The organism is Mesorhizobium sp. USDA 3734 (assembly GCF_056279665.1).
The window spans coordinates 7,195,332-7,250,707 of sequence record NZ_JBWCCW010000001.1; the positions used below are offsets into that span (position 1 = coordinate 7,195,332).

Sequence of the window (55,376 nt, forward strand, 5' to 3'; positions counted from 1 at the left end):
GACGGCGGCGAGCGCATCGTTGAGCGGCACGTTGAAAACCATGGTCACGATCGGGTTGCCGACCAGGTAGATCACCGCTCCGGCAAGCAGCCAGTACGAGCCGGACTGGCTCCAGCCCATGATGGCGGCGGCGATAAGCACCAGACAGAGCAGGCCGGTGCCGAAAAGCGCCGTCATGAAGGTCGGGGTGATCACCGTGATGTTGATAGAATTCATCGCGGCGATGCCGCTTGGGACGGGCAGTCGGGCAAGAGCCGCCATGATGAAATTGGAAAAGGCGAAGAAGACGCCGGCGACGAGGCCCGAGCCGATTGCGGCAATGATGGTGAGGGCGGGAAGAAGCTTGGTCATCTCAGTTGCTCCAGATTCGGCTAGCGGCGGTTTCGGTTGCGTAAGTGGAGAAGTCTTTCGGTGCACGGCCAAGCACGCGCTGGACGCCGTCGGTGAGCGACTCGTTGCGGCCGTCGAGCACCTGGGTGAACAGCTCATTGAGTAGCCAGGCGAATTCGGGCGGCAATTCATGCGCAGCCACCGCGGGCGGTGAATTCTTCATGCGAGATTCTGACAAAGCGGATGTCGCGGCCGGCGGCCTTGCCGATCTCAGCGACCGCGTCGCCAAAGCTCAAGAGCCGCGGTCCGGTCAGCTCATAGAGCTGGCCAACATGGCCTGGCTCGGTCAGCGCGACGAAGGCGGCTTCGGCGATGTCGTCGACATCGACGAACGGCTCGCCGACATTGCTGACTGGCAAGGCTACTTCGCCTTCCAGCAAGGGCTCGACGAGAAAGCCTTCACTGAAATTCTGCGAGAACCAGGCGCAGCGCAGGATCGTCCAGTCGGGCTTCGGTCTCGCCGCGCCCGGACAGCAGCACCAGCCGGGTGACACCGTTGGCCACGGCGAGCCGGGCGAAGGCATCGACGACGTCAGCGGCGCCCGGCACGGCGATGTCGGGGTAGTAGCTGATGTAGACGGCACTCACTCCGTCGAGCGCGGGCGCCCATGTCGCGGGAACCTCCCAGTCGAAGCGTGGGCTGCCTGTGCGCGAGCCTATCCGCACCGGCGTGTCATGCGTGGTCAGCCGCTCGGCGAGGCGGCGGCCGGTCTTGCCGGTGCCGCCGAGGATCAAGATGGGTTTCGATATCGGGTTGTTCATGGTGGTTTCCTCTGTTTTGAAAAAGGTGAATAATCCTCACATTTGCAAAACGTGATAAACCCTCGTATTTTGCGAGTCAAGCGATTTTGCCGGCATTGGAGTTAGTCATGGAAGACACGGCCACGCCGGTTTCCCCGCAGGAGCAGATTGCTTCGCCGCGCCGGGCGCCCAGCCAGCAGCGCAGCCGCGAGCGGGTCGAGCGCATGCTGGCCGCTGCCTCGGCGCTGATTGCCGAGCAAGGCAGCGATGCCATGCGCATGGGTGAGGTGGCGGAACGGGCAGGGGTGTCGATCGGTTCGCTCTACCAGTTCTTTCCGGACAAGCGGGCGATCATCTGGGCGCTGGCCGAGCGCTACACCGCCGAGAGCCAAGCCTGCATCTCGGCAACGCTTGCCGGCGTCAACGACGCCGAGGGCCTGGGCCAAGCGTTTTCGGAGCTGGTCGACATCTATTACCGGCTGTTCCTGGCCGAGCCGGTGATGCGCGACATCTGGTCGGGCACGCAGGCCGACAAGGCGCTACGCCAGCTCGAACTCGCCGACAGCCGGGCCAATGCCGAGTTCCTCACCGCCGTGCTGAAACGGCTGCGGCCGGCGGCTGATCCGTCGGCGCTGGAAACCACGGCGTTCCTCATCTGGCAGATGGGCGAGGCGGCCATGCGGCTGGCGATCTCCGTCGAGCGGCAGGAGGGCGACAGGCTGGTCGCCGCCTACAAGCGCATGGCGCTCAGGGAATTGCTGGCCGGATAGGGACGACCTTGGCGCTTTTGCTGCATCGTTGACAGGTAGCGAAACCGCCTGCAACAGCGCCCTCTCCCCGTCCTGTACGGGGAGAGGATGCCGGAAGGCAGGTGAGGGGCGGCGCGGCCTATGGTATTTGATGGCCGCTTTATCGCGGAAAGTGCACTGTCACGGAAATTTCTCTCGTCCGTCTCGATAATCAAACCAATTATCGACGTCGGCACCGCCCCTCATCCGTCTGCCGGCACCTTCTCCCGTATAGTGACGGGGAGAAGGGAGCCCTGGTCAACAAAAAACCCGCCACAAGGGCGGGTTGATTCTGCCATGCAATACGGCTTAGAGGCCGAAACCTTCGAAACGCTTCTTGAACTTCGACAGGCGGCCGCCGCGGTCAAGCAGGGTCTGCTGGCCGCCGGTCCAGGCCGGGTGGGTGGTCGGGTCGATATCGAGGTTCATCGTATCGCCTTCCTTGCCCCAGGTCGAACGGGTCATGTATTCGGTGCCGTCGGTCATGACGACCTTGATGGTGTGGTAATCGGGATGAATGTCGGTCTTCATGGGTTCGGTTCCTGGCTTGCCGGCGCTGCCGACGGGCATAAGCCTGCGTCGATGCGCCCCTTTTTAAAACTCGAAGCCGCAGCTATTGAGGAGCCACGGCTTCTAAAACGGTCGGCGAGCCTATACATCAGCCGGAATTGAATCACAAGGCCGTGGCAAGCGCATATTGGGGCGCAAACGCCAAGGGCGGCTAGAGGAAACATCGGGATGGCGCAAATCAGCAGCGCAGACGAGCGCCGGCGCTCGCTCAAGCCGCTCAGGCGCCTGTTTCCTTACATCACGCAGTATCGCAGGCTGGTCATCGGCGCCATCATCTCGCTGGTCATCGCCGCGGCAACGACGCTGGCGCTGCCGCTGGCCGTACGACGCATGATCGATCATGGTTTCTCGTCGGCCAACACCATCTTCATCGCCGAATATTTCGCCGCCCTGGTGGCGATGGCCGCCGTGCTGGCGGCGGCATCGGCCGGCCGCTACTATTTCGTCATCACGCTCGGCGAGCGCGTCGTCGCCGACATCCGCCGCGATGTCTTTGCCCATGTCACGACGCTGTCGCCTTCCTTCTTCGACACCGCCCAGTCGGGCGAGATCGTGTCGCGGCTCGCCGCCGACACGACGCAGGTCAAGTCCGCGGTCGGGGCCACCGCTTCGGTCGCGCTGCGCAACGTCATCCTCGGCCTTGGCGCGCTGGCGATGATGGTCGTCACCAGCCCGAAACTGTCCGGCCTCGTCATTGCCGCCATACCCGTCATCGTGCTGCCGCTGGTCGCCTTCGGCCGTTCGGTGCGCGCCAAGTCGCGACAGGCGCAGGATACGCTTGCCGATGCCACCGCCTATGCCAGCGAGCAGATCGGCGCCGTGCGCACGCTTCAGGCCTTCACCAATGAGAAGCTGGTCACCGGGCATTTCTCCGCCGCGGTGGAAGCCGCTTTCGAGGCGGCACGCTCCTCGATCTTCGCGCGCTCCTTCCTCACCTTCTTCGCCATTTTCACCATCTTTTCGTCCGTCGTGGCGGTGCTGTGGTTCGGCTCGCGCGGCGTGCTCGAAGGCTCGATATCGCCGGGCACGCTCGGCCAGTTCCTGCTTTATTCGGTGTTCGCCGCCGGTGCGCTGGGCGCGCTGTCGGAAGTCTGGGGAGAGCTCGCGCAAGCGGCGGGTGCTGCTGAACGACTGACCGAGATCCTGGCCGAGAAGCCGGCGATCCAGGCTCCGGCCGATCCGAAGCCGCTGCCTGCGGTCGCCAAGGGTGCGATCATCTTCGACAACGTCTCCTTCTCCTACCCGGCAAGGCCCGACCGTGCCGCCGTGCATGGCTTGAGCTTTCAGGTCATGCCCGGCGAGACGGTGGCGATCGTCGGCCCGTCGGGGGCCGGCAAGAGCACGGTCTTTTCGCTGATCCTGCGTTTCTACGATCCCGAGACCGGCAAGATCCTGATCGATGGCATTGACGTGCGCGAGGCCGATCCCGTCTCGGTCCGCCAACGCATCGCCATCGTGCCGCAGGACGTCACCATCTTCGCGGCTACCGCGCGTGACAATATCGGTTTCGGCCGGCCGGGAGCCAGCAAGGTCGAGATCGAGACGGCGGCGAAGGATGCGCTTGCCGACGAATTCATCCTCAAGCTCGAAAAGGGCTATGACAGCCAGGTCGGCGAGCGCGGTGTGACATTGTCCGGCGGCCAGCGCCAGCGGGTGGCGATCGCCCGCGCCATCCTGCGCGACGCGCCGATCCTGCTGCTCGACGAGGCCACCTCGGCGCTCGACGCCGAAAGCGAGACGCTGGTGCAGATGGCGCTGGAACGCCTGATGCAGGGCCGCACCACCATCGTCATCGCCCATCGGCTGGCAACGGTGCTGAAGGCCGACAGGATCCTGGTCATGGACGGCGGCTCGATCGTCGAGGAAGGCACGCATCAAAGCCTGGTCGCCAAGGGCGGCATCTATGCGCGGCTGGCCAAGCTGCAGTTCGAAACCGGCGCCAGCGCCTTCAGAGGGGCGGCGGAGTAGTCAGAACCATCTGCGTTCCTGATGTGCCGACCGTCCTTACGCGGCTCCATATCGCTGCTTCAGATGGTTCACGAAATAGGTGGCGTTGAGCTTTTCGCCGGTAGCGCGTTCGAGCAGGTCCGGCGTCGACCAGCGTGACCCCTGCGACCAGATCTTTTGGCGGCGCCAGTCGTTGATCGCCTCGAAATTGCCCTTGGCGAGATCCTCGTCGGCGGCGGGATGCTCCCGCGTGAGCGCCGCCCATTGCTGTGCCGCCATCATCGCGCCCAGCGTGTATGACGGAAAATAGCCGAAGGCGGCGCCCGGCCAATGCACGTCCTGCATCGGCCCGTCGGCCGGATTGTCGATGGTGGAAAGACCGAGATAGTCGCGCATCTTGGCGTCCCAGGCTTCGGGCAGATCAGCCACCTCCAGCCTGCCCGCGACGAGCTCCTGCTCCAGTTCGTAGCGCAGGATGACATGCAGGGGATAGGTCACCTCGTCGGCATCGACACGGATCAGGCCGCGCTCGACGCGATGCACATGCGGCAGGATGTCGTCGAGCGACCAGGCTTCGCCGAGATGCTTTTCGACCACCGGCAGCGCCCAGCGCCAGAAGGCCGGGTTGCGGCCAAGCTGCTTTTCGACGAACAGGCTCTGGCTTTCATGCACGGCCATGCCGCGCGCCTTGCCGAGCGGCCAGTGCGACCATGCCTTGGGCAGGTTCTGTTCGTAGAGCGCATGGCCGGTCTCGTGCAGCACGCCCATCAGCGCCGACAGGAAATCAGACGTCTTGTAGCGGGTGGTGATGCGCACGTCGCTCGGCACGCCGCCGCAGAAAGGATGATGCGACACCGACAGCGACCCATGCGTCAGGTCGAAGCCGACCGCCGCCATCATGGCAAGGCCGAGCTCGCGCTGCCGGTCGATCGCATAGGTGCCCGACAGCGGCTTCAACGGGCGCTTGCGCAGCCGTGCGTCCTGGATCGCCAGCGCCTCCGGCACAAAGCTCTTCAGGAAAGCCTTAAGGTCGGTGAACACAGGCGTGATATCGGCGGTGCGGTTGCCGGGATCGTATTGCTCCATCAGCGCGTCATAGGGGGCAAGGCCGAGCACGTCGGCACGTAGCGCCGCCTCCTCGCGCACCAGCGCCACCACGCCCTCCAGCGCCGGCTGGAAGCCAGCCCAGTCGTTCTTGGCACGCAGGTCGCGCCACAGCTGCTCACAACGCATGCGCGCGGTCGTCTGGCGTTCGACGAATTCGACCGGCAGGCAGGTCAGGTTGGTGTATTGCCGCCGCAGTTCGGCGACGGCGGCGCGCTGCTCTTCACCCAACACTTCCTGTTCGGCTGCTGCGATCCAGTCGGCGATTTCCGGCGCCGTTGCCCTGGTGTGATACATGCCGGCCAGTGCCGACATCGCCTCGGCGCGCTTCTCGCCACCGCCGACGGCCATGTGGGTGGCTTCGTCGGCGCCGAGGATGGCCAGCGCATGCTCGAGCGCTTCGAGCTTGTGGCCGAGATCGTCGAGGTTCTGAAAGGACATGGCGGCTTCCGTGATTGAGGACGGCGCGAAAAGATACCAACGCAAAGGCGTTTGCAACCCTGCGGCTTCTGTGCGGCGGACGCATCTTGCGCAGGGCCGGTCATGCGTGAAATGCTGCCGGCGGCAATTGGGGGGAACAACATGATCGGCAACATCCTGGTCGGACTGGTGGCCTTGATCCATGTCTACATCGTCTATCTCGAGATGGTGCTGTGGGACACGCCGCGTGGGCACAAGGCTTTCAATCTGACGCCCGAATTCGCCAGCGCCTCGAAGGTGCTGGCCGCCAATCAGGGGCTCTACAACGGTTTCCTCGCCGCCGGCCTGATCTGGGGGCTTTACCTCGGGGCGGCCGGTTTCCAGATCAAGGTGTTCTTCCTGATGTGTGTGGCTGTTGCCGGCCTCTATGGCGCGGCCACGGTTGGCCGCAAGATCCTGTTCATCCAGACCGTGCCGGCGGTGGTTGCCCTGATCGCGGTCTGGCTGGGCTGGTAAAAAGGACGCCCGCGTGATTGGCTCCCGGAGGCGTCAGGCGGTCCCTTCCTCTTGGACCGTTTCAGCCGCTGTGGTCTCAGCCGTTCGGGTAGTTGCCGCCGTCGGCGCCGTCGCCCATCAGGAAACCTGAGCCGGTATCGACCCTCAGGCGCTGGTCGACATTGTCGAGACGGCGCAGCAGGTCATGGTATTGTGCGGCCGGTATCCTGCCGTGATCGGATGCCGCAATTTTCTCGGCCGCCTGACTGATGCGGGCGGTTCGCATTTCCAGACGCTCCGCCACGGCCGGCGTAATGTTGTTGGCCTGTCTCGCGTCCACTATGCCCTGATGGACGCCTTGAACCTGTTGGATGAGACCCTCGACGCGCGGGCCGGTGAAATCGGTCGGGTCGGTCGCATCGAGAGCGCCTTTGTTGTGGTGGCCCGCGGCATAGGCGCCGGCAAGCGGAACGGCGATGAGGAACGCCGTGAGTGTCGCAGTTCTAAGCGAGGTCTTGGGAGTGAAAGAGCGCATCACGCGTCTCCTCTTGTAGAGGAAGGCGGCGGTCGTTCCGCTTGCCTTCCGGCCGTGGGCCGTCCGGTTCCGTCGCGTCGCGATGAGGGGGATTCATCGCCGGCGGTTCTCGGCCCAGGCGGAAAGCTAGGACCCCACTGCGACAATGTGTAATTAAAAAAAGATAATCTTTTCAGGCCTTGCCGGCCTCGATCTGCGCCCTAGAGTTGAGCCGACGAACAAATTCGCGTGAGTTCGCGTGATGATGGATCAACGTTCGGTGAGCTTCAGTTCAATACGGCGGTTCTTGTTACGCGCCTCTTCGGTGTCGGCGGGATCGAGCGGCTGGAACTCACCGAAACCGGCGGCGACCAGGCGGTTGGCCGGCACGCCATTCTCGATCAGGAATTTCACCACCGAGGTCGAACGCGCCGTCGACAGCTCCCAGTTGTCGCGGTAGCGGCCGGTGCCGGAGAGCGGCTTGTTGTCAGTGTGTCCGTCGACGCGCAGCACCCAGTTGATCTCGGGAGGGATTTCCTTCTGCAGCTCGATGATGGCGTCGGCGAGTTTCTTCATCTCGACCTTGCCGGCGTCGTTGATCACCTCGGAGCCGGTCGGGAACAGCACCTCGGACTGGAAGACGAAGCGGTCGCCGACGATGCGGATGTTCTCGCGGTCGGCGAGGATTTCGCGCAAGCGGCCGAAGAAGTCGGAGCGGTAGCGGTTCAATTCCTGCACGCGCTGCGCCAGTGCGACGTTCAGGCGGCGGCCGAGATCGGCGATCTTGGTGTTGGAATCGCGGTCGCGGGTTTCGGAGACGTTGAGCGCATCCTCTAGCGCGCCGATCTGCTTGCGCAGTGCCGCGATCTGCTGGTTGAGGATCTCGACCTGACTCAGCGCCTGCTGACTGATCTGGCGCTGGCTGTCGAGTTCGCCGCCGAGCTCCGCGGCGCGCTGGTTGGCGGCGTCGCCGGCGCCAGCACCTTGCGCCAGCAATTGTTCGAGCCGGCTCTTTTCCGCTTCCGCCGCAGACAACGATGCCTGCAGATTGGCCAGTGAATCATCCTTGTCCTGCGCCGTCGAGCGTTCCAGCGCCAGCAACTGGGTCAGTTCGTTGATCTGCGAGTTGAGGCGCGAGAGCGCCGTATCCTTGCCGGAGATTTCGCGTCCCAGCAGGAACTGCGCCAGCACGAAGACCGTGAGCAGGAACATGATCGCCAAAAGCAGCGTCGACAGCGCGTCGACGAAGCCCGGCCAGTAGTCGATGCGGCGATCGGTGCGCCGGCCCCTGGCGAGTGCCATGTTAGTGGACCCCGGGCTTCTTCAGGGCGTCGGCGATCTTTTCCAGCGTGTTGCGCATCGCCTTCTGCTCGTCGGACTGGGCCTCGACCCAGTCGCGCATGATCTGCTGTTCCGAGCGCATGTTCTTGACCAGGCCGGAAATGCCGTCGGCGAGATTGGCCATGGCGGTGGCGACGCGCGGATTGGAGCCGCCGCCATTCTCCTGCATGCTGCGCAGCCGTTCGGACAAGACCCGGATCTCGTCGGAGGATTCGGTCTTGGCCGGATCGGCAACGACGATGTCGGATGACAGATCGGTGACCGAGGACAGCCAGTTCTCAAGCTCGGTGTAGAAGCGCGTCTGGGCGCGGCCGGCCTGCAGGTCGAGGAAGCCGAGCACCAGCGAGCCGGACAGGCCGAACAGCGAGGACGAGAAGGCCGTGCCCATGCCGGCCAGCGGTGCGGAAAGCCCCTGCTTCAGCGAATCGAGCACCGCCGCGGCATCACCCGTGCCGGGATCGAGCGATTCGATGGTCTCACGGATCGAGCCGATGGTGTTCAACAGGCCCCAGAAGGTGCCGAGCAGGCCGAGGAACACCAGCAGGCCGACGAGATAGCGCGAGGTGTCGCGGCTTTCGTCGAGGCGGGTGGCGATGGAATCGAGCATGGTGCGCATCGAACTGGTCGAGAAGGCCGTCGCCGAGGAGCGGCCGATCATCGCCTTCATCGGCGCCAGCAGCACCGGTTCGGTGGTCTCCGAGCCGGCACGGAAGGAGTTGACCCAGCGCACTTCGCGAAACAGCCGGCCGACCTGGGCGAAGGCCAGCAGGATGCCGACCACCAGCACGCCGACGATCAGGCCGTTGAGGCCCGGATTGCTGCCAAAGGCGGTCGAGATCTGTCGGGTCAGGATGGCTGCGATAAAGGCGACGATGACCAGGAAGATCACCATGGTCAGCAGGAAGACCTGCGGGCTCGACAGTTTGTGCGGATCGTAGATCAGGACATCAGAACGTCTGCCCATGCCGAAGGATCTGAGAAAAGCCATCCGTGCCCCGTTTCCGATGCCGCCGCCGATCACGTAAACCGCGACTCTAAACGGAATTGTGACCAAATTGAATGGCGCTTGGCAATATTGCCGCGTCGATAGTCTGTGTCAGAGGCGATTGATGACCAGACAGTCGACCATGGCGGCCAGATGCAGGCCGGCGCCGGTGACGACGAAACCGTGCCACAGCGCATTGTGGAAGCGCAGCCCCTTCCAGGCGAAGAAGATGACGCCGCAGGAGTAGACGATGCCGCCGGCGACGATGAGCGCGATCGATGTCGTCGGCAGCGTCTGCACAAGCGGCTTGACCAGGATGATGCCGCTCCAGCCGATGGCGAGATAGAAGACGATGGCCAGCCGGTCGAAACGGCCGGGAAAAAACACCTTGATGGCGATGCCCAGCAAGGCCGCGGTCCAGACCAGGACGATCATCCAGCGCGCCAGCGGCGAGCCTTCGAGCTGGGCCAGGAAAGGCGTGTAGGTCGCGGCGATCAGGAGATAGATCGCGGCGTGGTCGAAACGCCGCAAGACCCATTTCGCCGGCGACGACACCGGCCACAGATTGTAGGTCATCGACACCGACAGCACGGTGAGCAGCGAAACCACGTAGAAGGCGGCGGCGATGTATTCGCCCGGTCCGACACGAAAGGCCGCCAGCGCCAGCAGTGCCGAACCGGCCGAGATCGCCAGCACGATGCCGACCGCGTGGACGATGCCGTCGGCGATCATCTCGGCGCGCGAATAGTGCCAGCGTCCGATGAACGGGATGTCGGGGATGGGCTTGATGTCGTTCACTGCCGGGTTTCCTGCGCCGCGCACCACAAATCTGGGCGCCAGCCAAGCAGTATTTCAAGTCTTGTTTGCGGTTTTACGACTGCGGCGCTTCAGCGCGGCGTGCAGTCACCGCGGGTTGCCTGTCAACGAGAGGGGAGCGGCTTCTTAACGACCTTGAGCAAAGCGCGTTGAATGACCTCGTTGCCGGCGACAACCGAGCCGTTGTCGAGCATGTCCTGGCCGCCGTCCATGTCGGAGACGAAGCCGCCCGCCTCGCGGATCAGCAGCAGCCCGGCGGCGATGTCCCAGGCCGACAGGCCGGTTTCCCAGAAGCCGTCCATGCGGCCGGCCGCGACATAAGCGAGATCGAGCGAGGCGGAGCCGAGACGGCGGACGCCGGAAACCTCGGCCATGACATTGCGCAGCTCGACGAGGAAATTGCCGTGGTGACCGCGGCCGAGATGCGGCATGCCGCAGCCGATCACCGTGTCGACCAGCTTGATGCGGCCGGCAACGCGCAAGCGGCGGTCGTTCATGAAGGCGCCGCCGCCGCGTTCGCAGGTGTAGAGCTCGTCCATCGCCGGATTGTAGATAACGCCGGCAACGATCTGCCCCTGGCGCTCCAAGGCGATCGAAACGGCAAAGAGCGGGATGCCGTGCAGGAAATTGGTGGTGCCGTCGAGTGGGTCGACGATCCAGCGATGCTGGCCGTCGTCACCTTCGACCGCGCCGCGCTCTTCCATCAGGAAGGCATAGCCCGGCCGTGCCTTGGACAGCTCGGCAAAGACGATGTCCTCGGCCTTGCGGTCGGCCTGGCTGACATAGTCGCCGGGGCCTTTCATCGAGACCTGCAGGTTCTGCACCTCGCCGAAGTCGCGCGACAGCGAGCGGCCGGCTTTCATTGCGGCCTGGACCATGACGTTGAGAAGGGCTGAGCGTGCCATAGTGCTTTTTCCCGGTGCTGCGCGTCAGTCTGCGCGGCGCACGTAAGTGATTTCGTTGGTGTCGACGATGATGCGCTCACCGGCGCCGATGAATGGCGGCACCAGCACGCGGATGCCGTTTTCCAGGATCGCCGGCTTGTAGGACGAGGCCGCCGTCTGGCCCTTCACCACCGGGTCCGCCTCGGTGATGGTCAGCGTCACATAGTCGGGCAGCGAAATGCCGATAGGCCTCTCTTCATAGAGCTGGACCGTCACCATCATGCCGTCCTGCAGGAAGGCGGCGCGATCGCCGACGAAGTCCTTGTTCAATTCGAGTTGCTCGTAGCTCTGGGTGTCCATGAACACCAGCGCGTCTTCCTGCGCGTAGAGGAAGGAAAAGTCCTTCAGGTCGAGCCGGATCTGCTCGACCGTCTCGGCCGAGCGGAAGCGCTCGTTGAGCTTGGTGCCGTTGATGAGGTTCTTCAGTTCGACCTGATTGTAGGCGCCGCCCTTGCCGGGCTTGACGGTGTTGGTCCTGACCGCAACCCAAAGGCCGCCATCATGCTCGATGACATAGCCGGGACGAATTTCGTTGCCATTGATCTTGGCCATGATGAGGTGATCCGGAATGATACCAACGGCCAAGCCGTTGGTATGGGGATGTTCGCTGGGAAAGCGATTTCGGGCTCCCAAGACCACAAATCGTCAGAAGAGGCAAGGGAGCGCCAGGTCGGCGCCGAACCGGAGACGCCGTCAGGGCAGGCGGTTCGCCTTCTGCAGGGCCTGCTTGGTCTCGTCGTCGCTCAGCCCCTGCAGGAAGTCGTCCATCTGCGGATCGATGAGGCCGGCGCGACGGGCGACGATGTACCAGGCACCGGCGAGGACCAGGTCCGGATCGGTACCGATGCCTTGCATATAGAGTTTTGCGAGGCGGTTCTGGGCGGCGACATTGCCGCCCTCCGCCGCCTGCTTCATCCAGCCGAAGGCGGATTTCAGGTCGCGCGCACCGCCACGGCCTTCGATCATCCAGGCGGCGAGATCGATCTGTGCGGTGTCGTAATTCTGCCGTGCTGCCTGCGCCAGCAGGCGCCTTGCCTGCACATCGTCACGCGGCTTGCCGCCGACGCCATTGGCGTAGATCTGCGACATCGCATATTGCGCGTCGGCGAGGCCGGTCGCGGCGGCGCGCTCATAATAGGAGACCGCCTTGGCTATGCCGGCGTCGCCGGGGTCCTGCTCGACCAGCATCTGCGCGAAGTTGAACTGCGCCAGCCGGTTGCCGGCTTCGGCGGCGGCCTGCATCAAGGCATAGGCCCCCTTTTCGTCCTTCTTGACGTAGCGGCCGTCGAGCAGCATCAGCGCATATTGGAACTGCGATTCCGGCACACCCTGTTCGGCGGCCAGCGCGTACCATTTCGCCGCTTCCGCCGAATTGAGCGGCACACCGAGCCCGCGCGACAGGATCTCGGCCACCAGCGTCTGCGCCGCCGGGTCGCCGTTTTGCGCCCGGACCAGTGCAAGGTTGTAGGCCGTCTTGTAGAGCCCGCGCTGGAAGGCGCCATAGGCGGCATCCGCCGGCTTGGCGCCGAAGCGGTCGGGGTTGATGGTGTCGGCAGACGGCAGCGGCGCAGGCTCGGCCGTGGTGGCGGGCTGCGGCAGCGGCTTGTCGATCGGCTTGTCGGCGTGGGCGCTGATGCCAGGCTTGGGCTGCGGCAGCGGGACGGTCTCCGCGGCGGCCGCCTGGACCATCAGCACCGCAAGCAGAGCCTGGAGGGAAAGCCTCGCCGAGGGCACGTCAGTCCTCGAAGTGCGGCGCGGTCTCGTCGAGCAGCGCGTTGGCGCTGGCGACCGCTGTCTTGGGATCGGTGCCGTCGGCAAACACGGCGCTCGACAGTGCGACGAATTCAGCACCTGTGGCGCCCACGGCTTCGACCGAGGCGATGTCGGACCCGGCCATGACGATGCACGGGATCTGGATCATGTCGGCCCACCATCTGCCAAGCGACAGGTTGCGCGGGTGTGGTTCGGGCTTGTTGTCGTAACCGAAGCGGCCAAAGAAAATGTAGTCGGGCCGCGTTTCGCCAAGCTCGAGCGCGTCGTCACGCGTCTTGGCGCCGCCGGTGCCGACCATCATCTTTGCCTGGAAATGCTCGATCGTCTCGGCGAGTTCGGTCTTGGAGACCTCGACATGGATGCCGTCGGCCTGGACACGGCCGGCTATGCGGGTGTCGCCGGCGATGATGACAGCAACGCCGGCGGCTTGCGCTGCCGGCACGATCTGTTCGGCGAAAGCCTGGAAGGAGGCCTCGTCCATGCCGTTCTCGGGCAGGATCAGCGAAGCGACGTCGCCGCCTTCGAATGCAGTCACGATACGGGCCGCCGGCACGCCGGGCGGCGCGATCAGTATGATGCGACAGCGGTTGGGGGGCGTTGCGTCATTCATGGTTCTTCGGGTCCCGCGTTTCGCCTATGCCGGGCGAAGATGGTTGGATTGCGGCATAGAGCAAAGTGCCCGCCTTGAACAGGCGGGCAGCCGGGATCGCGATGTTTGACCCGCCGGATTGCCGGCAGGCCGCTTCACTTGATCGGGTGCGGGCTCGCGACTGATGGTTTCGACTTCCACAGCGTCCAGCCGAGATTCATGCCGGCGGCGGCGATCAGGATGGCGGTGGCGCCGACGATCTGGCTCAGATGCAGCCGATGGCCGAAGGCCACGACATCGACCAGGATCGCGACCACCGGGTAGATGAAGGACAGCGATCCCTGCAGATGCGTCGGCAATTTCTGGATGGCGCCGTACATCAGTATGTACATCAGGCCGGTATGGACGATGCCGAGCGTCGCCAGCATGGCCCAGCTCCATGGGTCGGTGGGCAGATGGGTAAGATTGGCGAAGGGCGCCAGCATGACGACGCCGACGCAGACCTGTATCAGTGCGATCAGGTGCGGCGGCGTGCCCTTGAGTTTCTTCGTGACGATAGCGGCGACGGCCCAGAAGAAGGCCGCGCCCAGCGCCATGACGATGCCGGTAAAATAATCCGTGCCGGTGCCGGCATTGGGGTCGGCATTGGGGGCCGACTGCACGATCAGCACCATGCCGGCGAAGGCGATGGCCAGCCAGGTCAGCTTGGTCAGGGTCAGCCGCTCGGCGAAGAAGAGCGCGCCGAAGCCGACCAGCATGAAGGGCTGCGTGTTGTAGACGGCGGTGGCGATCGAAATCGACGCGCGCGAGAAAGCGCTAAACAACAAAAGCCAGTTGACGACGATGGCGACGCCGCCGAGCGCGGCGATGCCGATGATGCGCAGCGACAGCCTGTTGCGCAGCAAGCCGAGGGCGGCGCAGATGATGAGCAGCGTCAGCGCGCCGAAAGCGCAACGCCAGAACACCACATCCATGATCGGCTGGCCGGACAGGACGACGAACCATCCGATCGTTCCCAGGATCGCCATCGCGGCGGACATTTCGACCGTGCCACGCACTGTTTCGTTCACAACAAACCTCCGTATCAGTTCAATCGCTATAATCTCATGCGGCAACGCGGCTTTCCATCGGATTAGAAAGGAGGTATGGGTGAATAGCCTAATTATATTAGGCGACGTCTCCAATTCAGCGAGAAATGTAAAATGCTGGACGATCTCGACCGAAATCTTCTTGAAATCCTGGTCAAGGATGCGCGGACCTCGCTGAAGGAGCTGGCCGCCCAGGTCGGGCTGTCGTCGCCAAGCGTTTCGGAGCGGCTGCGACGGCTGGAGGAGCGCGGCGTTATCCGGGCATTCACCGTTGAGATCGATCCGCTGGCGCTGGGTTATACCTTGCAGGCGATCGTGCGCATCCGGCCTCTGCCCGGCAAGCTGCACATCGTCCAGGAGCTCATCGAGGAAATCCCCGAATTCGGCGAATGCGACAAGGTGACGGGCGATGACTGCTTCGTCGCCCGCCTGTTCGTGCGCTCGATCGGCGATCTCGACGGAATTCTCGACCGTATCGCCGACAAGGCCGAGACGAGCACTGCCATCATCAAGGCGCAGCCGATCCGCCGCCGGCCACCGCCGCTCGACGCAACCGCCTCTCGGGACAAGGCAAAGGTTTTGCAGGCATCCTGAGCCAGACCGGCCACGCCCTGGTTTTCAGAGGGCTGATCGCAGCGGGTGGAAAGCCTGCGGAGGGATCGTTTTACTGTCGCTCCGGTCAAAATTCTGGGCTATTCAAGCGTCGACACGCTTTCCCTCCGGACCAGTCCCCTCCCATGTCAGGCCTGCTTTTCGATCCGTGGTTCTACGCGGCTGCCATTCCGGCGGTCATTCTGGTCGGCTTGTCCAAGGGCGGCTTTGGCGGCGCTGTCGGCTTCGTCGGCGTGCCGCTGATGGCGCTGACCATGCCGCCGGTCCAGGCTGCCGCCATCCTGCTGCCGATCCTGTGCCTGATGGACATCGTCTCGGTGTGGACATGGTGGGGTGTTTATAACAGAAAGATGCTGGTCGACATGATGCCGGGCGCCGTCATCGGCATCGGCCTTGGCTGGCTGACGGCGGCACTGGTCACCGAAGAGGCGGTGCGGCTGATCGTCGGCGCCGTCGCCATCATCTTCGTCCTGCGCTGGCTCTATCTGCAGTTTCGCCACGGCGCCGATCACGCGGCCGCGCCCAACCGCGTGGCCGCCGCCGTCTGGGGCACGGTCGCCGGCTTCACCAGCTTCGTCGCCCATGTCGGCGGGCCGCCCTTCCAGGTCTATGCCTTGCCGATCCGGCTCGATCCGAAAGTTCTGTCAGGCACCGCCGCGATCTTCTTTGCCGCCACCAATGCGCTGAAGCTGGTTCCCTATTTCGCGCTCGGCCAGTTCGACACCGCCAATCTGACGGCGTCGGCGGTGCTGATGCCGCTGGCGCCGCTGTCGACCATCGCCGGGGCGTGGCTGGTGCGCCGGATGCGGCCGGAAACCTTCTATCCCTTCACCTACGCAACCGTCGCGGTCGTGGCGCTGAAGCTGCTGTGGGATGGCATCGCCGGCCTGATGTAGAAAGGCCGCCGCGCCGCCTTCCCTCACCATCAAGGTCAGGCGGGGCTTGGCACGAGGCGACGGCTGCCACCAAAGGCCAGTGTGGCGCCGACCACAACGACCAGCACCATGCCGGCGAGGATGCCGATGTCATGCACGGTCGGCTTGAGCACCATGTCGGCAACGATGACCAGCATCACCGCATAGTCGAAGCGTGCCGCGCTCATCATGCGCTGACCGATCGCAAGAACGGCTGGCGTGACGCCCTCCTTGGCGATCATCGTGCCCATGCGCTCGCCGGTCGGCTTGAAGATGAACATGCCGATCGAAAAGGTCGTGGCGTAGCCGGCCAGGCCGATCAGAATCCATAGGTCGGAAAAGCCGACCCAGAACCAGCACATGATGAGGCCGAAGATCAGCGTCAGCATCGACATCGGCGCAAAAAACCTGCCGCCCAGTTGGCCGCTGGCGCGCATCGCCTGCAGTTTTTCCTCGATGTTGCCCGCCCGCTCGGCAAGCACGCCAAGCAGGAACAGGACGAAGCCGCCGCCGACCCACAAAATAGCCGTGGCAACGTGAAGGAATTTGACGATCGAGTACCAGTCCATGGGGTTGCTCCTGCAGTGTTCCGGTCAGGTTTGCGGCGGCGCGGATCGGCGCCGGCCGTCAGAGGAGCGGGCGTTTAGCGCGGCGCCTGTTTCGGAACGATGTCGCGAAAAAACCGGCTCTGTTTCAGCGCAATGAAGAAGCGGCTGAGATGGTGAACGCGCTATCTGATTTCCTGCTAATATACGAATCGTCGGGAGGGGTTGGCGCGACATCGTCTGGAAACATCGCCGATGCTAGTGCGCTGACGCCGGGAGCCCGGTGGCGACAACAGTCGCCTGACGATCAACCCATTCCCGCAAACGGGAAAAGGCAATCGAGGGGACATTATGCAAGGGGTAGCACGGAATTTCTTCACGCTGGCGATCATCTATGCGTTGTGCGGCATGGCGCTCGGCATCCACATGGCGATCAGCGAAGACCATGGCCAGATGCCAACGCACGCCCACACGATGGTCGCCGGATGGTTGATGTCGGCGGTCTTCGCCTTTTTCTACCATCTGTTTCCGGCCGTCGGGCAAAAGGTCCTGGCCAAGGTTCATTTCTGGCTGACTGCCATCAGCGGTATCGGGCTCATGATCGGCCTTTACATTCTGCTCGCAGGCAATCCGGGGATAGAACCGCTGCTCGGGATTTCCTCGATCGGGTTCTATGCGGGCATGCTGCTATTTGCCTTCATCGCTTTGCCGGCGGTCTGGAAGACAGCCTGAGCTGAACCAGAGGCAGTGAGGCTGTGCTGTTACGGCACAGGATGGCGGCGTTCGGTCAAAAAACATACCTGCCGTTAAGGCTTCATTAAGCTTTACAGGTGTTTACTATGTTCATCCAGTGATCTGGATTCTTACCGAGTGGTTGGAGCCACTTTGTTTGACGCCTCCCTGTTAAACTCCTGAGAGCCGCCTTATCCGCGGCTCTTTTTTTGTCCGCATTTCAGAAGCGCCCGACGTCGGCTCGCCGTTAACCTTCTGTTAAACATGTGCTTGCCTTCACCGGTGACGAAGCGCATTTTCAAGCTTCAGTCAGATAGGGTTCCGGGTGTATCGGCAGGGAGCCGAATCAGCCGGTTGCAAGTGCAGGGGCGTATCAATGAACGAGCCTTCGAAGGGCAGTGCGAAAACCGTCAAGCTGGCGGAGCGCCGGGTTTTCTCGCAATCCTTCAAACCGCTTTACCAGGAAGGTATGGGCCTGGTCGAACAGGCGGCGGAGTATCTCGACGGCAAGGGCCGGGCCGAGGCGAAGAAACTGTCCAGGCTGGCGGCCACGCTCTATGCCGCCGAATCGATGCGGCTGACCACAAGGCTGATGCAGGTTGCCTCCTGGCTGCTTTTGCAGCGCGCCGCCAATTCCGGCGAGATGACCCGCGACCAGGTCGCGTCGGAAAAGTCCAAGGTGCGTCTCGACACCGCTTCCGCCCATGACGAAGCCGCCGGCTGGGCCGAACTGCCCGAGGATTTCCTCGACCTCGTCACCCGCTCGCTGCGCCTGCAGGCACTGGTGCGCCGCATGGACGAGGAGATCTATGGCTCCGACGCCATGGTCGACATGCAACCGATGGCTCGTCGCCTCAATCCGGTTTCAGACCAGATCAGCCTGCTGAACACGGCTTTCGCCCGGGGTTAAGAGACTGTCTGGAAATTCTACTCCGGCGGCCATCTGATGGCGTTTTCTGCGCTTCCGTTGCTCACGGACCAATGTCCGCTGCGCTACGGTTCTCGAAACCACCACCATATGACTCGCCAGAGCGAATTTCGAAACATTCTCTCGGGCTTATCTCCATTTCGTTTCCGGTTTGTTCACATTTCGCTGGCATCGCTGTGTGCCGGAGGTAAAGTCGGCAAATGGCGGAAGCGATTCGCATCATCGGTATCGATCCGGGGCTTCGGCGCACCGGCTGGGGCATCGTCGAAAGCCTCGGCAATTCGTTGCGCTTCATTGCTTCCGGCACTGTGAAGTCCGACGACAAGGCGGCGCTGGCAACGCGGCTGTGCCAATTGCATGACGGGCTAGCCGAAATCCTGCATAGCGCCATGCCGCACGAGGCAGCCGTCGAACAAACCTTCGTCAACAAGGACGCCGTGGCGACGCTGAAGCTCGGCCAGGCGCGGGGCATCGCCATGCTGGTGCCGGCGCGCGCGGGCCTCGTCGTTGCCGAATATGCGCCCAACGCGGTCAAGAAGGCGGTGATCGGTGTCGGCCATGGCGACAAGAAGCAGATCCACATGATGGTGAAGGTGCTGTTGCCGAAAGCCACCTTCGACACCGAACATGCCGCCGATGCGCTGGCCATCGCCATCTGCCACGCGCATCACCGGCAGAGCGTGGCTTACAGGATGGCGCTGGCCGGGTAGTTATGTTCTTGACTTGTTCACGTAGTTGGAATATTCCTTACTTGTAAGAAAGGTGTGTTTCATGCGTGTGACGAGCAAAGGCCAAGTGACAATCCCACGGGATCTGCGGGAGACATTCGGGATTGGCGCCAACAGCGAAGTCATCTTTGGCATTGAGGGGGGCAAGATCACGATCACGCCGAAGCACGACAGGGGACGGCTGGCCGATCGCGAAAGACTCGATCGTTTTCTCGCTGCGCTTGATCGGCTTGAAGGCAGCGGCGATCAGACAATGAATGCTGACGATGTCATGGCTTTGACTCGGGATCGCTGATCTTGGCGACACTTGTCGACACCAATGTGCTTATTGATATCGCCGTTCGCGATCCCGTCTGGTCGAAATGGTCGCGGTCAAAAATGGCGGCTGCCCTTGAGAAAGGCAGCCTGGTCATCAATCAGATTATCTACGCCGAGTTTTCGATGCGCTATGAGGCCATCGATGATGTCGATGATGCCTTGCCCGAAGATGAGTTTCGGCGCGAAGGGCTCCCATTCGAAGCGGCCTTTGCGGCGTCGAGAGCGTTTTCGGTCTACCGGCGGCTGGGCGGACCTCGAGAGAGAGTGATGCCCGACTTCCTGATAGGTGCCCACGCTGCCATCCGAGGCTACCCCATTCTTACTCGCGATCCCGTAGGTTTCAGAAAGTACTTTCCAGATGTCGAGCTCATTACGCCCGATACCCACCCTTAACGAGGGCTGCATCCAATGATCGGCAAGCTCAAGGGCACGCTCGACGAGATCGACGAGGATCATTGCCTCGTCGATATCCATGGCGTCGGCTATGTCGCCTATTGCTCGGCGCGCACGCTGGCCGCACTGCCTTCGCCCGGCGAGGCGGTGGTGCTGTTTATCGAGACCTATGTGCGCGAGGACATGCTGCGGCTCTACGGCTTCCAGTCGCAGCTCGAGCGCGAGTGGTTCCGGCTGCTGATGAACAATGTGCCGGGCGTCGGCGCCAAGGTGGCGCTGGCCATCCTGTCGACGCTGGCGCCGGCGGATCTCGCCAACGCCATTGCGCTGCGCGACATCGCCATGGTTTCGCGCGCGCCCGGCGTCGGCAAGAAGGTGGCCGAGCGCATCGTCACCGAATTGAAGAACAAGGCGCCGGCCTATGCCGGTTCGGCCTCGGGCACCATCGGCCTGAAGCAGGAGCTTGGCGACGGCGTGGCATCCGCGCCGATCACCGACGCGGTCTCGGCACTGGTCAATCTCGGCTACTCGCGCGACACCGCCGCCAATGCGGTGGCGGCTGCGCTGAAGACGGCTGGCGAGGATGCCGATGCGCCGAAGCTGATCCGTTTCGGGCTGAAGGAACTGGCGCGGTAAAATGGGCGGATATGCAAGCTTGATCTCAACGGGGAGAATTACGATCCCGAAGGATGTCAGAGATCAGTTGTCGATCAAGGCAGGTGACACGATCGCCTGGACGGTTGTGGACGACCGCCTGATCGGGACGTTGCGCAATCTCGATTTTGCCGACCTTGTCGGATTTCTCGGTGATCCAGCTGGCGGTCCCGCGACGTTCGAGGAAATCGACGCGGCGGTCAGGGACGCTGTGGGTCGCGATGGTGCGGATGATACGCAACACGACGGACGGGATGACTTCGGGGTATCAACATGAGCCTGTCGCCCCGCCTGATTGCGCCGGAAAAACGCGGCGAGGATGCCGAGCAGACCTTGCGGCCGCAGACGCTCGACGATTTCGTCGGCCAGGCGGCGGTTCGGGCCAATCTCAAAGTGTTCATCGAGGCCGCCAAGGGCCGCAACGAGGCGCTCGACCATGTGCTGTTCGTCGGGCCGCCGGGTCTCGGCAAGACGACGCTGGCGCAGATCATGGCGCGCGAGCTCGGCGTCAATTTCCGCTCGACCTCCGGCCCGGTCATCGCCAAGGCCGGCGATCTTGCCGCGCTGCTGACCAATCTCGAGGAAGGCGATGTGCTGTTCATCGACGAGATCCACCGGCTGAGCCCGGCGGTGGAGGAAATCCTCTATCCGGCGATGGAGGATTTCCAGCTCGACCTGATCATCGGCGAGGGACCGGCGGCGCGCTCGGTCAAGATCGACCTCGCCCGTTTCACCCTGGTCGCCGCCACCACGCGGCTTGGCCTGCTCACCAATCCGCTGCGCGATCGTTTCGGCATTCCGGTGCGGCTCAATTTCTACACGGTCGAGGAGTTGGAGCAGATCGTGCGGCGCGGCGCGCGCATCCTGCAAATGCCGCTCGGCGACGACGGCGCGCTGGAAATCGCGCGGCGCGCGCGCGGCACGCCACGCATCGCCGGCCGGCTGCTGCGCCGCGTGCGCGATTTCGCCTCGGTCGCCGGCGACGGCCATGTCGACCGCAAGATCGCCGACGAGGCGTTGACCCGGCTGGAGGTCGACGCGCTCGGCCTCGACGCGCTCGACCGGCGGTATCTGTCGATGATCGCCCGCAATTTCGGCGGCGGGCCGGTCGGCATCGAGACGATCGCCGCCGGCCTGTCCGAACCGCGCGACGCCATCGAGGACATCATCGAGCCCTATCTGATCCAGCAGGGTTTCATCCAGCGCACGCCGCGCGGTCGCATGCTGACGGCCAATGCCTGGCGCCATCTCGGCCTCGACGCGCCGAAGGATTTGGCGCAGCAGCAGATCAACCTGTTCCAGGAAGAATAGTCGCTCCTGGCGGTCACGCACGGATCCGCGATCAAGCATCCGTGACCATCTTGCGCAAAATATCCTCATCTTGGTCCGGTTGCCGGCGCAATCATGGATTTTATCGGAGGCTTGCGGCACGCCGCTGCGATCCGAGTGCCGGAGCCATGCAATGATCACCAGACGCGGGTTCCTGCGCTTCATCGGCGGGTCGGTCCTGTCGGTTGCCGCGTTCGGCGCCTATGCGGTCGGCATCGAGCCGATGCTGCTGACGCATGTGAAGCGCTATGCGCTAACGCCGCCGCATTGGCCGGCGGGAATGAAGCTGCGCATCGTTGCGCTTGCCGATATCCATGCCTGCCGGCCGTGGATGACGCCGGAGCGGATCGCCTCGCTTGTCGAAGACGCGAATGCCCAGCAGCCGGACCTGATCGTCTTGCTTGGCGACTACATTGCCGGCATGCGCCTGGTGACGGATCGGGTGACGCCATCGCAATGGGCGGCCGCCCTTTCCGGTCTGAAGGCGCCGCTCGGCGTCCTGTCGATCCTCGGCAACCACGACTGGTGGGCAGATGGCTTCGCGCAGCGCGCCGGGGCCGGCCCGACCATAGCGCGCAAGGCCTTGGAGAAAGTCGGCATTCCGGTGCTGGAGAACGATGTCGTGCGCCTGGAAAAGGATGGGCATGGTGTCTGGATTGCCGGGCTCGCCGATCAGTTGGCCCTGCTACCGACCAGGGACCGCGCCGGCTTCACGGGACTGGACGATCTCGACGGCACGCTGGCCAAGGTCGGCGACGCCTCGCCCATTATCCTGCTCGCCCACGAGCCGGATATTTTTCCGAAGGTGCCGTGGCGGGTCTCGCTGACCCTGTCCGGCCACACCCATGGCGGGCAAATTCGGCTGTTCGGCTATTCGCCTGTCGTGCCGTCGCGCTTCGGCAATCGCTATGCCTATGGCCATGTCGTCGAGAACGACCGCAATCTGATCGTCTCGGGCGGGCTCGGCTTCAGCATTCTGCCGGTGCGTTTTGGAATGCGCCCGGAAATCCTGTCGATCGACCTTGGCTAAATCCAGATCGCCTCAATGAAGCGACCTGATCGCATCCATCACATCCGGCTCGGCCTTGTCGCCGTTGAAGGCGTCAACAATGCCGAAGGCACCGCCATAGCTCCACACCGACCATGAGAAGCCATGTGCCTCGGCGCGCGCGATCATGTCCCTGACATAGGCGGCCCGGAACTCGGCGGGCATCACATAGGCGTTGCCATATTCCTGGCGGATCATGCCGAACTCGCCCAGCGTGACGTTCTCCGGCTTGACACCGTTGGCTTTCGCCCACGCTTCGACCTTTTTGAACGGTGCATCCATCAAGCCGAGCAGCTTGTCGGGGCTGTCCATGCTGGCGACCTGTTCGTCGAGATAGGCAAGCAGGCCGCCCTGCCGCGTCCAAGGCGCCTCGGCCTTGATCCTGGCACGGATGGTGTCGAGCGTCATGTCGAGCTGTGCCTTGGGCATCGCGGTCAACGGATAGGGCAGGCCGGTCACATAGGGGATGAAGTCGCCGGCCCAGGTTGCGCCTTGGTGAGTGAGCAGGAATGGATCGTAGGAATGGAAGGTCCAGATGACGTTGTCGTCCGGGATTGTCTTCGGGTCGATCTTCTCCAGCGAGCTTGCGGCGGAGTAGCAGGCGCCGGTCAGAACCAGGGTCAGTTTCGTCGCCGAGGATCGCGCCGCGGCGAACAGTTTGCGCTGGCGGTCGGGCCACAGGCTGGTGCCGTCGCTGTCGCAATCGACGATCGGTTCGTTCATCGGCTCGAAAGCGACTTGAGCGGGATCTTCGCCAGCCAGCGTGCGGGCCATCCTGCGCACCATCTCGATATAGGTATCGAAGGTTTGCGGGTCGTCCATCACCTGCGCCATGCCGATCTTGCGGCTGCCGCCGGCGGGGATCAGGTGCATGTCGACGATCACCTTCAGCCCGGCGCGGTTGATCATGCGCACCGAGTCCAGCACGCTGGCATAGAGATCGTCGCGCAAGGCCACGGTCTGGCCGGACAGGAAGGGCGAGGGGTCGACCGGCATGCGCAGGAAATCGAAGCCCGCGTCCTTCAGTGCCTTGAGATCGTTCTCCCCAAGGAATTTGCGCCACTCGGGATAGGGCAGGATGGCCTTGGCGTCGCCCCATTGGTCTTCGCCGGGCCATGTGACCCATTGGTCGAGATTGAGGCCGCGCTTCATCGAGAAGCTCGCCGCCTGGCTGGGCCACGCCGACGCGGCGAGCACAAGCATCGCCGCCGTCAAGGTCTTGATCATCGCCGTCAACAGTGCCATCCGATGCTATGTCACGCGGGAAACAGGTGCCTCGTCGGGGCTGAAAAAGGAAGCGCAATGGGCGATCATGGTGAATCGGCGACGCTGCTGGCCGGCATTTCCGGCGCGCTGACGGCGTTCGGCCACCGGCTGATGGCGCGGGTCTATTATGCCGACACCGATTTCTCAGGTGTCGTCTACCACGCACGCTATCTCGAATTCTTCGAACGCGGCCGCTCCGACTATCTCAGGCTGACCGGCGTGCACCACACCGAGCTTGCCGACGGCAAGCATGGCGAAAGAATAGTCTGGGTGGTGCGCCGCATGGAGATCGACTTTCGCGGCCCGGCCCGCATCGACGACATCCTGACGGTCGACACAAGCACCGAGGACATTTCCGGCGCGCGCATCTTCATGGCGCAGCAGCTCAAGCGCGGCGACGAGGTGCTGGTCGAGGCCAAGGTCGAAGCCGCGATCATCGGCGAGAATGGCCGCCCAAGGCGCTTTCCCAAGGAATGGGTGGCGGCGTTCATGCCCAAGGCCTTGCCGGCGGCTGACTAGTCCCATTGTGATCAACGGCGATTGCATGTGCCTTGCCACTGGGCGCGGCAATGCGCCGCGCCTTATATACTAACCCATCCTTAACCATAACGGTTCATGAAGAGAGTGGTGAAGATTGGCGCTATCCTGCGCCTTCCTTTCACCAATATTTGCCCCGAAAAGGCCGACAACGGCACAGTTTGGGGTTGTTCCGGTAGCTTCGTGCGAACCGACCACAAGGGATGCCAGGGGCCAGCCGCCAGCTTCGCCCGGAAAATCTTAAGGACGTAACGATGGAAAATATCGCACTCGCCGACCCGGGCGCGCAATTGTCGGTTTGGTCGCTGTTCATTTCGGCCAGCTGGGTGGTCAAGCTGGTCATGATCGGCCTGCTCTGCGCCTCGGTCTGGACCTGGGCGATCATCGTCGACAAGCTGGTTACCTACGCCCGCATGCGGCTGGCGCTCAACCGGTTCGAGCAGGTGTTCTGGTCAGGGCAGTCGCTGGAGGAGCTTTACCGCACGCTCGCCGACCGCAAGACCACCGGCATGGGCGCCATTTTCGTGGCTGCGATGCGCGAGTGGAAGAAGAGCTTCGAGAAGGGCGCCAAAACGCCGCTCGGGCTGCAGACCCGTATCGACAAGGCGATGGACCTGGCGCTGACTCGCGAAATGGAGAAGCTTGAGGGCCGCCTCGGCTTCCTCGCCACCACCGGTTCGGCCGCACCCTTCATCGGCCTGTTCGGCACCGTCATCGGCATCATGACCTCGTTCCAGGCGATCGCCGGCTCCAAGAACACCAGTCTCGCGGTGGTTGCGCCGGGCATCGCCGAAGCGCTGCTGGCGACGGCCATCGGCCTGCTCGCCGCCATTCCCGCCGTCATCGCCTACAACAAGCTGTCGTCCGACGCGAGCAAGATAGCGGTGCGCATGGAAGGGTTCTCCGACGAGTTCTCCGCCATACTCTCGCGCCAAATCGATGAAAAAGTGGCCCCCAAGGCCTGAGGAGTAGCAGATGGGTATGTCCATGGGCATGGCAGGACGCGGCGGGCGCGGCCACAGGCGGCGCGGCCGTCACCATGCACTGATGTCCGAGATCAACGTCACGCCGATGGTCGACGTGATGCTGGTGCTGCTGATCATCTTCATGGTCGCCGCACCGATGCTGACGGTCGGCGTGCCGATCGACCTGCCTGATACGCAGGCCAAGGCGATGAATGCCGACACGCAGCCGATCACCGTCTCGATCAACGCCGCCGGCCAGATCTATCTGCAGGAAACCGAGATCCCGATCGAGGAGCTGGTGGCCAAGCTGCAGGCAATCTCCAAGACCGGTTATGAGGAGCGCATCTTCATCCGTGGCGACAAGTCCACCGACTATGGCACGGCGATGAAGGTGATGGCCCGCATTTCGGCCGCCGGCTACAAGAACATCGGCCTGGTTTCACTGCAGGAACAGGATCAGTAGACAAGAAGATGAAGACCGGCCTCACCACATCGGTGATCTTGCATGCGGCGGCGCTGACCTTCGGCCTGTTCACGCTGACGGCGCCGGCCGCGCTTCCGTCGTCCGACGTCGAGTCGGTCGCGGTCGACATCGTGCCGATGGAAGCCATTGCGCAGACGCTGCAGGGCGACAAGAAGGCCGTGATGCATGAAAAGCCGGCACCTGTGCCGACGCAGCGTCCGGACATCGTGCCGGATGCGCAGAAGGTCGGTGAGAACAGCGTCGACACCGACAAGCCGATAACGCCGGAAGCCAAGCCGAAGCCGGTCGACATGACCTCGGCTCCGCCGCCCGCGCCAACTCCGATCGAAAAGCCGAAGCCCGAGGACGTGCCGAAGCCGCAGGAAAAGCCGAAGCCTATTCCGGCAACCGAAGTGGCGCCGGCGCCGACGCCCAAGGAAGAGGTCAAGCCCGAGCCGGTCAAGCAGGCAGATCCCAAGCCGACACCGGCCAAGCCGGCGCCGACTCCGCCGCCGCAGGACAAGACCGCTGCGATCGATCCGACGCCCGAGGTCAAGCCTGACGCCGTTGCTGAAGCCATAGCGCAGGAGCCGCCTGCCGAGGCGACACAGCTGCCCGACTCGGCGCCAGCACCTGAAGCCCGGCCGAAGCCGCAGCCGGCGCAGGCCGAAAGCGCCAAGGCGCCGGAACGCAAGGATGCCGACAAGCCGGTCAAGGAAGCCTCGTCGAAGCCGAAGTCCGACGACAAGCAATTCAACGCCGACGAGATTTCCGCTCTCCTCGACAAGCAAAAGCCATCCGGCGGCGGTGCCAAGCGCTCGACCCAGCAGGCGTCGCTTGGCGGCGACAAGGACCAGGGGCAGAAGCTGTCGAGGTCGGAAATGGGCGCCCTTGAAAGCCAACTCGGCGGCTGCTGGACCCTTCCTGTCGGCCTTGAAGGTTCCGAGAATTTCGTCGTCGTGGTGCGGTTCAACCTGGATGCCTCCGGCAAGCTGGACGGGCGCCCGGCGGTCGAAAAGTCGAGCGGAAACCGTCAGTTCGACGAAAGTGCGGTTCGTGCAGTGCAAAAATGCGATGTCACCGGCCTGCAGGTTCCGGCCGGCAAGCAGGACATCTGGGCCGACGTCCGCGTCACCTTCGATCCAAGAGAGATGCTCGGCCTCTAAGGCCCGGGTGTCCGAAAATCAGTACGAGAAGCGAGAAGACATGAAATCAATCCTCAAGCCGCTCCTGATGGTCGCAGCAATGGCGATGGGCATGACCGCAGCCGGCACGTTGCCGGCGCTGGCGCTTGTCGAGCTCAACGTCAACAAGGGCAATGTCGAGCCCCTGCCGATCGCCATCACGGATTTCCAGGGCGGCGACGCGCTTGGTGCGCAGATTTCGCAGATCGTCACCGCCGACCTGAAGCGTTCGGGCCTGTTCGCGCCGATCGACAAGAGCGCCTTCATCGAGAAGATCACCAATCCGGATGCAGCGCCGCGCTTCGACGACTGGAAAGTGATCAATGCGCAGGCGCTGGTCACCGGCAGCGTCAGCAAGGAAGCCGACGGCCGTATCCGCGCCCAGTACCGGCTGTGGGATACCTTTGCCGGCCAGCAGATGTCCGGCGAGCAGTTTTTCGCCAACGACGCCAATCAGCGGCGTGTCGCCCACATCATCGCCGACGCGATTTATGAACGGCTGACCGGTGAAAAAGGCTATTTCGACACCCGTGTCGTCTTCATCGACGAATCCGGCGCCAAGAACGCGCGCAAGAAGCGCCTCGCCATCATGGACCAGGACGGCGCCAATGTCCGCTATCTCTCGGACGGCAGGTCGATCGTGCTGACGCCGCGTTTCTCGCCGAACCGGCAGGAAATCACCTACATGTCCTATGAAAGCGGCCAGCCGCGGGTCTACCTGCTGCAGATCGAGACGGGGCAGCGCGAACTGGTCGGCAATTTCCCCGGCATGACCTTTGCGCCGCGCTTTTCGCCCGACGGCCAGAAGGTGATCATGAGCCTGCTGCGCGATGACGGCAATTCCAACATCTTCGCCATGGATCTGCGCAGCCGTTCGACGACGCGCCTGACCAACTCGACCGCCATCGACACCTCGCCGTCCTATTCGCCTGACGGCAGCAAGGTGGTGTTCACCTCCGACCGTGGCGGCCGCGCGCAGATCTACGTGATGGGCGCCGACGGCTCGGGCCAGACCCGCATCTCCTTTGGCGATGGCGTCTATTCGACGCCGGTCTGGTCACCGCGCGGCGACCTCATCGCCTTCACCAAGCAGACCGGCGGCGAATTCCAGATCGGCGTCATGAAGACCGACGGCTCGGGCGAGCGCATCCTGTCATCCGGCTTCCAGCAGGAGGGGCCGACCTGGGCGCCGAATGGCCGCGTGCTGATGTTCTTCCGCGATTCCGCAGGCGGGCCAAAACTGGTTTCCGTCGATCTTACCGGACGTAACGAGCAATCGATTCCGACGGCGAATTTCGCTTCGGACCCGGCCTGGTCGCCGCTGCTCGAATAGGTTCGGCTGAATTGCCACACATGCTGAAAAGGGGGCCGTTTCGGCCCCTTTTCCATGCCTTGGTCGCGTTTTGGCCGCATTTCCGCCTAGGGTCCGCGCCAACTGTGGCTGATAGCCAAACGGCTGCGGACGGGCAGCTTAAACCAAAATTTAACCGTGTTTCTTGAATGCCGGTTAACCCAAACGTGGTTACTGGGTGATCAACGAAATCACTCGAATACGATCACTCGAAATACGAAGGAGAGGCGGCATGGGCCGTATCGCAGCACTTACCAGAAACCCGGTCATGATCGCGCTGGTGGCGATGCTCGCCATCGCCGGTTGCGCCTCGAAGAAGACGCCGAACAACCCCGGCGATCTGGGGCTCAATGGCGCCGGTGCCGCAACACCCGGCTCGGCGCAGGACTTCACCGTCAACATCGGCGACCGCATCTTCTTCGATACGGATTCGACCTCGATCCGTGCCGACGCGCAGACGACGCTGGCTCGCCAGGCGCAGTGGCTGAACCAGTACAAGCAGTATGCCATCGTCGTCGAAGGCCATGCCGACGAACGCGGCACGCGTGAATACAATCTGGCGCTCGGCGCCCGCCGCGCCGCCGCCACCCGCGACTTCCTCGTCGCCAAGGGTGTCTCGGCCAGCCGTCTCAAGACCATTTCCTACGGCAAGGAACGTCCGGTCGCGGTGTGCGACGACATCTCCTGCTGGTCGCAGAATCGCCGTGCGGTCACCACGCTCAGCGGCGCCGGTTCCTGAGGCATCAATCGACCGGCGCATTAAAAGAACGCGCGGCGGGTCTAGCGGTAAAAATGCAACATACCTATGCGAAAGGCGGCCCTGGGGCCGCCTTTTTCATATCCGGATACCCGAAACAAAATTTGGCCGAAGTCTCGGCTCCTGCTATGAGCGCGAGGGCGCTTGGCTGGTCCTATTCTGATTGGAAGGCGCGAAAGCTAACGAAATCACGGCGAGAGGCACATGCATTTGAGATCGGTTCTGAGCGGCACGCTTGCGCTGCTGCTCCTATCAGGCGTCACCGCCCTGGCTAGCGGCTCGGGGGCGAGCGGCACAGGGCAATCAACCGACAGCGGCTTTTCCTTCCATCTGCCCAGCATCGAACTGCCCGGCATTTTCGGTGAAAAGCCCGGCCTTTTCGGCCAGAAGAAAAAGCCGGATCAGGTCCAGATGGTGCAGTCCGATCCTGCCGCTGTCACCAGCCTGGAAGAGCAGCTGCGGCAGATGAACGGCAAGATCGAGGAACTCAACTTCCAGGTCCTGCAGATGCAGGAGCAGATCCGCAAGCAGCAGGAAGACAATGAATTCCGCTTCCAGCAGCTTGAAGGCGGCGGCACGCAAGGCGGACAGCCGCCGGCACAGAAGAAATCGGATGCCGCCACCGGCGCCGACACCGACGTGGCAACGGCCCCGGCAACACAGGCGCCGGCCGATGGCGGCGCCGCGCCCGCCAACGATCAGTCGGCAGGCGGCAAGACGGTCCAGGACGTCATCGTCGAATCGCCCGATGGCGACCCCGGCAAGGTCATTCCCGGTACGGGAGCGCCGGAAAAGACATTTGGAACCATCACCGTCGACAAGAACGGCAACGTTATCGATGCCGGAGGCAACACGCAGGCGACCGCGCCGGCGCAGGACACCGCTCCAGCCACCGGCGCGCCGGCCAAGGCCGGCAAATCTGAAGGCACGGTGGTCGCGGCGTTGCCGTCCACCAACGACCCGGAGGAGCTCTACCGCAACTCCTACCAGTTCATCCTCTCTGGCGACTACGGCACCGCCGAACAGGGCTTTCGCGACCACATCGCCCGCTTCCCCAAGGATGCGAAGGCGGCGGACGCGCATTACTGGCTGGGCGAGTCGCTGCTTGGCCAGCAGAAATACCGCGACGCTGCCGAGACTTTCCTTGCCGCCAGCAAGGATTATCCCAAGGCCAAGAAGGCTCCCGACATGCTGCTGAAGCTCGGCGTGTCGCTGGTCGGCCTCAAGCAGCATGACGTTGCCTGCGCCACCTTCAGCGAGGTCGGCAAGCGTTACCCTGATATCTCCAGTGCGCTCAAGGAACGCGTCAAGCAGGAGAAGGCTCTGGCTGCCTGCTAATCCTTGTCATACATGTCGTTGTCCTAAAACCGGGACCACTTTTGGGCGACATGCATTATGCTCGACATCGAGCCGGATCTTCCGACAAGTCTTTTTTCGCATATCGATTTTACCAGCGGCGCTGTTGCGGCCGTGTCCGGCGGCAGCGACTCGACCGCCCTGCTCCTCCTTCTCAAACACCATCTCGACCGCACGGCGCCGGCAACCAAGCTGCTGGCGGTGACGATCGATCACGGCTTGCGGTCCGGTTCGGCAGCGGAGGCGCAAGCGGTGGCCAAGCTGTGCGCCACACTCGGAATTCCACACCGCATTATGACATGGTCGGGCCCCAAGCCGTCGACGGGTCTGCCCGCCGCGGCACGGGAAGAGCGCTACCGGTTGCTGGCTGAAGCGGCACAAGCGCAAGGCATCGGCCTGATCCTCACCGGCCATACCGCCGACGACCAGGCGGAAACGGTGCTGATGCGTCAAGGGCGCGAAGAAGGATTGGCGCGGAACGAGGGCCGAGGTCTTGTCGAACTGGCAGGCCGCGGACTTGCCGGCATGGCGCCGGCCACCTTGTATGATTGGCGCAGCTGGATCGTGCGGCCGCTTCTCGGCATGCGGCGCACGGCGCTGCGCGACGTCCTGCGCCGTCAAAATGTCGGCTGGGCCGACGACCCGACCAATGTTGACGAGGCTTTCGAGCGGCCGCGCATGCGGGCCGCCCTCGCCGACGGCAACGGTGCGCGGCGCATCGACGATGCACTGGCGCTGGCCGCGCATGAACGCCGTGCGCGCAGTCAACTCGGCCTCACTGCCGCAGGCCTGATCGGCGATTTCGCGGCCCAGCCGACCGGCGGGCTCATTCGTCTCGATCCGGGCTTGCTGAACGCCGGTGACGAGCAGGCGGCCGTCTATGCGTTGCGCATCCTGCTGGCCACGACCGGCGGGATTGCCTTCCTGCCGGATCAAGCCCGCAGCGAGGCTCTGTTCGGCCGGCTGAAGGTCGGATTTCTTTGCGCCACATTGTCGCGGACGGTTGTCGATTTCCGGCGCGCCGGCATCTTCCTGCGCCGCGAGGCGCGCGGCTTGCCTGCCGCCACTGCCGCCACCGGCAGCACCCTCTGGGATGGCCGCCGGCACATCACATTGAACGACAGCAGCGGCGCATTGTTGATTGCCCCATTCGGGGCAGCGGCGAAGCGGCTGGCGATGGGTGAAGGAAAAACCCCACCGAGCCTGATGCGCGCCGCGCTCGCTGCCGAACCGGCATTGTGGCAGGCCGGTGAATGCCTTGGTTTGCCTGGGCATGGAGGGGTGTCCGCGATGGTTGAGGTGCGGCCGGTCGTTGCGCCCTTTGCCCGCTTCCTGCCGTCCTTCGATCTGGCGCCGGCGCGGGCCATCGCTGCGCTGATTGGCGCGGCCCCGGTTCCACCCTTGCCTTTCAGCGGCCACAGTGCCGGTTGATGGTTGCGCGAAAGCTTAACCCAGACGTGCTGTTATGCTTGGCAAGGGGAGACGCTCTCCCTATGTTAGGCGCAAGTTTCCTCTCATGACGCGTGTCCGCCTTGCGGACGCCAACGGGACAATTGATGAATCCGAACTATCGCAACCTCGCGCTCTGGGCGATCATAGCGGTCCTGCTCATTGCCCTGTTCAATCTGTTCCAGACGCCGCAGACGCGAGGGGCTTCCAGCGATGTGCCTTATTCGCAGTTCCTGCAGGATGTCGCGGCGGGCCGGGTCAAGACAGTGACCATCGCGGGCGCTCGCATCAGCGGCACCTACACCGACAATGCCAGCGGCTTCCAGACCTATTCGCCCGGCGATCCGTCGCTGGTCTCGCGGCTGCAGGACAAGAACGTTACCATCAACGCGCGGCCTGAAACAGACGGTTCCAATTCGCTGTTCGGCTATCTGATCTCATGGCTGCCGATGATCCTCATCCTCGGCGTCTGGATATTCTTCATGCGCCAGATGCAGTCCGGGTCCGGGCGCGCCATGGGCTTCGGCAAGTCGAAGGCCAAGCTGCTCACCGAAGCGCATGGCCGCGTCACCTTCCAGGACGTTGCCGGCGTCGACGAAGCCAAGGAAGATCTGGAAGAGATTGTCGAGTTTCTGCGCGATCCGCAGAAGTTCCAGCGGCTCGGCGGCAAGATCCCGCGCGGCGTGCTGCTTGTCGGTCCTCCAGGAACCGGCAAGACGCTGCTCGCCCGTTCGGTCGCCGGCGAAGCCAATGTGCCGTTCTTCACCATTTCCGGTTCGGACTTCGTCGAGATGTTCGTCGGCGTCGGTGCAAGCCGCGTCCGCGACATGTTCGACCAGGCCAAGAAGAACGCGCCCTGCATCATCTTCATCGACGAAATCGATGCTGTCGGCCGTCATCGCGGCGCTGGCCTCGGCGGCGGCAATGACGAACGCGAGCAGACGCTGAACCAGTTGCTGGTCGAGATGGACGGCTTCGAATCCAACGAAAGCATCATCCTGATCGCTGCCACGAACCGGCCCGACGTGCTCGATCCGGCACTGCTCAGGCCAGGCCGCTTCGACCGCCAGGTCGTGGTGCCGAACCCCGACATCGTCGGCCGCGAGAAGATCCTCAAGGTGCATGTGCGCAACGTGCCGCTGGCGCCCAATGTCGACCTCAAGGTGATCGCGCGCGGTACGCCGGGCTTCTCCGGCGCCGACCTGATGAACCTCGTCAACGAGTCCGCGCTGATGGCGGCACGCCGCAACAAGCGTCTCGTCACCATGGCCGAATTCGAGGACGCCAAGGACAAGATCATGATGGGCGCCGAGCGTCGTTCGTCGGCCATGACGCAGGCCGAGAAGGAGCTCACCGCCTACCACGAGGCCGGCCACGCTATCCTCGCGCTCAACGTGCCGTCGGCCGACCCGCTGCACAAGGCCACCATCATCCCGCGCGGCCGTGCGCTCGGCATGGTCATGCAGTTGCCGGAAGGCGACCGCTATTCGATGAGCTACAAATACATGATCTCCAGGCTCGCCATCATGATGGGCGGCCGTGTCGCCGAGGAGTTCAAGTTCGGCAAGGAGAACATCACCTCCGGCGCCTCTTCTGATATCGAGCAGGCGACCAAGCTGGCCCGCGCCATGGTCACGCGCTGGGGCTTTTCCGACAAGCTCGGCCATGTCGCCTACGGCGACAACCAGGAGGAAGTGTTCCTCGGCCATTCGGTGGCGCGCACGCAGAACGTCTCGGAAGAGACGGCGCAGATCATCGATGCCGAAGTGCGCCGTTTGATCGACGAGGCCTATTCGTCGGCGAAGTCCATCCTGACCAAGAAGAAGAAGGAATGGATCGCGCTGGCGCAGGGCCTGCTGGAGTACGAGACGCTGTCCGGCGAGGAGATCAAGCAGCTGATCGCCGGCCACAAGCCCGCGCGCGACCTTGGTGACGACACGCCGCCGAGCCGTGGCTCGGCCGTGCCGAAGTCCGGCGGCCGGCGCAAGAAGGGGCCGGAGCCCGAAGGCGGCATGGAACCGCAGCCGTCGAGCTGAGTTCGACCAAGCAAGTTGATTTTAGAAACGCCGCGGCATGGTCCGCGGCGTTTTTGTTTGGGTCAGGGAGGACTGCCAAGCTATCCGAGACTTGCGTCTGCGAAGATTGTTTTGCGATTGGCGAAAGCCGGCGCGGCAGCCAATCTCCCCCCGTGTGGGGGAGATGTCCGGCAGGACAGAGGGGGCGCTGTCCCGCCGACAAATCAAGTTTAGGCCTTCCGGCGGCGGACGATCCCTCTTGCCGCTCGATTCCTTGAGCCACCCTCTCCCAGCTTTCGTGAATGCAAGGAAACCAGACTAGAGCAAGGCCGCGATCCTTCGCGCCCCCTCAGCCCTGCCGGACGTTCGTCGTTCGGAAAGCCAAGCAATTGGCTTTCCGTCCGCTACGCGGACCACTCCTCAACCCCCACGATGGGGGAGATTGGCAGCTTTGCCGATGGCGCCTCCCAGCAAACGGCCTGTCCTGAACGACGCCCAAGAAAAAGGCCCGCGAACCTTGCGGTTCGCGGGCCTTTTCTTGTTCAGATGTTGGTGTCGATCAGCTCTTCAGCTTGGCGTTGCACAGGCTGTAGAAGCCGCCGCCCTTCTGGATCCACTTCAGGCCGCCAAGCGCATTGGCGTCCTTGAGGGCATAGTACTGGTCGAGGCAAGTATGCATGCGGCCTTTTCCGGGGGTCTCGCTGGCATATTTCGGCGAGATCGCAGACGGGAAAGTGACGCCCTTGGGCGCAGCCGTCGTCGGCTTCGCCGGCTCCTTGGTGTAGCTCGCCTCGTCGGCGGCTGGCACGGTGTCGTCATCCGATGCGCCGGCGCCGCATTCGGTCTTGCGGAAGTCGTTCCACTTCATGCCTTTCAGCGTGTTGGCCGTCTTGGCAGCTTGATACTTGGTGCTGCATTCGGCCATGCTCAGACCCTTGCCGTCGGCGGGAGCCGCGGCAGCCTTGGTGGTTGCCGGCTTGGCGGTGGCAGCGGCGGATGCACCGGCGGCGCATTCGGACTTGCGGAAGTCGTTCCACTTCATGCCGTTCAGCGTACCGGCAGCCTTCGCCGCCTGGTACTTGGTGCTGCATTCCTTCGCCGTCAGGCCCTTGGCCGTGCTGTCGTCCGCCGCAGCGGCTGCCTTGGCCGCCTTGGCCGGTTTCGTCTCGGCAGCCTTTTTGGTGTCGGCGGCTTTCTTGGTGTCGGCCGGCTTGGCGTCGGTCGTGGCCGCGGCGTCGGTGCCGCACTGGGCCTTGCGGAACTGGTTCCAGGTCGCCCCGGCAAGTGTTCCCGCATCCTTGGCGGCGTTGTACTTCGTGCTGCACTCGGCCATCGTCAGTGCGTTGGCTGGCGCGGCCAGGAACAAGGTCGCGACGGCGAGGCCGGTCAAAGTGGCAAGTCGGTGGATGAGCATAGCGTTTCTCCGTTGCAGCAGCCCATGATACGTCCCTGCGAATCAATAACGCTCAACGATCGGTTGCGCCAGATGCTAAGTGGCGTATATATCGCCGAAGGCTGGCTTCTCCCGATAAGGTGATGAAATCGTTGCCCGTTGCCGGCTTCAGGGCAAGAATTTCCAGGTGCATCTGTACTGAAAGGCTTGCATGTCTGGTATATTGCAGCATGGCAGTCTCAGCATGTTGGGCTGCAGCCATGTTGTGTGCAGTGCACAACAATGATTTTCTAAGGATTGGTAACATATAATCACACAATGTGATCATAGCGCCCTGGCCAATTGTGGCATGACGTGCCGGGGAAGAAACGTCGAGGAAACTGGCTAGCATGGCAGGGAATTATTTCGGCACGGACGGCATTCGCGGGCGCGCCAACAAGTTTCCGATGACCGCTGAAATCGCGATGCGGGTCGGCATGGCCGCCGGCCTCTCCTTCCAGCGTGGCAGCCATCGCCACCGCGTCGTGCTCGGCAAGGACACCAGGCTTTCCGGCTATATGATCGAGAATGCCATGGTCGCCGGTCTCTGTGCCGCCGGCATGGACGTGTTCCTGCTCGGCCCGATCCCGACGCCGGCGGTTGCCATGCTGGTGCGTTCGCTGCGCGCCGATATCGGCGTCATGATCTCGGCTTCGCACAATCCCTACTACGACAACGGCATCAAGCTGTTCGGACCCGACGGCTACAAGCTCTCCGACGAGATCGAGGAGCGCATCGAGAGCATGCTCGACAAGGATATCGAACTGGCGCTCGCCGATTCCGACGGGCTTGGCCGCGCCAAGCGCGTCGATGGTGTGCATGATCGCTACATCGAATTCGCCAAGCGCACCTTGCCGCGCTCAATGTCACTCTCCGGCTTGAGGATCGTCGTCGATTGCGCCAATGGCGCGGCCTACAAGGTGGCGCCCGAGGCGCTGTGGGAACTGGGTGCCGAAGTCGTTGCCATCAACGTCGAACCCAACGGCTTCAACATCAACAAGGAATGCGGTTCGACCCATCCCGCCGGCCTGCAGAAGAAGGTGCACGAAGTGCGCGCCGATATCGGCATCGCGCTCGATGGCGATGCCGATCGCGTCGTCATCGTCGATGAAAACGGGGCGATCGTCGATGGCGACCAGATCATGGCGCTGATTGCCGAGTCCTGGCACCAGAGCGGGCGGCTGGCGGGCGGCGGCGTCGTTTCGACGGTCATGTCCAATCTCGGTCTCGAGCGCTTCCTCGGCGGCATGAAGCTGCAACTGCACCGCACCAAGGTCGGCGACCGATATGTCGTCGAACATATGCGCGCGCATGGGCTGAATGTCGGCGGCGAACAATCGGGCCATATCGTGCTGTCGGACTTTTCGACCACCGGCGACGGTCTCGTTTCGGCGCTGCAGGTGCTGGCCTGCATCAAGCGGCAGGGGCGGCCGGTCAGCGAATTGTCGAAGAAATTCGAACCGGTGCCGCAGCTTCTCAAGAACGTCCATATTTCCGGCGGCAAGCCGCTCGAGGAAGCGCCGGTCAAGGCAGCCATCGAAGATGCCCGTCACCGCCTCGGCACGGCCGGGCGGCTGGTTATCCGGCCCTCCGGCACAGAGCCGCTGATCCGCGTGATGGCCGAGGGCGACGACCCGCAACTGGTCGAGTCCGTCGTCAACGGTATCGTCGACGTCATCTCGGAAACGCGCAGCGCCGCCTGATCCCCAGCGCCCGGCAGGGCGTCGCTCGGCGCGCCCGGCAGGGCTTCGCCGCATTTAACAGGTTCAAAGCCCGCCCTCCTGGCGGGCTTTTTTCGTTGGCCGGCGGGTGCTTCAGGATTTCCGAAAACCGCGCACCGACTCGTCGAAGTTTAGAGATTCGTGGTTAAGCAACAGGGTTAAACGCCTTTTAACCTTTGCAATTCATTATCCACGACTGAAAGCCAATCGCATTTCGGGCGGGTTCGCCGTTCCGAGCTTCTCAGGGGTGACAAGCATGTTCAATACAGCAAGAAAGGTCCTGCTCGCCTTACTGTTCGCGAGCCTGGCAGGACCGTTGTTCGCAGCCGACCTGCCGGAGCCGGTGGTCGAAGAGGCTCCGCCTCAGGCTGTCTACGAGCAGCCGGCCGAAGTCGGCGGCTGGTACATCCGCGGCGACATCGACTATCACAAGTCGACCGTGCGCGGCATCGACTATATGACCTACACCGTCGATCCCTGTAACTGTTCGGTCACGCCCGGCACCAGAAGTTTCGACTTCGGCAAGCTCAAAGGCGGCTTCTCGCTCGGCGCCGGCGTCGGCTACAAGATCAACGACCACTTCCGTACCGATCTGACCGCCGACTACTGGTTCAAGTCGAACTTCAACGGCGGCACCTCGGATATCAACGGAACATCGACCGAAGTGTCGAAAATGAGCGCCTTGCTGCTGCTGGCCAACGCCTATGTCGATATCGGCACCTATCACGGCATCACGCCCTATGTCGGTGCCGGCATCGGCGGCGCACGCGTCAAGTGGGATACTGTCTACGACCCGAACACCACCGAGACCAATCCGGGAGCGTCCAACTGGCGTTTCGCCTACGCTCTGATGGCCGGCGCTTCCTACTGCCTGACCGACAAGATCATCCTCGATGCAGGCTACCGCTTCTCCCATATCCAGGGTGGCCGCATGTTCGAATGGGATGTGAGCAGCTCCGGCCCCGGCTTCGACCGTGGCATCAACACGCACGAAGTGCGCGGTGGCCTGCGCTATCAGTTCGGTGGCAACAATGGTTGCGCCGCGCCGGTCGTGGCCTACCAGCCCGAACCCGAGCCGATCTACACCAAGTAACGCTTGTACTGCTTGAAGTCTGCGAACCGCCCGGCATCGACCGGGCGGTTTTCGTTTGTGCGTTTCGGATGAAATTATTGGAAATCAATCTGCTAACGCTCTGTTAGCCTTAACCGGCACTTAACCACTATGGTTAACAATGCTCCTTGAAACGATGGCTGCCGTTGCGATTGCTTGCGGCGCCAAATTCGGGAGTCGGGGACCATGAAACTCACATTGCGTATGGCGCTTGTCGCACTCGCCCTCGCACCGCTGACGCCCGTGCACGCGGCCGATTACGACCCGCCGGTCTATGTCGACCAAGCGCCCGATTATGTGCCGGTCGAGGTCGGCTCCGGCTGGTATCTGCGCGGCGATGTTTCCTTTCTGCCGCAAAAGAACTTCAAGAGCGATTTTAGTTTCGCGCCGGCGAACTTCAGCGACAAAGAAGATCCCATCTTTGCCAGCATCGGCTTCGGCTACCATTTCAACGACTATCTGCGCGCCGATCTCAACCTCGGCTATCTGCCCGGCAACAAGGTCAGTGTCGGCTATGACAATTCAGCGACTTCATTACAGCCGACCGTGGCATCGGCGTCCCTGAAGAACTATGCCTTCTCGGGTATACTCAACGGCTATGTCGATCTTGGCACCTATGTCGGAATCACGCCCTATCTCGGCGCGGGTGTCGGTATCGTCCAGAGCACGCGCAAGCTTTCGGCGAGCTATCTCACCGTCAACGGTGACCCCACCGACGATTTTGAGCTGCAGGACGACAAGACCCGGTTCTCCCTGGCCTATACACTGAATGCCGGCCTTGCCTACCAGGTGTCGAAGAATGTCTCCGTGGATCTGGGCTATCAGTATTTTTCCGCCCCCGACGCCGAATATGCGACCGCCCAGAACCTGACTACCTTTTCGATCCACAAGGGTATCAGCAACCATCAGGTCAAGCTCGGACTGCGCTACGATCTCTGGTAGGCGCCGCGAGCACAAGGATCAGGAGGACGGCGGATCTCTTCGGTCCGCCGTTTGCGTTTGAGGTCACGACATCCTGATCACGGATCGCCTGTATCCCACCAGCGACAAAAACTTTCCTCTTGACGCCTGAAGCCTGAACGCATATCGCCGTCCGTGGGCCACCCCTCCCCAACGAGGGGCCACTATCTGGAAGGATAGACCACGATGACGACGCATACGAAGCCCGGACTCCGTCCGGCAAACCCCAATTTTTCCTCAGGTCCCTGCGCAAAACGCCCCGGCTGGTCGGTCGAGGCGCTGAACAATGCCGCGCTCGGTCGTTCCCACCGCGCCAAGATTGGCAAGACCAAGCTCGAACAGGCGATCGCGCTGACGCGGGACATTCTCCAGGTTCCGGCGGGTTACCGCATCGGCATCGTGCCGGCGTCGGACACCGGCGCCGTCGAGATGGCGCTGTGGTCGCTGCTCGGCGAGCGCGGCGTCGACATGGTCGCCTGGGAGAGCTTTGGCTCCGGCTGGGTCACCGACGTGGTCAAGCAACTGAAGCTCGCCGACGTGCGCAAGATCGAAGCCGGCTATGGCGAACTGCCGGACCTCACAAAGATCGATTTCGACCGCGATGTGGTCTTCACCTGGAACGGGACCACGTCCGGCGTGCGTGTGCCGAACGGCGATTTCATTCCCGCGGACCGCAAGGGCCTGACCATCTGCGACGCGACTTCGGCCGCCTTCGCACAGAGGCTCGATTTCGAAAAACTCGATGTCGTCACCTTCTCCTGGCAGAAGGTGCTGGGCGGTGAGGGCGCACACGGCATGCTCATACTCAGCCCACGCGCCGTCGAGCGGCTGGAGACCTACAAGCCTTCGTGGCCGCTGCCGAAAATCTTCCGGCTGACCTCGGGCGGCAAGTTGATCGAGGGCATCTTCAAGGGCGAGACCATCAACACGCCCTCGATGCTGTGCGTTGAAGATTATCTCGATGCGCTCAACTGGGCGAAGTCGATCGGTGGCCTCGATGCGCTGATCGCCAGGGCGGATGCCAATGCCGCCGTCCTTGATCGCTTTGTCGGCAAGTCCTCATGGCTCGGTCATCTCGCCACCCTGCCGGCGACGCGGTCGAACACGTCCGTCTGCCTGTCCTTCACCGATCCGGATGTGGTGGCGCTCGATGCCGACGGGCAGGCGGCTTTTGCCAAGGGACTGGTGTCGGTGCTCGACAAGGAAGGTGTCGCCTACGATATCGGCGCCTATCGCGACGCACCGCCCGGCCTGCGTGTCTGGTGCGGCGCCACGGTCGAGACATCAGATCTCGAAGCGCTGCTGCCCTGGCTCGACTGGGCCTTCGCCGCGCAGAAGGCATCGCTGAAAGCAGCGGCCTGAGATCATTCGCGGCGGCCTCCGGGCCGCCCATTCCCATCAGGATCAAATCCATTTCAAGGAGGCCGCCATGGCGCCCCGCGTTCTCGTCTCAGACAAACTTTCTCCCACCGCCGTGCAGATATTCAAGGATCGCGGCATCGAGGTCGACTATCTGCCCGATCTGGGCAAGGACAAAGAAAAGCTGCTCGAAGTTATCGGCCAGTATGATGGCCTCGCCATCCGCTCGGCCACCAAGGTCACCGAAAAGCTGATCAACGCCGCCACAAATCTCAAAGTCATCGGCCGCGCCGGCATCGGTGTCGACAATGTCGACATCCCGGCGGCTAGCCGCAAGGGCATCATCGTGATGAACACGCCCTTCGGCAATTCGATCACGACAGCCGAACATGCGGTGGCGATGATCTTCGCGCTTGCCCGCCAGATTCCGGAAGCCAACGCTTCTACCCATGCCGGCAAATGGGAGAAGAACCGCTTCATGGGCGTCGAGATCACCGGCAAGACGCTGGGCGTCATCGGCTGCGGCAACATCGGCTCGATCGTCGCGACGCGCGGCGTCGGACTGAAGATGCATGTCATCGCCTTCGACCCATTCCTGTCGGACAAGCGTGCCGAGGAACTCGGTGTCGACAAGGTTGAGCTGGATGAGCTTTTCGCCCGCGCCGATTTCATCACGCTGCACACGCCGCTGACCGACAAGACGCGCAACATCATCGATGCGGCGGCTATCGCCAAGATGAAAAAGGGCGTCCGCATCATCAACTGCGCCCGCGGCGGGCTGATCGTCGAGGCCGACCTGGTCGCGGCGCTGAAGAGCGGCAAGGTGGCGGGCGCCGGCGTCGACGTGTTCGAGGTCGAACCGGCCGAGAACAACGAGCTGTTCGGCATGGAAAACGTGGTGGCAACGCCGCATCTCGGCGCCTCGACAGCGGAAGCGCAAGAGAATGTCGCGCTGCAGGTTGCCGAGCAGATGTCCGATTATCTGATCAAGGGCGCCGTTTCCAACGCCATCAACATGCCGTCGATCACCGCCGAGGAAGCACCGCGGCTGAAGCCCTTCGTCAAGCTCGCCGAAGTGCTCGGCGCCTTTGTCGGCCAGGTCACCGAAGACCCGATCAAGGAGGTCGAGATCCTGTTCGACGGCTCGACGGCGACAATGAATACGCGCGCGCTGATCAGCGCCACGCTTGCCGGGCTGATCCGGCCACAGGTCTCCGACGTCAACATGGTGTCGGCGCCGATCATGGTGAAGGAGCGCGGCATCATCGTCGCCGAAGTCAAGCGCGACAAGTCGGGCGTGTTCGACGGCTACATCAAGCTGACGGTGACGACCGAGCACAGGACGCGCTCGATCGCCGGCACCTGCTTCTCCGACGGCAAGCCGCGTTTCATCCAGATCAAGGGCCATCAATCTCGACGCCGAGGTCGGCCAGCACATGCTCTACACGACCAATGCCGACGCGCCGGGCATCATCGGCCTGCTCGGCACGGTCTGCGGCGAGAACGGCGTCAACATCGCCAACTTCCAGCTCGGCCGTAACCGGCCGGGCGGCGACGCGATCGCGCTGCTCTATCTCGATGCGCCGTTCCCGGAAAAGGTGCTGGAACAGGTGCGGGCGCACAAGTCGATCGACTCGGCCAAGAGGCTGCAGTTCGACGTCAACGCGATGTGATCCCGGACTTCTTGCGAAAGATCGAAAGGCGCGGCCTGGCCCGCGCCTTTTTCGTTCAACCTGTCCTGGCGGATGGCTGGATCGCCATCTTGCGCCCGCTGTATTCGGCAAGTCCGATGCCGCCCAGCACGAGCACCAAAGCCAGTGCCTGGTAAAGCTGGAACGTCTCGCCGACGATCAGCACCGACAGCAGCGTGCCGAAGATCGGCACCAGATTGATGAACAGGCCGGCGCGGTTGGCGCCGATCAGTTCGTTGCCCCTGATATAGAATATCTGCGAGACGACCGAGGCGCCGATCGCGGTATAGACGATAATTGTCCAGCCACGCGCGTCGGGCACGATGACCTTGCCGGCAGCGACCTCCCACAGGAAAAACGGCAGCGAGGTGACGAGTGCGGCAACCGACAGGGCCAGCATCAGGCTCTGCCAATGCATCACCAGCTTCAGCCGCAGCCCGACGGAATAGCCGCTGTAGAGAAACACGGCGACCAGCATGATGGCGTCGCCGAAATTGAGCTCAAGCGTCAACAGCCGGCGTGGGTCGCCGTGGCAGGCGGTGAGGATCACGCCGGCGATTGTCAGCACGACGCCGACAATCTGCGCCCAGTTCACACGCAGGTGGAAGTGGAAGAAGACGAAATTGGCGACGATGATCAGGATCGGCATCGCCGCCTGTTCGATGGAGACGTTGATCGCTGTCGTGTAGTTGAGCGCCGTGTAGAAGATTGTGTTGAACAAGGCGAAGCCGCTGGCGCCGAGAGCTGCCAGCACGAGCCAGTGCTTGCGCACCACCGGCCAGCCCTTGCGTATTGTCTTCCAGCCCATCGGCAGCATGATCGCCACGGCCAGCACCCAGCGCAGGAAGACGAGCGTCATTGGCGAGACGTGATCGACCGCCAGCTTGCCGGCCACCGAGTTGCCACCCCACAGCAAGGTGGTGAGCAGCAGGAATATGTAGGCGCTTCGATGCATCGCGGGATTCCGGCCGCGGGGCCGCGGTGTTTATCGGCCTATTGTCCCTGTCCGCCCAAGTAAATGATGTCAAAGCCGAAAATTGTTGTGCCTCAGGGCATTTTCGGCGGCAAAGAAAGGTCGCGCTCGCGAGGTCTTGACGTTATAGAGGCCTGTCGTTTCGAACCATATCCAAGCCGCTTGGCGGCGTCTCAAGGGAAAAGAAACATGGCCAATGTGGTGGTCGTCGGCTCGCAATGGGGCGACGAAGGCAAGGGCAAGATCGTCGACTGGCTGTCGGAGCGGGCCGATGTCGTGGTGCGTTTCCAGGGCGGCCACAATGCCGGCCACACGTTGGTCGTCGATGGCAAGGTCTACAAATTGTCGTTGCTTCCGTCGGGCGTCGTGCGCCAGGGCAAGTTGTCCATCATCGGCAACGGCGTCGTTTTCGACCCGCACGCTTTCGTTGCCGAAGTGGCCAAGCTCAAGGCGCAAGGCGTCGAGGTGACGCCGGATCGCCTGAAAATAGCCGAAAACACAGCGCTTATCCTGTCCCTGCATCGGGAACTGGACGGATTCCGCGAGGACGCCGCCTCCAATTCCGGAACGAAGATTGGCACGACCCGTCGAGGGATCGGTCCCGCCTACGAGGACAAGGTGGGCCGGCGCGCGGTCAGGGTGATGGATTTGGCGGATTTGGAAACGCTGCCCTTGAAGGTCGACAGGCTGCTGACGCACCACAATGCGCTGCGTCGCGGGCTTGGCCATGCGGAAGTCACGCATGATGCGATCATGCAGGAGCTGACGTCCGTCGCGCACGAGATCCTGCCCTATATGGACCGGGTCTGGAAAATCCTCGACGACAAGCGCCGGGCCGGCGAGCGCATCCTGTTCGAGGGCGCGCAAGGCACGCTGCTCGATATCGACCACGGCACCTATCCGTTCGTCACCTCGTCGAACACTGTGGCCGGACAGGCTGCCGCCGGCTCCGGCGTCGGCCCGGGCGCCATCGGCTATGTGCTGGGCATCACCAAGGCCTATACGACGCGCGTCGGCGAAGGTCCGTTCCCGACCGAGCAGAAGAACGAGATCGGCGAATTCCTCGGTACGCGCGGCCATGAATTCGGCGTCGTCACCGGGCGCAAGCGTCGCTGCGGTTGGTTCGACGCGGTGCTGGTGCGCCAGGCTGTTGCCGTCAACGGCATCAAGGGCATCGCGCTGACCAAGCTCGACGTGCTCGACGGGCTGGACGAGATCAAGGTCTGCACCGGTTACCGCCTCGACGGCGAGATGATCGACTATCTGCCGGCCAGCCAGGGCGCGCAGGCACGTGTCGAGCCGGTCTACGAGACGCTCGAGGGCTGGAAAGGCACCACTGCCGGCGCGCGCAGCTGGAACGATCTGCCGGCCCAGGCGGTCAAGTATGTCCGCTATATCGAGGAACTGATCGGTGCCCCGGTCGCGCTCCTTTCCACCAGCCCGGAACGCGACGACACGATACTTGTGACCGATCCGTTTCAAGACTAGTTTCTGAAGCCTTTCCGGGCATCGCGGCTGATTTGCGGGGGCCGGCGCGGAAACAAAATACAGGTCGACTGAAGCATGGCAGATTTCGGTTTTGTTCTGAAGAAAGCGATAGACGGTCTCCGTGATCAGTCGCCAGAGATGCGGGCGAAAGTCTACGACAAGGCCCGCTCTACAATCGCAGCGAAGATTGCGCAGCGTGATCCGCCGCTTTCGCCGGAGGATGTCGCCAAGCAGAAACGCGGTCTGGAAGACGCCATCGCGAGCGTCGAGCGGGACTATGCCAAGAGCGTGCCGGAGACCGACCCGCTCGCGGAACTGGAACACATCTTTTCCTCGATCGATCGCAACAAGAACCAGCCGAGCCATACACGGCAACCGGCGAAGGCGGAATCGGTCTGGCCAGCACCGCCCGCCGCCAAGCCCGAACCTCATCAACCCGCGCCGCCCCCTGCCGCCAAGGTCGAGCCAAGCTGGAAGCCCGCAGCCGCACCGTCCCAGCCAGCCGAAACGCCTCTTCCAGGCATGGACGCTGAGGAAGCGGACGACGGGGCTTATGTCTTTTCCAGCAACGAAGAGCCGGTGTCGGACACCTTCCAGCGCCTGCGTCCCGCCGAGCGCAAGCGCAGCTATGGCGGGCTGATCGCCGCTGTCGTCGCGCTGCTGGTCGTTGCCGGCGGCGGTTACGGCATCTGGCTGAACAAGGACGCTTTCGGCAAGATGCTGGGGCTTGGCGGCAACCAGGTCGCGAAGACCGAGCCCGTGAAGCCGGCGCCGGCCAAGCCGGCAACCGATGCGGCGGCAACGCCGCCCGCAGCTGGCGGCACGGAAGCCGAAAGCACGAAATTCACCCAGCGGCTGACGCCGCAGGGCAGTGAAGTCGATCCCGGCCCGGCCGGCGGACAAAGCGGCATCGGCGAAGGCGAATCGGTCGCCGCGCTGACCACGCCGCCCTCGGCGACCAACGCGCCGGCGATTTCCGCACCGGCCGCCGGCACGCCTGCCGCGACTACGCCTCCGGCGGCAGGTGCTGCCCCCGCAACACCGCCTGCCAACGGAGCTGCCCCGGCAGCGCCGGCCGATGCTGCCGCCACACCGCCCGCAGCAGCAGGTGCTGCGCCGCCCGCGCCGGCGGCCGCGCCCGCGGAGACCGCTCTGCCGGTCGGCCAGAAGGCGATCTTCTATGAAGAGCGCACCAGCACTGCCCAGGGTTCGGCGGAGCCCGGCAACATCGTCTGGTCGCTGGTGCAGGAATCGCCCGGTGGCGACCTGCCGCCGGAGCCGGCGATCCGCGCCGAGGCAACCATTCCCGGCAAGGACATCCAGTTGCGCATGACCATCCGCCGCAACACCGACCAGACCTTGCCGGCCAGCCATATCATCGAGATGATCTTCCTGACGCCCGACGGTTTCGAGGGCGGCGGTGTCGACAACATCCTGCGCGTCGCCATGAAGAGTTCGGAACAGGACGCCGGCAGCCCGCTGATCGGCATTCCGGCCAAGATCGCCGACGGTTTCTTCCTCGTCGCGCTCAACGACACCAAGGCCGACGAAGACGCCAACATGACCTTGCTGCGCGGCCAGGACTGGATCGACGTGCCGGTCGTCTACAAGACCGGACGGCGGGCGCTACTGACCATGGAAAAGGGCATTCCCGGCGAGAAGGTGTTCGACGAGGCGATCAAGGCCTGGCAGGCGAAAACGGCGGGCTGAGAAGGGCCGAATCTTCGCCTTCGCTCAGAAGCCCTGGAACAACATGTCGAGCGCGGCGACGATGTCGTCGTGGTGCTTCATAAGGTTCAGTCGACTTTCGCCTAATTCGCTGGCCGGAACGGTGGCAATCAGGTGTGTTGCCATAACCAGCCTTCGACTGTTGATCTCGAAGATCGGATGAAGCTTTCGCATCGGCGGCGGCACCGTTGTGACCGGCAGAAGCGGCACGACTACCCGCGTCTTGAAATTGTCGAGCAGCTCGGACTGAACGTCGAGCAAGTAGCTGCCTTCGATGCGACCGGCGAAGACATCATAGCGGGGCATCAGAACTGCCGGTACTCTTCCAGCGGGATGCCGTGCTTCTCGATATAGTCGTTCCACGCATCTACCTTGGCGCGGTTCTCAAGCTTCCACAGCCGCGTTTTTTCAGCAGTTACCGCCTCCGCGATGCCTGCTTCCGCGGCGCGCGAGACATTCACGTCAAGCTCCTTGGCTTCCCTCATGAGGTTCGAATCGATCGACAGATTTGCTGGCTGACGGATCGCATTCAAGGCAACCTTGCGCATTATAGCCCTCCGTAACATGCGCATAATATATGCGCATTCCCCTATCGGAGCAAGCGACGCTGGTTGGAGTGTGCGAGCCTACCCCTCCATCTCTTCGCGCAACATCTCCAGCTCCAGCCACTCTTCCTCGAGCGCCGCCAGCGTCGCGCGCTCCTTGTCGAGGGCGGCGATCGTCTTCTGGAAGGAGGCCGGGTCGCGTTCGTAATAGGCCGGATCGGCGATGTTGTTCTCAAGCCTTGAGATCGACGCCATCACGGCTTCGATTTTCTTGGGCAGGGATTCCAGCGCGAATTTCTGCTTGAACGACAGCTTCTTTGCCGGCCCCTTTGGCGCCGTGGCCTCGCTCTTGCCTGGTGCGGCCGCTTCGCCGGTTTCGGCCTTCGCGCGCGCCTTGCGATCATCGAGCCGGGTGCCGCCGCGCTGCGCCAGCATGTCGGAGTAACCACCGGCATATTCGATCCAGCGGCCGTCACCGTCGGGGCGCGATCAGGCTGGTCACGGTGCGGTCGAGGAAATCGCGGTCGTGGCTGACCAGGATGACCGTTCCGGCAAAACCGGCGACCAGCTCCTGCAGGAGCTCCAGCGTCTCCATGTCGAGATCGTTGGTCGGCTCATCGAGCACCAGAAGGTTTGCCGGCCGCGCCAGCACGCGCGCCAGCAGCAGGCGTGCCCGCTCGCCGCCGGACAACTCACGCACCGGCGTGCGCGCCTGCTCCGGCTTGAACAGGAAATCCTTCATGTAGGAGACGACATGGCGCTGCTCGCCATTGATGACGAGGTTCTCGCCGCGCCCGTCGGTGAGATATTGCGCCAGTGTCTCCTGCGGGTCGACCGCCTCGCGCTTCTGGTCGAGCGTGGCGATCTCCAGATTGGTGCCGAGCCGTACCGAGCCAGTGTCAGGCTTCATCTCGCCGGTCAGCATCTTCAAGAGCGTCGTCTTGCCGGCGCCGTTCGGCCCGACCAGGCCAACGCGGTCGCCGCGCTGGATGCGAGTCGAAAACCCCTTGACCACGGTGAGATCGCCAAAACTCTTCTCGATGTTCTTGGCCTCGATCACCAGCTTGCCGGATTCGGCGGCGTCGCTCGCCACCATGGTCGCCGACCCTTCGGCACCTCGATGACCGCGAAAGCGCTGGCGCATGGTCTGCAATTCGCCGAGACGGCGCATGTTGCGCTTGCGCCGCGCCGTCACGCCGTAGCGCAGCCAATGTTCTTCGCGCACGATCTGGCGGCCGAGCTTGTGCTGCTCGCGCTCTTCCTCTTCCAGCACCAGGTCGCGCCATTCCTCGAAATGGCCAAAGCCCTTGTCCAGCCTGCGGGTCTGGCCGCGATCCAGCCAGATCGTGGCGCGCGACACGCGTTCGAGAAAGCGGCGGTCGTGCGAGATGACGACGAGCGCCGAGGAGGTGCGGCTAAGCTCCTCCTCCAGCCACTCGATGACAGACAGATCGAGATGGTTGGTCGGCTCATCAAGGAGCAGGATGTCGGGCTCGGGCGCCATGACACGGGCAAGGGCGGCGCGCCTCGCTTCGCCGCCGGACAGGTCGTTCGGCCGCTCCTCGCCCGACAGGCCGAGATGCTCCATCAGATAGCTGGCGCGGTAGGGATCGTCGGCGGGGCCAAGCCCGGCCTCGACATAGGCGCGGACACTGGCAAAACCTTCCATGTCGGGCATCTGCGGCAGATAGCGGACGGTTGCCGAAGGCTGGCGGAAAACCTCGCCGTCCTGCGGCTCGATCAGGCCGGCGGCGATCTTCAGCAGCGTCGACTTGCCGGACCCGTTGCGGCCGACCAGCGCGATCTTGTCGCCGGCCGAGGCGGTCAAGGCGGCGCCATCGAGCAGCGGCGTGCCGCCAAAGGTCAGTTTTATCCCGTCGAGGTTGAGAAGGGGCGGGGCCATGTCAGCTTTCAGGTAAGGGATAGGGATGAGCGAGCAGCATCGCGCGGCCATGGTCCAGCGCGATTTCGAGGCGGCCCTTGACCTCGTTGGAAATGGTCAGCGACGAACCGAATGCCACATTGACGTGGCCGAGGGGCCATTTGGCGCCGGTGACAGTCAGGCCGGCGAGTTCGGAAAAGCCAAGCACCGAAAACAGCGTGCCGTCGGCATAGTCGAAGCCAGCGGTTCCGTGCAGCAGGGGAACGCCTTCCTGGGCGCCGCTGGTCAAAAGCACATCAGACCCGGCCTCGGCCAGCCGCAGGGCAAGCGCCAGATGCAGGAAAGCGTGGTCGGCGCGCTTGCCGCCGAAGGCGCCGGCGAGCACCAGTCTGGTCGCGCCGCGCTCGAGTGCGGCGGCGATGGCCAGTTCGCCATCGGTCTGGTCCTTTTCGGCCGGGAAGGTCCGGCGCGGCACGGCAGCGAGATCGTCAGGCAGGTTTGCCGGCACCGAATCGAAATCACCCACCCACAGCTCCGGCACGAGACCCAGCAGCCGCGCATGGCCGATGCCGGCGTCGGCGGCGATGACGCGGGAGCCTTCGACTTGGCGGTCGAGCCGTGGCGTGCGGATGAGATCGCCGCCAAGCAGGATGGTGAATGTGCTCATATCGTGTGGCCCTTACCAGCCCGGCACGGGAAACGGAAGGCGGCAAACTCCCACTTGCGTGGGGGATCGACCCGGCCTATGTGTCGAAACGCTCTAACGGGGTGCCGGACGCGATCTTCGCGGACCGGCTGAGAGGCAGTCTCGCCAACCCGCTGAACCTGATCCGGTTTGTACCGGCGGAGGGATTAGACGTTTCGGACAGTCCGACGCCTCAATTCCTTTCAATTCGAACGAAGGAGGCGCCGATGCGCACGCTTTTATATTCTCTTGTCTCAGCAATGACCGTGGTGCTGTCCGGACCGGCCTTGGCCAAGGACAAGCTCACCGTCTACACCTATGAGAGTTTCACCGCCGACTGGGGTCCGGGTCCCGTGGTGAAGAAGGAATTCGAAGCCGAATGCGGCTGCGATGTCGAGTTCGTCTCGGTCGCCGACGGCGTCGCGCTGCTCAACCGCGTCAAGCTCGAAGGCGCATCGACCAAGGCCGATATCGTGCTTGGCCTCGACACCAATCTCACCGCCGATGCCAAGGCGTCAGGCCTGTTCGCACCGCATGGCGCGGTGACCGACGTCAATGTACCGGGCGGCTGGAGCGACGACACTTTTGTCCCCTTTGACTACGGCTATTTCGCTGTCGTCTACGACACGCAGAAGCTGAAGAGCCCGCCGAAAAGCCTGAAAGAGCTGGTCGAAGGCAGCGCCGACGACAAGATCGTCATCCAGGATCCGCGTACCTCGACGCCGGGCCTCGGCCTGCTTCTGTGGGTGAGGTCGGTCTATGGCGACAAGGCGCCGGAGGCCTGGGCCAAGCTCAAGGCGAAGGTGCTGACCGTGACGCCGGGCTGGAGCGAGGCCTACGGCCTGTTCACCAAGGGCGAGGCACCGATGGTGCTGTCCTACACGACGTCGCCGGCCTACCACATGGTCGCGGAGAACACCGAGCGCTACCAAGCGGCCTCCTTCGAGGAGGGCGAGTATCTGCAGATCGAAGTGGCGGGCATCACCACGACGGGGGCCAAGAATCCGCTGGCGGCAAAGTTCATGGCCTTCATGACCGGTCCGAAATTCCAGGATTCCATCCCCGAGACCAACTGGATGTTCCCGGCCGGCAAGACCGACAAGCCGCTCAACCCGGCCTTCGACAAACTGGTCAAGCCGACCAAGACCTTGCTGTTCAGCCCGCAAGAGGTCGCTGCCAACCGCAAGGCCTGGGTGGATGAGTGGCTTTCGGTGATGAGCAAGTAGGCAGCGATGGCGCCGGCGCATTCCACGGATTCCCGCGTCAGCGCCGGCATTGTCGCGCTCGCCGCAATCGCGCTGCTGATCGGCGGCGCGTTTGCTGGCCTGCTTTTCGAAGGCGCTCATGATTTGTCGGGCGCCTGGGCAGCCTTCGACCCCTATCTGCTTCGCGTCATTCGCTTCACGCTCTGGCAAGCAGCGCTGTCGACGCTGCTTTCCGTCGGGCCGGCGCTGTTCGTGGCGCGCGCTCTGTCGCGGCATCCGCGCTTCTTTGGCCGTGCCTTCATCCTGCAGCTCTTCGCCGTACCGTTGGCGCTGCCGGCCATCGTCGCGGCCCTCGGCATTCTGGCGCTTTATGGCCGAGCCGGCTATTTCGCCGGCGTGTTTACCGTGATCGGCGGCGGAAGCTGGCCGGGCATCTATGGCCTGTCCGGCATTCTCGTCGCCCACGTCTTCTTCAATCTGCCGCTGGCGACGCGGCTGTTCCTCGAGGCGCTGCAGACCATACCGACCGATCAATGGCGGCTGGCGAGCCAGCTCGGCATGGCGGCGCGGCCGGCGTTCCGGCTGATCGAATGGCCGACGCTGCGTGCCGCCATGCCAGGAGTCGCCGGGTTGGTCTTCATGCTCTGCATCACATCCTTCACGATCGTGCTGATACTGGGCGGCGGGCCGGCCGCGACGACGCTGGAGGTCGGCATCTACCAGGCGCTGCGCTTCGATTTCGATCCCGCGCGCGCGGTCACACTGACGCTGCTGCAGATCGCCTTGACCTTTATCGTGGTGCTGGCGCTGACGCGGCTAGGCGCCAACGTGGTCGGCGACAACAACCTGCCGGTCGCGCAACGCCGCTATCTCTCAGTCAACAGGAGCGAGACCTGGCTGAACGCCATGCTCATCGCCTTGGCGCTGCTGTTCGTTATCGGCCCGATGGTGGCGACGGTTATGGCCGGATTGGGTGCCGATCTCGGCCGGCTGGCCGGCGAGGCCACTGTCCGGCAGGCGACGCTGACCAGCGTGGTGCTCGGCTTCCTGTCGGCGCTGCTTTCGGTGACGCTGTCGCTGGCGCTGACCATGGCGCGGCGGGCCCTGGCGCTGAACCGCCGGGCTGGCCGCAAGACACCGCTCGAACACGCCACCGATACCGGCGCCGGCTTTGTCCTGGTCGTGCCGCCGATCGTCGTCGGCGCCGGCTGGTTCCTGTTGCTGCGCCATGTCGGCGATGTCTTCGCCATTGCCCCGATCATGGTCGTCACCGTCAATGCGGTCATGGCGATGCCCTTCGCCCTGCGTGCCGTCCGCCCCGCCTATGATGCGGCGAGCGAGCGTCACGAACGGCTCTGTGCACAGCTCGGCATTGCGGGCTGGAGCCGGCTGATGCTGGTCGACTGGCCGTCGCTGCGACGGCCGCTCGCCACGGGTTTCGCCTTCGCCATGGCGTTGTCGCTCGGCGATCTCGGCGTCATTGCCTTGTTCGGCAGTGATTCCGTGCAGACATTGCCCTACCTTCTCCTGGCGCGGATGGGCAGCTACCGCACTGAGGACGCCGCCGGCCTGGCACTGCTGCTCGGCCTCGTCTGCCTCGCCTTGATCGTGGCGGCGCACTGGCTGGGGAGAGAGAAGGTCCGGGATGCGTGACGGGGCGGCCAGCAGGCTTGAAAAGGGCGCTCCGGTGCGGCTGGACAAGGTGTCGTTCAGTTATGGTAGTCATGGCAGCTATGGCGAGGCGCCGCTTGTCTTCGACGTCGAGTTTGCCACGGCGAAGATCACCGCCATCATGGGGCCGAGCGGTTCGGGCAAGTCGACGCTGCTCAATCTGGTCGCTGGCTTCGAGACCCCGCAGTCGGGCCGCGTGCTGATCGGCGGGGCCGATGTCAGCGCCGAGCCGGCTTCAGCGCGGCCTGTGTCGATGGTGTTCCAGGAGAACAATCTCTTCGCGCATCTTTCCGTCGAGCAGAATGTCGGGCTCGGCCGATCGCCATCCTTGCGGCTGACCGAGGCGGACCGCGCTACGATCGCCGAGGCGCTTGCGCGCACCGGTCTTGCCGGCAAGGAGAAACGCCTGCCGCGCGAACTTTCCGGCGGGGAACGCCAGCGCGTCGCCCTGGCCCGGGTTCTGGTGCGCGACCGTCCGGTGCTGCTGCTTGACGAACCCTTCGCCTCGCTCGGGCCCGCTTTGCGCGACGACATGCTGGATCTGGTCGCCGCCGTTCATGCCGAGCGAGGCATGACGGTGCTGTTCGTCACCCATCAGCCGGAAGACGCCCGTCGCATCGGCGAGCATATCGTGTTTCTCGACAATGGATTGGTCGCCGCAACCGGCAAGGCGGATGATTTCTTTGCCGGGGCTGGTCCGGAAGCGTTCCGGCGCTATATCGGCGCGAGTGCCGAGCATGCCGTATCACGAGATGTTGCCCGGAAGCGGACATAATTTACGGCCAAACCGGTTCCAGGCGATGTGGCGCTTGCTTGCCATGACTGGAGGAGTGTGGCTAGGTCCGCCCTACTGGTCCGGCACAGGACGTGATTTGCCTGCAGTATCCGCCGCCCGCCCCTAGGGACGGGCAACGGATACTGCAGCAGTTTGAGATATGGCGCATGACACATTCCGAAGATCGCCCCGATTTTCGTGATCATGCGCCGGGACCCGAAAGGAAGCCGTTCTGGCGATCGGCGCTAACATATTGGGAATGAAACCGCTGGCGCGCTTTCTTGCGCTGGCCGGCTTTGCCGTGGCGCTGGCAAGCTGCCAGATGTTCACGCCGCCGGCGGTCCAGGAATCCGGCTTCCAGCCATCCGACAAGCCGATCACCGTCGACAATGTCGGCGCCAACAACAAGCTTGCCGAACTGGCCAAGGCGCAGCATCCGCGCATCCTGGCGACCTATGGCGGCGAATATTCCGATCCCAAGCTCGAGCGCATGGTCGCCAAGGTGGTCGGCAATTTGACGGTGGTATCGGCCAACCCGACGCAGACCTATCGCATCACCATTTTGAATTCGCCCAACGTCAACGCCTTCGCGCTGCCGGGCGGCTATCTCTACATCACACGCGGCCTGCTGGCGCTGGCCAACGATTCGGCCGAGCTTGCCGCGGTCATCGCGCATGAGATGGGCCACGTCACAGCCAATCACGGCCTGCAGCGCCAGCAGCTCGAGGCCGAGGAAGGCCTGGCGACCAAGGTGGTTTCCGACGTGCTCGGCGACAGCCCGACCGCCAAGGCGGCGCTGATCCGCGGCAAGCTGAGGCTGGCGCAATTTTCGCGCAACCAGGAGCTGGAAGCCGACGCCATCGGCATCAAATCGATCGGCGAAGCCGGCTACGATCCTTTCGCCGCCGGCCGCTTCCTGCAGTCGATGTCGGCCTACACCGATTTCCGCTCGATCAGTGGCGCCACCGATGCCAGCCTCGACTTCCTGGCCACGCACCCCAACACGCCGCAGCGCATCGATCTGGCGCAGCGCCATGCCCGCCAGTTCGGCGCGCCAGGCTTCGGCACGCGCGACCGCGATTCCTTCCTCGCCGGCATAGACGGCCTGCTCTATGGCGACACACCCGAGGAAGGCTATGTGCGTGGCGAAACCTTCCTGCATCCGGGCCTTGGTGTGTCCTTCTCGGTGCCGCAGGGCTTCATCATCGACAATTCGGCCGCCGCGGTGACCGCAACCGGCCCCGGTGACATGGCGATCCGCTTCGACGGCGTCTCGATCGACAAGAACCGCGCGCTGACCGACTATATCCGCAGCGGCTGGGTGGCTGGTCTCGATGACAGCACCGTCAAGCAGGAAACCATCAACGGCAACGAAGCGGCGACCGCGCATGCCGGCGCCGAAGGCTGGCAGTTCGACATCGCGGTGATCCGTGCCGGCGGCCAGGTCTACCGGCTGCTGACTGCTGCCCCTTCGGCCAGCACAACGCTAGACACCGTGGCGCGTTCGGTCAGCGGCTCGTTCCGGATCCTCAGCGCTGCCGAAAAGGCGGCACTGAAGCCGCTGCATATCCGCGTCGTCACCGTCCAGCCGGGGCAGACGATGGGTTCGCTTTCGGCGCAGATGGTCGGCGTCGACCGCAAGCTCGATCTGTTCCGCGTGCTCAACGCGTTGTCGCCGGGTGCCGCAGTCTCGGCCGGCGACAAGGTCAAGATCGTCACCGACAAGTAAGAGCTGCAAATTCACGTTGCTGGACGTCTGACACGGATCAGGCGGCGGTCGCCATGAACTCCGGATTTTGCTTCACCAACGCCACCTTCAGCTTTTCCATGGCGCGCGCCTCGATCTGGCGGACGCGCTCCTTGGAAATGCCGAGCGTCTCGCCAAGCGCTTCGAGTGTCGCGCCCTCGTCGTTCAGCCGGCGTTCCTCGATGATCCTCAACTCACGTGCGTTGAGCGCGCGAAGCGCTTCCCTCAGCCAGAGCGAGCGGCGCGCGACATCGATCTTGTCGCCGACGATCTCGTCGGGCAGCGGATCGTCCGAGACCAGGAAATCCATGCGCTCGGTCGAACCCGCATCGTCGGCAATTGGCATGTTGAGCG

At 63.4% G+C, this 55,376-nt stretch carries 53 protein-coding genes, 3 pseudogenes and 1 riboswitch (2 of these 57 cut by a window edge); of the genes and pseudogenes, 34 read left to right on the forward strand and 22 right to left on the reverse strand.

Annotated elements, in window-relative coordinates; genetic code table 11:
- Positions 1 to 351: the 5' portion of an anthrone oxygenase family protein gene (locus ACZ89F_RS34515; RefSeq protein ID WP_476096686.1), read on the reverse strand. The gene continues 126 nt to the left of window position 1, outside the view; the window shows 351 of its 477 coding nt (coding positions 1–351); it begins with the start codon at positions 349 to 351; the stop codon falls past the left edge of the window.
- Between the two features lies 1 nt (position 352).
- Positions 353 to 1,152 (reverse strand): annotated as a pseudogene (locus ACZ89F_RS34520) (Rossmann-fold NAD(P)-binding domain-containing protein).
- A gap of 107 nt (positions 1,153 to 1,259) precedes the next feature.
- Here ACZ89F_RS34520 and ACZ89F_RS34525 point away from each other — a divergent pair.
- Positions 1,260 to 1,901: a TetR/AcrR family transcriptional regulator gene (locus ACZ89F_RS34525; RefSeq protein WP_476096687.1), complete on the forward strand. Its 642-nt coding sequence runs from the start codon at positions 1,260 to 1,262 to the stop codon at positions 1,899 to 1,901.
- 327 nt (positions 1,902 to 2,228) lie between these two features.
- Here the strand turns inward: ACZ89F_RS34525 and rpmE are convergent, their stop codons facing one another.
- On the reverse strand, positions 2,229 to 2,450 hold the full coding sequence (rpmE, locus tag ACZ89F_RS34530) for a 50S ribosomal protein L31 (protein WP_006327661.1): 222 nt from the start codon (positions 2,448 to 2,450) through the stop codon (positions 2,229 to 2,231).
- Between the two features lie 207 nt (positions 2,451 to 2,657).
- Between rpmE and ACZ89F_RS34535 the strand changes: the two genes are divergently transcribed.
- Positions 2,658 to 4,457 carry an ABC transporter transmembrane domain-containing protein gene (locus ACZ89F_RS34535; protein ID WP_476096688.1) on the forward strand — a complete coding sequence of 600 codons (1,800 nt, stop codon included), beginning with the start codon at positions 2,658 to 2,660 and terminating at the stop codon, positions 4,455 to 4,457.
- Between the two features lie 36 nt (positions 4,458 to 4,493).
- Here the strand turns inward: ACZ89F_RS34535 and ACZ89F_RS34540 are convergent, their stop codons facing one another.
- Positions 4,494 to 5,981 (reverse strand): carboxypeptidase M32, encoded by a 1,488-nt coding sequence (locus ACZ89F_RS34540; RefSeq protein ID WP_476096689.1) that lies wholly within the window; start codon positions 5,979 to 5,981, stop codon positions 4,494 to 4,496.
- 141 nt (positions 5,982 to 6,122) lie between these two features.
- Here ACZ89F_RS34540 and ACZ89F_RS34545 point away from each other — a divergent pair, with 141 nt between their 5' ends.
- A complete protein-coding gene (locus ACZ89F_RS34545) occupies positions 6,123 to 6,476 on the forward strand; it encodes a DUF1304 domain-containing protein (protein ID WP_476097457.1) in 354 nt (117 codons plus the stop codon).
- Positions 6,477 to 6,552: 76 nt separating this feature from the next.
- Here the strand turns inward: ACZ89F_RS34545 and ACZ89F_RS34550 are convergent, their stop codons facing one another.
- From ACZ89F_RS34550 to ACZ89F_RS34590, 9 genes are all read right to left on the reverse strand, one after another.
- A complete protein-coding gene (locus tag ACZ89F_RS34550; protein ID WP_476096690.1) occupies positions 6,553 to 6,990 on the reverse strand; it encodes a hypothetical protein in 438 nt (145 codons plus the stop codon).
- Between the two features lie 249 nt (positions 6,991 to 7,239).
- A complete protein-coding gene (locus ACZ89F_RS34555; protein ID WP_476096691.1) occupies positions 7,240 to 8,271 on the reverse strand; it encodes a peptidoglycan -binding protein in 1,032 nt (343 codons plus the stop codon).
- A gap of 1 nt (position 8,272) precedes the next feature.
- Positions 8,273 to 9,298 carry a MotA/TolQ/ExbB proton channel family protein gene (locus ACZ89F_RS34560; RefSeq protein ID WP_027037204.1) on the reverse strand — a complete coding sequence of 342 codons (1,026 nt, stop codon included), beginning with the start codon at positions 9,296 to 9,298 and terminating at the stop codon, positions 8,273 to 8,275.
- A 108-nt stretch (positions 9,299 to 9,406) separates the two neighbouring features.
- On the reverse strand, positions 9,407 to 10,093 hold the full coding sequence (gene trhA / locus ACZ89F_RS34565) for a PAQR family membrane homeostasis protein TrhA (protein WP_476096692.1): 687 nt from the start codon (positions 10,091 to 10,093) through the stop codon (positions 9,407 to 9,409).
- Between the two features lie 122 nt (positions 10,094 to 10,215).
- Positions 10,216 to 11,016 (reverse strand): inositol monophosphatase family protein, encoded by an 801-nt coding sequence (locus ACZ89F_RS34570; RefSeq protein ID WP_056586436.1) that lies wholly within the window; start codon positions 11,014 to 11,016, stop codon positions 10,216 to 10,218.
- A 24-nt stretch (positions 11,017 to 11,040) separates the two neighbouring features.
- Positions 11,041 to 11,607 (reverse strand): elongation factor P, encoded by a 567-nt coding sequence (gene efp, locus ACZ89F_RS34575; RefSeq protein ID WP_013529127.1) that lies wholly within the window; start codon positions 11,605 to 11,607, stop codon positions 11,041 to 11,043.
- A gap of 141 nt (positions 11,608 to 11,748) precedes the next feature.
- The gene (locus ACZ89F_RS34580; RefSeq protein WP_476097458.1) at positions 11,749 to 12,744 is read right to left on the reverse strand and encodes a tetratricopeptide repeat protein; all 996 of its coding nucleotides are present in this window, start codon (positions 12,742 to 12,744) and stop codon (positions 11,749 to 11,751) included.
- Between the two features lie 46 nt (positions 12,745 to 12,790).
- Positions 12,791 to 13,438, reverse strand: a complete 648-nt coding sequence (locus ACZ89F_RS34585) for a thiamine phosphate synthase (protein ID WP_476096693.1) — start codon at positions 13,436 to 13,438, stop codon at positions 12,791 to 12,793.
- A 134-nt stretch (positions 13,439 to 13,572) separates the two neighbouring features.
- Complete coding sequence (locus ACZ89F_RS34590; protein ID WP_476096694.1) at positions 13,573 to 14,487, reverse strand: DMT family transporter; 915 nt, start codon at positions 14,485 to 14,487, stop codon at positions 13,573 to 13,575.
- 132 nt (positions 14,488 to 14,619) lie between these two features.
- Between ACZ89F_RS34590 and ACZ89F_RS34595 the strand changes: the two genes are divergently transcribed.
- Both ACZ89F_RS34595 and ACZ89F_RS34600 read left to right on the forward strand, forming a co-directional pair.
- The gene (locus ACZ89F_RS34595; protein ID WP_476096695.1) at positions 14,620 to 15,099 is read left to right on the forward strand and encodes an Lrp/AsnC family transcriptional regulator; all 480 of its coding nucleotides are present in this window, start codon (positions 14,620 to 14,622) and stop codon (positions 15,097 to 15,099) included.
- A gap of 143 nt (positions 15,100 to 15,242) precedes the next feature.
- Positions 15,243 to 16,013, forward strand: coding sequence for a sulfite exporter TauE/SafE family protein (locus tag ACZ89F_RS34600; protein WP_476096696.1), 771 nt, complete (start codon positions 15,243 to 15,245; stop codon positions 16,011 to 16,013).
- 35 nt (positions 16,014 to 16,048) lie between these two features.
- Here ACZ89F_RS34600 and ACZ89F_RS34605 read toward each other — a convergent pair whose 3' ends face one another.
- A complete protein-coding gene (locus tag ACZ89F_RS34605) occupies positions 16,049 to 16,600 on the reverse strand; it encodes a DUF2269 family protein (protein WP_476096697.1) in 552 nt (183 codons plus the stop codon).
- A gap of 327 nt (positions 16,601 to 16,927) precedes the next feature.
- On the opposite strand from ACZ89F_RS34605, the gene ACZ89F_RS34610 reads away from it, so the two are divergent.
- From ACZ89F_RS34610 to ACZ89F_RS34650, 9 genes are all read left to right on the forward strand, one after another.
- A complete protein-coding gene (locus ACZ89F_RS34610; RefSeq protein ID WP_056586451.1) occupies positions 16,928 to 17,308 on the forward strand; it encodes a hypothetical protein in 381 nt (126 codons plus the stop codon).
- A 376-nt stretch (positions 17,309 to 17,684) separates the two neighbouring features.
- Complete coding sequence (gene rcdA, locus ACZ89F_RS34615; RefSeq protein ID WP_476096698.1) at positions 17,685 to 18,218, forward strand: protease adaptor protein RcdA; 534 nt, start codon at positions 17,685 to 17,687, stop codon at positions 18,216 to 18,218.
- 218 nt (positions 18,219 to 18,436) lie between these two features.
- Entirely contained in the window at positions 18,437 to 18,946 is a 510-nt protein-coding gene (gene ruvC / locus ACZ89F_RS34620) for a crossover junction endodeoxyribonuclease RuvC (RefSeq protein WP_476096699.1), read from the forward strand.
- A gap of 61 nt (positions 18,947 to 19,007) precedes the next feature.
- On the forward strand, positions 19,008 to 19,259 hold the full coding sequence (locus tag ACZ89F_RS34625; protein WP_224700539.1) for an AbrB/MazE/SpoVT family DNA-binding domain-containing protein: 252 nt from the start codon (positions 19,008 to 19,010) through the stop codon (positions 19,257 to 19,259).
- Positions 19,260 to 19,261: 2 nt separating this feature from the next.
- Positions 19,262 to 19,675: a type II toxin-antitoxin system VapC family toxin gene (locus ACZ89F_RS34630; protein ID WP_476096700.1), complete on the forward strand. Its 414-nt coding sequence runs from the start codon at positions 19,262 to 19,264 to the stop codon at positions 19,673 to 19,675.
- Between the two features lie 15 nt (positions 19,676 to 19,690).
- Complete coding sequence (gene ruvA, locus ACZ89F_RS34635; RefSeq protein ID WP_476096701.1) at positions 19,691 to 20,311, forward strand: Holliday junction branch migration protein RuvA; 621 nt, start codon at positions 19,691 to 19,693, stop codon at positions 20,309 to 20,311.
- 1 nt (position 20,312) lies between these two features.
- A complete protein-coding gene (locus tag ACZ89F_RS34640; RefSeq protein WP_476096702.1) occupies positions 20,313 to 20,606 on the forward strand; it encodes an AbrB/MazE/SpoVT family DNA-binding domain-containing protein in 294 nt (97 codons plus the stop codon).
- On the forward strand, positions 20,603 to 21,640 hold the full coding sequence (gene ruvB / locus ACZ89F_RS34645; RefSeq protein ID WP_023811851.1) for a Holliday junction branch migration DNA helicase RuvB: 1,038 nt from the start codon (positions 20,603 to 20,605) through the stop codon (positions 21,638 to 21,640). Before ACZ89F_RS34640 ends, ruvB begins: the two co-directional genes overlap by 4 nt.
- Positions 21,641 to 21,791: 151 nt before the next feature.
- Positions 21,792 to 22,688 (forward strand): metallophosphoesterase, encoded by an 897-nt coding sequence (locus ACZ89F_RS34650; RefSeq protein ID WP_476096703.1) that lies wholly within the window; start codon positions 21,792 to 21,794, stop codon positions 22,686 to 22,688.
- A 12-nt stretch (positions 22,689 to 22,700) separates the two neighbouring features.
- Here the strand turns inward: ACZ89F_RS34650 and ACZ89F_RS34655 are convergent, their stop codons facing one another.
- Entirely contained in the window at positions 22,701 to 23,951 is a 1,251-nt protein-coding gene (locus ACZ89F_RS34655) for a glycoside hydrolase family 5 protein (RefSeq protein ID WP_476096704.1), read from the reverse strand.
- Positions 23,952 to 24,008: 57 nt separating this feature from the next.
- Here ACZ89F_RS34655 and ybgC point away from each other — a divergent pair, with 57 nt between their 5' ends.
- From ybgC to ftsH, 9 genes are all read left to right on the forward strand, one after another.
- On the forward strand, positions 24,009 to 24,491 hold the full coding sequence (gene ybgC / locus ACZ89F_RS34660; protein WP_476096705.1) for a tol-pal system-associated acyl-CoA thioesterase: 483 nt from the start codon (positions 24,009 to 24,011) through the stop codon (positions 24,489 to 24,491).
- 272 nt (positions 24,492 to 24,763) lie between these two features.
- A complete protein-coding gene (gene tolQ / locus ACZ89F_RS34665; protein WP_136618418.1) occupies positions 24,764 to 25,474 on the forward strand; it encodes a protein TolQ in 711 nt (236 codons plus the stop codon).
- A 10-nt stretch (positions 25,475 to 25,484) separates the two neighbouring features.
- A complete protein-coding gene (gene tolR, locus ACZ89F_RS34670; RefSeq protein ID WP_013529146.1) occupies positions 25,485 to 25,937 on the forward strand; it encodes a protein TolR in 453 nt (150 codons plus the stop codon).
- A gap of 8 nt (positions 25,938 to 25,945) precedes the next feature.
- Positions 25,946 to 27,103: an energy transducer TonB family protein gene (locus ACZ89F_RS34675; RefSeq protein WP_476096706.1), complete on the forward strand. Its 1,158-nt coding sequence runs from the start codon at positions 25,946 to 25,948 to the stop codon at positions 27,101 to 27,103.
- A 40-nt stretch (positions 27,104 to 27,143) separates the two neighbouring features.
- Positions 27,144 to 28,454: a Tol-Pal system beta propeller repeat protein TolB gene (gene tolB / locus ACZ89F_RS34680; protein WP_136618415.1), complete on the forward strand. Its 1,311-nt coding sequence runs from the start codon at positions 27,144 to 27,146 to the stop codon at positions 28,452 to 28,454.
- Between the two features lie 250 nt (positions 28,455 to 28,704).
- Positions 28,705 to 29,211 (forward strand): peptidoglycan-associated lipoprotein Pal, encoded by a 507-nt coding sequence (gene pal, locus ACZ89F_RS34685; RefSeq protein ID WP_476096707.1) that lies wholly within the window; start codon positions 28,705 to 28,707, stop codon positions 29,209 to 29,211.
- A 222-nt stretch (positions 29,212 to 29,433) separates the two neighbouring features.
- Positions 29,434 to 30,567 (forward strand): tol-pal system protein YbgF, encoded by a 1,134-nt coding sequence (ybgF, locus tag ACZ89F_RS34690; RefSeq protein WP_476096708.1) that lies wholly within the window; start codon positions 29,434 to 29,436, stop codon positions 30,565 to 30,567.
- 57 nt (positions 30,568 to 30,624) lie between these two features.
- Positions 30,625 to 32,016, forward strand: coding sequence for a tRNA lysidine(34) synthetase TilS (tilS, locus tag ACZ89F_RS34695; RefSeq protein WP_476096709.1), 1,392 nt, complete (start codon positions 30,625 to 30,627; stop codon positions 32,014 to 32,016).
- Between the two features lie 125 nt (positions 32,017 to 32,141).
- On the forward strand, positions 32,142 to 34,070 hold the full coding sequence (ftsH, locus tag ACZ89F_RS34700) for an ATP-dependent zinc metalloprotease FtsH (RefSeq protein WP_023811859.1): 1,929 nt from the start codon (positions 32,142 to 32,144) through the stop codon (positions 34,068 to 34,070).
- 538 nt (positions 34,071 to 34,608) lie between these two features.
- On the opposite strand, the gene ACZ89F_RS34705 is transcribed toward ftsH, so the two are convergent.
- Positions 34,609 to 35,463: a hypothetical protein gene (locus ACZ89F_RS34705; RefSeq protein ID WP_476096710.1), complete on the reverse strand. Its 855-nt coding sequence runs from the start codon at positions 35,461 to 35,463 to the stop codon at positions 34,609 to 34,611.
- Positions 35,464 to 35,831: 368 nt separating this feature from the next.
- Between ACZ89F_RS34705 and glmM the strand changes: the two genes are divergently transcribed.
- The 5 genes and pseudogenes from glmM to serA all read left to right on the forward strand — a co-directional run bounded on the left by glmM (position 35,832) and on the right by serA (position 42,305).
- A complete protein-coding gene (glmM, locus tag ACZ89F_RS34710; RefSeq protein WP_476096711.1) occupies positions 35,832 to 37,184 on the forward strand; it encodes a phosphoglucosamine mutase in 1,353 nt (450 codons plus the stop codon).
- Between the two features lie 274 nt (positions 37,185 to 37,458).
- A complete protein-coding gene (locus ACZ89F_RS34715; protein ID WP_476096712.1) occupies positions 37,459 to 38,295 on the forward strand; it encodes an outer membrane protein in 837 nt (278 codons plus the stop codon).
- Between the two features lie 204 nt (positions 38,296 to 38,499).
- Positions 38,500 to 39,255, forward strand: coding sequence for an outer membrane protein (locus ACZ89F_RS34720; protein WP_476096713.1), 756 nt, complete (start codon positions 38,500 to 38,502; stop codon positions 39,253 to 39,255).
- Between the two features lie 204 nt (positions 39,256 to 39,459).
- Positions 39,460 to 40,635 (forward strand): phosphoserine transaminase, encoded by a 1,176-nt coding sequence (locus tag ACZ89F_RS34725; protein ID WP_476096714.1) that lies wholly within the window; start codon positions 39,460 to 39,462, stop codon positions 40,633 to 40,635.
- A 67-nt stretch (positions 40,636 to 40,702) separates the two neighbouring features.
- Positions 40,703 to 42,305 (forward strand): annotated as a pseudogene (gene serA, locus ACZ89F_RS34730) (phosphoglycerate dehydrogenase).
- 55 nt (positions 42,306 to 42,360) lie between these two features.
- On the opposite strand, the gene ACZ89F_RS34735 reads toward serA, so the two are convergent.
- Positions 42,361 to 43,278, reverse strand: a complete 918-nt coding sequence (locus ACZ89F_RS34735; protein WP_476096715.1) for a DMT family transporter — start codon at positions 43,276 to 43,278, stop codon at positions 42,361 to 42,363.
- 207 nt (positions 43,279 to 43,485) lie between these two features.
- Here ACZ89F_RS34735 and ACZ89F_RS34740 point away from each other — a divergent pair, with 207 nt between their 5' ends.
- Positions 43,486 to 44,784 carry an adenylosuccinate synthase gene (locus ACZ89F_RS34740; RefSeq protein WP_126070881.1) on the forward strand — a complete coding sequence of 433 codons (1,299 nt, stop codon included), beginning with the start codon at positions 43,486 to 43,488 and terminating at the stop codon, positions 44,782 to 44,784.
- Positions 44,785 to 44,859: 75 nt separating this feature from the next.
- Positions 44,860 to 46,494, forward strand: a complete 1,635-nt coding sequence (locus tag ACZ89F_RS34745) for a hypothetical protein (RefSeq protein ID WP_476096716.1) — start codon at positions 44,860 to 44,862, stop codon at positions 46,492 to 46,494.
- 24 nt (positions 46,495 to 46,518) lie between these two features.
- Here ACZ89F_RS34745 and ACZ89F_RS34750 read toward each other — a convergent pair whose 3' ends face one another.
- From ACZ89F_RS34750 to ACZ89F_RS34765, 4 genes and pseudogenes are all read right to left on the reverse strand, one after another.
- Positions 46,519 to 46,818, reverse strand: coding sequence for a CcdB family protein (locus ACZ89F_RS34750; protein ID WP_476096717.1), 300 nt, complete (start codon positions 46,816 to 46,818; stop codon positions 46,519 to 46,521).
- Positions 46,818 to 47,060 carry a type II toxin-antitoxin system CcdA family antitoxin gene (locus tag ACZ89F_RS34755; protein ID WP_476096718.1) on the reverse strand — a complete coding sequence of 81 codons (243 nt, stop codon included), beginning with the start codon at positions 47,058 to 47,060 and terminating at the stop codon, positions 46,818 to 46,820. Before ACZ89F_RS34755 ends, ACZ89F_RS34750 begins: the two co-directional genes overlap by 1 nt.
- Positions 47,061 to 47,138: 78 nt before the next feature.
- Positions 47,139 to 48,960: pseudogene (locus tag ACZ89F_RS34760) on the reverse strand (ABC-F family ATP-binding cassette domain-containing protein).
- 1 nt (position 48,961) lies between these two features.
- Positions 48,962 to 49,606, reverse strand: coding sequence for a thiamine diphosphokinase (locus ACZ89F_RS34765; RefSeq protein ID WP_476096719.1), 645 nt, complete (start codon positions 49,604 to 49,606; stop codon positions 48,962 to 48,964).
- Between the two features lie 87 nt (positions 49,607 to 49,693).
- Positions 49,694 to 49,808: riboswitch (TPP riboswitch) on the forward strand.
- A gap of 43 nt (positions 49,809 to 49,851) precedes the next feature.
- On the opposite strand from ACZ89F_RS34765, the gene thiB reads away from it, so the two are divergent.
- The 4 genes from thiB to ACZ89F_RS34785 all read left to right on the forward strand — a co-directional run bounded on the left by thiB (position 49,852) and on the right by ACZ89F_RS34785 (position 55,004).
- Positions 49,852 to 50,850 (forward strand): thiamine ABC transporter substrate binding subunit, encoded by a 999-nt coding sequence (thiB, locus tag ACZ89F_RS34770; RefSeq protein ID WP_476096720.1) that lies wholly within the window; start codon positions 49,852 to 49,854, stop codon positions 50,848 to 50,850.
- Between the two features lie 6 nt (positions 50,851 to 50,856).
- Entirely contained in the window at positions 50,857 to 52,482 is a 1,626-nt protein-coding gene (gene thiP, locus ACZ89F_RS34775) for a thiamine/thiamine pyrophosphate ABC transporter permease (protein WP_476096721.1), read from the forward strand.
- Complete coding sequence (gene thiQ, locus ACZ89F_RS34780) at positions 52,475 to 53,275, forward strand: thiamine ABC transporter ATP-binding protein (protein ID WP_476096722.1); 801 nt, start codon at positions 52,475 to 52,477, stop codon at positions 53,273 to 53,275. Before thiP ends, thiQ begins: the two co-directional genes overlap by 8 nt.
- Before the next feature lie 259 nt (positions 53,276 to 53,534).
- On the forward strand, positions 53,535 to 55,004 hold the full coding sequence (locus ACZ89F_RS34785) for a M48 family metalloprotease (protein WP_476096723.1): 1,470 nt from the start codon (positions 53,535 to 53,537) through the stop codon (positions 55,002 to 55,004).
- 37 nt (positions 55,005 to 55,041) lie between these two features.
- Here the strand turns inward: ACZ89F_RS34785 and ACZ89F_RS34790 are convergent, their stop codons facing one another.
- Positions 55,042 to 55,376, reverse strand: partial view of an RNA polymerase factor sigma-32 gene (locus ACZ89F_RS34790; RefSeq protein ID WP_109664843.1) — the final stretch only. 529 nt of this gene lie beyond the right edge of the window; the window shows 335 of its 864 coding nt (coding positions 530–864); the start codon falls outside the window, past its right edge; it ends in the stop codon at positions 55,042 to 55,044.

Excerpts from the sequence above, each read along its gene's own strand:
- ACZ89F_RS34525 (WP_476096687.1), top strand. The coding sequence starts at position 1,260 with ATGGAAGACACGGCCACGCCGGTTTCCCCGCAGGAGCAGATTGCTTCG.
- rpmE (WP_006327661.1), bottom strand. The coding sequence starts at position 2,450 with ATGAAGACCGACATTCATCCCGATTACCACACCATCAAGGTCGTCATG.
- ACZ89F_RS34535 (WP_476096688.1), top strand. The coding sequence starts at position 2,658 with ATGGCGCAAATCAGCAGCGCAGACGAGCGCCGGCGCTCGCTCAAGCCG.
- ACZ89F_RS34540 (WP_476096689.1), bottom strand. The coding sequence starts at position 5,981 with ATGTCCTTTCAGAACCTCGACGATCTCGGCCACAAGCTCGAAGCGCTC.
- ACZ89F_RS34545 (WP_476097457.1), top strand. The coding sequence starts at position 6,123 with ATGATCGGCAACATCCTGGTCGGACTGGTGGCCTTGATCCATGTCTAC.
- ACZ89F_RS34550 (WP_476096690.1), bottom strand. The coding sequence starts at position 6,990 with ATGCGCTCTTTCACTCCCAAGACCTCGCTTAGAACTGCGACACTCACG.
- ACZ89F_RS34555 (WP_476096691.1), bottom strand. The coding sequence starts at position 8,271 with ATGGCACTCGCCAGGGGCCGGCGCACCGATCGCCGCATCGACTACTGG.
- ACZ89F_RS34560 (WP_027037204.1), bottom strand. The coding sequence starts at position 9,298 with ATGGCTTTTCTCAGATCCTTCGGCATGGGCAGACGTTCTGATGTCCTG.
- ACZ89F_RS34570 (WP_056586436.1), bottom strand. The coding sequence starts at position 11,016 with ATGGCACGCTCAGCCCTTCTCAACGTCATGGTCCAGGCCGCAATGAAA.
- efp (WP_013529127.1), bottom strand. The coding sequence starts at position 11,607 with ATGGCCAAGATCAATGGCAACGAAATTCGTCCCGGCTATGTCATCGAG.
- ACZ89F_RS34580 (WP_476097458.1), bottom strand. The coding sequence starts at position 12,744 with ATGGTCCAGGCGGCCGCCGCGGAGACCGTCCCGCTGCCGCAGCCCAAG.
- ACZ89F_RS34585 (WP_476096693.1), bottom strand. The coding sequence starts at position 13,438 with ATGAATGACGCAACGCCCCCCAACCGCTGTCGCATCATACTGATCGCG.
- ACZ89F_RS34595 (WP_476096695.1), top strand. The coding sequence starts at position 14,620 with ATGCTGGACGATCTCGACCGAAATCTTCTTGAAATCCTGGTCAAGGAT.
- ACZ89F_RS34600 (WP_476096696.1), top strand. The coding sequence starts at position 15,243 with ATGTCAGGCCTGCTTTTCGATCCGTGGTTCTACGCGGCTGCCATTCCG.
- ACZ89F_RS34605 (WP_476096697.1), bottom strand. The coding sequence starts at position 16,600 with ATGGACTGGTACTCGATCGTCAAATTCCTTCACGTTGCCACGGCTATT.
- ACZ89F_RS34610 (WP_056586451.1), top strand. The coding sequence starts at position 16,928 with ATGCAAGGGGTAGCACGGAATTTCTTCACGCTGGCGATCATCTATGCG.
- rcdA (WP_476096698.1), top strand. The coding sequence starts at position 17,685 with ATGAACGAGCCTTCGAAGGGCAGTGCGAAAACCGTCAAGCTGGCGGAG.
- ruvC (WP_476096699.1), top strand. The coding sequence starts at position 18,437 with ATGGCGGAAGCGATTCGCATCATCGGTATCGATCCGGGGCTTCGGCGC.
- ACZ89F_RS34625 (WP_224700539.1), top strand. The coding sequence starts at position 19,008 with ATGCGTGTGACGAGCAAAGGCCAAGTGACAATCCCACGGGATCTGCGG.
- ruvA (WP_476096701.1), top strand. The coding sequence starts at position 19,691 with ATGATCGGCAAGCTCAAGGGCACGCTCGACGAGATCGACGAGGATCAT.
- ACZ89F_RS34640 (WP_476096702.1), top strand. The coding sequence starts at position 20,313 with ATGGGCGGATATGCAAGCTTGATCTCAACGGGGAGAATTACGATCCCG.
- ruvB (WP_023811851.1), top strand. The coding sequence starts at position 20,603 with ATGAGCCTGTCGCCCCGCCTGATTGCGCCGGAAAAACGCGGCGAGGAT.
- ACZ89F_RS34650 (WP_476096703.1), top strand. The coding sequence starts at position 21,792 with ATGATCACCAGACGCGGGTTCCTGCGCTTCATCGGCGGGTCGGTCCTG.
- ACZ89F_RS34655 (WP_476096704.1), bottom strand. The coding sequence starts at position 23,951 with ATGGCACTGTTGACGGCGATGATCAAGACCTTGACGGCGGCGATGCTT.
- ybgC (WP_476096705.1), top strand. The coding sequence starts at position 24,009 with ATGGGCGATCATGGTGAATCGGCGACGCTGCTGGCCGGCATTTCCGGC.
- tolQ (WP_136618418.1), top strand. The coding sequence starts at position 24,764 with ATGGAAAATATCGCACTCGCCGACCCGGGCGCGCAATTGTCGGTTTGG.
- tolR (WP_013529146.1), top strand. The coding sequence starts at position 25,485 with ATGGGTATGTCCATGGGCATGGCAGGACGCGGCGGGCGCGGCCACAGG.
- ACZ89F_RS34675 (WP_476096706.1), top strand. The coding sequence starts at position 25,946 with ATGAAGACCGGCCTCACCACATCGGTGATCTTGCATGCGGCGGCGCTG.
- tolB (WP_136618415.1), top strand. The coding sequence starts at position 27,144 with ATGAAATCAATCCTCAAGCCGCTCCTGATGGTCGCAGCAATGGCGATG.
- pal (WP_476096707.1), top strand. The coding sequence starts at position 28,705 with ATGGGCCGTATCGCAGCACTTACCAGAAACCCGGTCATGATCGCGCTG.
- ybgF (WP_476096708.1), top strand. The coding sequence starts at position 29,434 with ATGCATTTGAGATCGGTTCTGAGCGGCACGCTTGCGCTGCTGCTCCTA.
- tilS (WP_476096709.1), top strand. The coding sequence starts at position 30,625 with ATGCTCGACATCGAGCCGGATCTTCCGACAAGTCTTTTTTCGCATATC.
- ftsH (WP_023811859.1), top strand. The coding sequence starts at position 32,142 with ATGAATCCGAACTATCGCAACCTCGCGCTCTGGGCGATCATAGCGGTC.
- ACZ89F_RS34705 (WP_476096710.1), bottom strand. The coding sequence starts at position 35,463 with ATGCTCATCCACCGACTTGCCACTTTGACCGGCCTCGCCGTCGCGACC.
- glmM (WP_476096711.1), top strand. The coding sequence starts at position 35,832 with ATGGCAGGGAATTATTTCGGCACGGACGGCATTCGCGGGCGCGCCAAC.
- ACZ89F_RS34715 (WP_476096712.1), top strand. The coding sequence starts at position 37,459 with ATGTTCAATACAGCAAGAAAGGTCCTGCTCGCCTTACTGTTCGCGAGC.
- ACZ89F_RS34720 (WP_476096713.1), top strand. The coding sequence starts at position 38,500 with ATGAAACTCACATTGCGTATGGCGCTTGTCGCACTCGCCCTCGCACCG.
- ACZ89F_RS34725 (WP_476096714.1), top strand. The coding sequence starts at position 39,460 with ATGACGACGCATACGAAGCCCGGACTCCGTCCGGCAAACCCCAATTTT.
- ACZ89F_RS34735 (WP_476096715.1), bottom strand. The coding sequence starts at position 43,278 with ATGCATCGAAGCGCCTACATATTCCTGCTGCTCACCACCTTGCTGTGG.
- ACZ89F_RS34740 (WP_126070881.1), top strand. The coding sequence starts at position 43,486 with ATGGCCAATGTGGTGGTCGTCGGCTCGCAATGGGGCGACGAAGGCAAG.
- ACZ89F_RS34745 (WP_476096716.1), top strand. The coding sequence starts at position 44,860 with ATGGCAGATTTCGGTTTTGTTCTGAAGAAAGCGATAGACGGTCTCCGT.
- ACZ89F_RS34750 (WP_476096717.1), bottom strand. The coding sequence starts at position 46,818 with ATGCCCCGCTATGATGTCTTCGCCGGTCGCATCGAAGGCAGCTACTTG.
- ACZ89F_RS34755 (WP_476096718.1), bottom strand. The coding sequence starts at position 47,060 with ATGCGCAAGGTTGCCTTGAATGCGATCCGTCAGCCAGCAAATCTGTCG.
- ACZ89F_RS34765 (WP_476096719.1), bottom strand. The coding sequence starts at position 49,606 with ATGAGCACATTCACCATCCTGCTTGGCGGCGATCTCATCCGCACGCCA.
- thiB (WP_476096720.1), top strand. The coding sequence starts at position 49,852 with ATGCGCACGCTTTTATATTCTCTTGTCTCAGCAATGACCGTGGTGCTG.
- thiP (WP_476096721.1), top strand. The coding sequence starts at position 50,857 with ATGGCGCCGGCGCATTCCACGGATTCCCGCGTCAGCGCCGGCATTGTC.
- thiQ (WP_476096722.1), top strand. The coding sequence starts at position 52,475 with ATGCGTGACGGGGCGGCCAGCAGGCTTGAAAAGGGCGCTCCGGTGCGG.
- ACZ89F_RS34785 (WP_476096723.1), top strand. The coding sequence starts at position 53,535 with ATGAAACCGCTGGCGCGCTTTCTTGCGCTGGCCGGCTTTGCCGTGGCG.